This window comes from Amycolatopsis sp. NPDC059657 (assembly GCF_042734395.1).
Lineage (GTDB): Bacteria > Actinomycetota > Actinomycetes > Mycobacteriales > Pseudonocardiaceae > Amycolatopsis.
This window is the reverse complement of sequence record NZ_JBHWEB010000008.1, coordinates 20882-76802: the sequence shown is the minus strand read 5'-3', so window position 1 is coordinate 76802 and position 55921 is coordinate 20882. Positions and strand designations below refer to the sequence as shown.

57 protein-coding genes (1 of these 57 only partly in view) are annotated in these 55921 nt (G+C 69.3%); 28 read left to right on the top strand and 29 right to left on the bottom strand.

All coding sequences use genetic code 11. The annotated features are described in order from the left end of the window. The 3 genes from ACFV15_RS06850 to ACFV15_RS06840 form a co-directional block, all read right to left on the bottom strand. Positions 1-2015, bottom strand: the 5' portion of a protein-coding gene (locus tag ACFV15_RS06850) for a glucodextranase DOMON-like domain-containing protein (protein ID WP_378349195.1). 1243 nt of this gene lie to the left of the window's left edge; only the first 2015 of its 3258 coding nucleotides appear in the window; its start codon is at positions 2013-2015; its stop codon lies off the left edge, out of view. Between the two features lie 99 nt (positions 2016-2114). Beyond that, positions 2115-2945 carry an IS5 family transposase gene (locus tag ACFV15_RS06845; RefSeq protein ID WP_378349194.1) on the bottom strand — a complete coding sequence of 277 codons (831 nt, stop codon included), beginning with the start codon at positions 2943-2945 and terminating at the stop codon, positions 2115-2117. A gap of 148 nt (positions 2946-3093) precedes the next feature. Continuing rightward, positions 3094-3591, bottom strand: a complete 498-nt coding sequence (locus tag ACFV15_RS06840; RefSeq protein ID WP_378349193.1) for a GyrI-like domain-containing protein — start codon at positions 3589-3591, stop codon at positions 3094-3096. A gap of 152 nt (positions 3592-3743) precedes the next feature. Here ACFV15_RS06840 and ACFV15_RS06835 point away from each other — a divergent pair, with 152 nt between their 5' ends. Both ACFV15_RS06835 and ACFV15_RS06830 read left to right on the top strand, forming a co-directional pair. After that, positions 3744-4175, top strand: coding sequence for a YciI family protein (locus ACFV15_RS06835; RefSeq protein ID WP_378349191.1), 432 nt, complete (start codon positions 3744-3746; stop codon positions 4173-4175). Positions 4176-4234: 59 nt separating this feature from the next. Next, positions 4235-5488 carry an RNA polymerase sigma factor gene (locus ACFV15_RS06830; RefSeq protein ID WP_378349189.1) on the top strand — a complete coding sequence of 418 codons (1254 nt, stop codon included), beginning with the start codon at positions 4235-4237 and terminating at the stop codon, positions 5486-5488. On the opposite strand, the gene ACFV15_RS06825 is transcribed toward ACFV15_RS06830, so the two are convergent. Beyond that, positions 5475-6269 carry an alpha/beta fold hydrolase gene (locus tag ACFV15_RS06825; RefSeq protein ID WP_378349188.1) on the bottom strand — a complete coding sequence of 265 codons (795 nt, stop codon included), beginning with the start codon at positions 6267-6269 and terminating at the stop codon, positions 5475-5477. The two genes, ACFV15_RS06830 and ACFV15_RS06825, sit on opposite strands and share 14 nt — an antisense overlap. Positions 6270-6393: 124 nt before the next feature. Here ACFV15_RS06825 and ACFV15_RS06820 point away from each other — a divergent pair, with 124 nt between their 5' ends. Beyond that, positions 6394-7866 (top strand): glycosyltransferase family 39 protein, encoded by a 1473-nt coding sequence (locus ACFV15_RS06820; RefSeq protein ID WP_378349187.1) that lies wholly within the window; start codon positions 6394-6396, stop codon positions 7864-7866. Between the two features lie 149 nt (positions 7867-8015). Here ACFV15_RS06820 and ACFV15_RS06815 read toward each other — a convergent pair whose 3' ends face one another. The 3 genes from ACFV15_RS06815 to ACFV15_RS06805 are packed head-to-tail and all read right to left on the bottom strand — an operon-like array spanning position 8016 to position 10906. Continuing rightward, on the bottom strand, positions 8016-9164 hold the full coding sequence (locus ACFV15_RS06815; protein WP_378349186.1) for a cytochrome P450: 1149 nt from the start codon (positions 9162-9164) through the stop codon (positions 8016-8018). A gap of 10 nt (positions 9165-9174) precedes the next feature. Beyond that, complete coding sequence (locus tag ACFV15_RS06810; RefSeq protein WP_378349185.1) at positions 9175-9693, bottom strand: MarR family winged helix-turn-helix transcriptional regulator; 519 nt, start codon at positions 9691-9693, stop codon at positions 9175-9177. 43 nt (positions 9694-9736) lie between these two features. After that, positions 9737-10906, bottom strand: coding sequence for a site-specific integrase (locus tag ACFV15_RS06805; RefSeq protein ID WP_378349184.1), 1170 nt, complete (start codon positions 10904-10906; stop codon positions 9737-9739). A gap of 200 nt (positions 10907-11106) precedes the next feature. Here ACFV15_RS06805 and ACFV15_RS06800 point away from each other — a divergent pair, with 200 nt between their 5' ends. After that, positions 11107-12306, top strand: a complete 1200-nt coding sequence (locus ACFV15_RS06800) for a hypothetical protein (RefSeq protein ID WP_378349182.1) — start codon at positions 11107-11109, stop codon at positions 12304-12306. Positions 12307-12310: 4 nt separating this feature from the next. Here the strand turns inward: ACFV15_RS06800 and ACFV15_RS06795 are convergent, their stop codons facing one another. Next, the gene (locus ACFV15_RS06795) at positions 12311-13246 is read right to left on the bottom strand and encodes a hypothetical protein (RefSeq protein ID WP_378349181.1); all 936 of its coding nucleotides are present in this window, start codon (positions 13244-13246) and stop codon (positions 12311-12313) included. A gap of 308 nt (positions 13247-13554) precedes the next feature. Here ACFV15_RS06795 and ACFV15_RS06790 point away from each other — a divergent pair, with 308 nt between their 5' ends. The 4 genes from ACFV15_RS06790 to ACFV15_RS06775 all read left to right on the top strand — a co-directional run bounded on the left by ACFV15_RS06790 (position 13555) and on the right by ACFV15_RS06775 (position 19135). Next, positions 13555-14505, top strand: a complete 951-nt coding sequence (locus ACFV15_RS06790; RefSeq protein ID WP_378349180.1) for an ATP-binding cassette domain-containing protein — start codon at positions 13555-13557, stop codon at positions 14503-14505. A 5-nt stretch (positions 14506-14510) separates the two neighbouring features. Then, positions 14511-15293: an ABC transporter permease gene (locus ACFV15_RS06785; RefSeq protein ID WP_378349287.1), complete on the top strand. Its 783-nt coding sequence runs from the start codon at positions 14511-14513 to the stop codon at positions 15291-15293. A gap of 120 nt (positions 15294-15413) precedes the next feature. Then, a complete protein-coding gene (locus ACFV15_RS06780) occupies positions 15414-18023 on the top strand; it encodes a DEAD/DEAH box helicase (RefSeq protein WP_378349286.1) in 2610 nt (869 codons plus the stop codon). After that, a complete protein-coding gene (locus tag ACFV15_RS06775; protein WP_378349179.1) occupies positions 18020-19135 on the top strand; it encodes an SWIM zinc finger family protein in 1116 nt (371 codons plus the stop codon). The genes ACFV15_RS06780 and ACFV15_RS06775 overlap by 4 nt, the downstream gene beginning before the upstream one ends. Before the next feature lie 53 nt (positions 19136-19188). Here the strand turns inward: ACFV15_RS06775 and ACFV15_RS06770 are convergent, their stop codons facing one another. From ACFV15_RS06770 to ACFV15_RS06745, 6 genes are all read right to left on the bottom strand, one after another. Continuing rightward, a complete protein-coding gene (locus tag ACFV15_RS06770; RefSeq protein WP_378349178.1) occupies positions 19189-19770 on the bottom strand; it encodes a DUF4865 family protein in 582 nt (193 codons plus the stop codon). Continuing rightward, positions 19770-20324: a TetR/AcrR family transcriptional regulator gene (locus ACFV15_RS06765; protein ID WP_378349176.1), complete on the bottom strand. Its 555-nt coding sequence runs from the start codon at positions 20322-20324 to the stop codon at positions 19770-19772. Before ACFV15_RS06765 ends, ACFV15_RS06770 begins: the two co-directional genes overlap by 1 nt. A gap of 32 nt (positions 20325-20356) precedes the next feature. Beyond that, positions 20357-20962 (bottom strand): short chain dehydrogenase, encoded by a 606-nt coding sequence (locus ACFV15_RS06760; RefSeq protein WP_378349175.1) that lies wholly within the window; start codon positions 20960-20962, stop codon positions 20357-20359. Next, positions 20959-21795: a helix-turn-helix transcriptional regulator gene (locus ACFV15_RS06755; RefSeq protein ID WP_378349173.1), complete on the bottom strand. Its 837-nt coding sequence runs from the start codon at positions 21793-21795 to the stop codon at positions 20959-20961. The genes ACFV15_RS06760 and ACFV15_RS06755 overlap by 4 nt, the downstream gene beginning before the upstream one ends. Before the next feature lie 52 nt (positions 21796-21847). Beyond that, the gene (rox, locus tag ACFV15_RS06750; RefSeq protein ID WP_378349172.1) at positions 21848-23257 is read right to left on the bottom strand and encodes a rifampin monooxygenase; all 1410 of its coding nucleotides are present in this window, start codon (positions 23255-23257) and stop codon (positions 21848-21850) included. 131 nt (positions 23258-23388) lie between these two features. Then, positions 23389-24234, bottom strand: a complete 846-nt coding sequence (locus ACFV15_RS06745) for an LLM class flavin-dependent oxidoreductase (protein WP_378349171.1) — start codon at positions 24232-24234, stop codon at positions 23389-23391. 190 nt (positions 24235-24424) lie between these two features. On the opposite strand from ACFV15_RS06745, the gene ACFV15_RS06740 reads away from it, so the two are divergent. The 3 genes from ACFV15_RS06740 to ACFV15_RS06730 are packed head-to-tail and all read left to right on the top strand — an operon-like array spanning position 24425 to position 28546. After that, positions 24425-26083 carry an ABC transporter transmembrane domain-containing protein gene (locus ACFV15_RS06740; RefSeq protein ID WP_378349170.1) on the top strand — a complete coding sequence of 553 codons (1659 nt, stop codon included), beginning with the start codon at positions 24425-24427 and terminating at the stop codon, positions 26081-26083. After that, positions 26080-27783: an ABC transporter ATP-binding protein gene (locus tag ACFV15_RS06735; RefSeq protein WP_378349169.1), complete on the top strand. Its 1704-nt coding sequence runs from the start codon at positions 26080-26082 to the stop codon at positions 27781-27783. Before ACFV15_RS06740 ends, ACFV15_RS06735 begins: the two co-directional genes overlap by 4 nt. After that, positions 27716-28546: an aminoglycoside phosphotransferase family protein gene (locus ACFV15_RS06730; RefSeq protein ID WP_378349284.1), complete on the top strand. Its 831-nt coding sequence runs from the start codon at positions 27716-27718 to the stop codon at positions 28544-28546. The genes ACFV15_RS06735 and ACFV15_RS06730 overlap by 68 nt, the downstream gene beginning before the upstream one ends. On the opposite strand, the gene ACFV15_RS06725 is transcribed toward ACFV15_RS06730, so the two are convergent. Further along, positions 28538-29341 carry a pentapeptide repeat-containing protein gene (locus ACFV15_RS06725; RefSeq protein ID WP_378349167.1) on the bottom strand — a complete coding sequence of 268 codons (804 nt, stop codon included), beginning with the start codon at positions 29339-29341 and terminating at the stop codon, positions 28538-28540. The genes ACFV15_RS06730 and ACFV15_RS06725 overlap by 9 nt on opposite strands. Next, positions 29319-30278 carry a helix-turn-helix transcriptional regulator gene (locus ACFV15_RS06720; RefSeq protein ID WP_378349166.1) on the bottom strand — a complete coding sequence of 320 codons (960 nt, stop codon included), beginning with the start codon at positions 30276-30278 and terminating at the stop codon, positions 29319-29321. Before ACFV15_RS06720 ends, ACFV15_RS06725 begins: the two co-directional genes overlap by 23 nt. A gap of 187 nt (positions 30279-30465) precedes the next feature. Here ACFV15_RS06720 and ACFV15_RS06715 point away from each other — a divergent pair, with 187 nt between their 5' ends. From ACFV15_RS06715 to ACFV15_RS06700, 4 genes are all read left to right on the top strand, one after another. Continuing rightward, positions 30466-31236, top strand: a complete 771-nt coding sequence (locus ACFV15_RS06715) for a putative protein N(5)-glutamine methyltransferase (protein WP_378349165.1) — start codon at positions 30466-30468, stop codon at positions 31234-31236. A gap of 382 nt (positions 31237-31618) precedes the next feature. Continuing rightward, on the top strand, positions 31619-32101 hold the full coding sequence (locus ACFV15_RS06710) for a GNAT family N-acetyltransferase (protein ID WP_378349164.1): 483 nt from the start codon (positions 31619-31621) through the stop codon (positions 32099-32101). 201 nt (positions 32102-32302) lie between these two features. Next, positions 32303-32641: a hypothetical protein gene (locus ACFV15_RS06705; RefSeq protein WP_378349163.1), complete on the top strand. Its 339-nt coding sequence runs from the start codon at positions 32303-32305 to the stop codon at positions 32639-32641. Between the two features lie 405 nt (positions 32642-33046). Then, positions 33047-34006, top strand: coding sequence for a tyrosine-type recombinase/integrase (locus ACFV15_RS06700; RefSeq protein WP_378349162.1), 960 nt, complete (start codon positions 33047-33049; stop codon positions 34004-34006). Here the strand turns inward: ACFV15_RS06700 and ACFV15_RS06695 are convergent, their stop codons facing one another. Then, positions 34007-34381 carry a hypothetical protein gene (locus tag ACFV15_RS06695; RefSeq protein ID WP_378349161.1) on the bottom strand — a complete coding sequence of 125 codons (375 nt, stop codon included), beginning with the start codon at positions 34379-34381 and terminating at the stop codon, positions 34007-34009. Positions 34382-34448: 67 nt separating this feature from the next. Here ACFV15_RS06695 and ACFV15_RS06690 point away from each other — a divergent pair, with 67 nt between their 5' ends. Together ACFV15_RS06690 and ACFV15_RS06685 are read left to right on the top strand one after the other, a co-directional pair. Further along, positions 34449-35231 carry a glycerophosphodiester phosphodiesterase gene (locus ACFV15_RS06690; protein ID WP_378349159.1) on the top strand — a complete coding sequence of 261 codons (783 nt, stop codon included), beginning with the start codon at positions 34449-34451 and terminating at the stop codon, positions 35229-35231. Positions 35232-35235: 4 nt separating this feature from the next. After that, positions 35236-35499, top strand: coding sequence for a hypothetical protein (locus ACFV15_RS06685; protein ID WP_378349158.1), 264 nt, complete (start codon positions 35236-35238; stop codon positions 35497-35499). Positions 35500-35525: 26 nt separating this feature from the next. On the opposite strand, the gene ACFV15_RS06680 is transcribed toward ACFV15_RS06685, so the two are convergent. Then, positions 35526-36173, bottom strand: a complete 648-nt coding sequence (locus tag ACFV15_RS06680; RefSeq protein WP_378349283.1) for a transglycosylase family protein — start codon at positions 36171-36173, stop codon at positions 35526-35528. Positions 36174-36397: 224 nt separating this feature from the next. On the opposite strand from ACFV15_RS06680, the gene ACFV15_RS06675 reads away from it, so the two are divergent. From ACFV15_RS06675 to ACFV15_RS06660, 4 genes are all read left to right on the top strand, one after another. Continuing rightward, positions 36398-37792, top strand: a complete 1395-nt coding sequence (locus ACFV15_RS06675; protein WP_378349157.1) for an MFS transporter — start codon at positions 36398-36400, stop codon at positions 37790-37792. Between the two features lie 22 nt (positions 37793-37814). After that, the gene (locus ACFV15_RS06670) at positions 37815-38570 is read left to right on the top strand and encodes a thymidine kinase (RefSeq protein WP_378349156.1); all 756 of its coding nucleotides are present in this window, start codon (positions 37815-37817) and stop codon (positions 38568-38570) included. 225 nt (positions 38571-38795) lie between these two features. Further along, complete coding sequence (locus ACFV15_RS06665; protein WP_091287474.1) at positions 38796-39143, top strand: RNA polymerase-binding protein RbpA; 348 nt, start codon at positions 38796-38798, stop codon at positions 39141-39143. A 218-nt stretch (positions 39144-39361) separates the two neighbouring features. Continuing rightward, a complete protein-coding gene (locus ACFV15_RS06660; RefSeq protein WP_378349155.1) occupies positions 39362-40252 on the top strand; it encodes a hypothetical protein in 891 nt (296 codons plus the stop codon). Between the two features lie 75 nt (positions 40253-40327). On the opposite strand, the gene ACFV15_RS06655 is transcribed toward ACFV15_RS06660, so the two are convergent. The 4 genes from ACFV15_RS06655 to ACFV15_RS06640 are packed head-to-tail and all read right to left on the bottom strand — an operon-like array spanning position 40328 to position 45087. After that, positions 40328-40933 carry a hypothetical protein gene (locus tag ACFV15_RS06655; protein ID WP_378349154.1) on the bottom strand — a complete coding sequence of 202 codons (606 nt, stop codon included), beginning with the start codon at positions 40931-40933 and terminating at the stop codon, positions 40328-40330. Continuing rightward, on the bottom strand, positions 40933-41703 hold the full coding sequence (locus ACFV15_RS06650; protein WP_378349153.1) for a polyprenol monophosphomannose synthase: 771 nt from the start codon (positions 41701-41703) through the stop codon (positions 40933-40935). Before ACFV15_RS06650 ends, ACFV15_RS06655 begins: the two co-directional genes overlap by 1 nt. Further along, positions 41703-43292, bottom strand: a complete 1590-nt coding sequence (gene lnt / locus ACFV15_RS06645) for an apolipoprotein N-acyltransferase (protein WP_378349152.1) — start codon at positions 43290-43292, stop codon at positions 41703-41705. Before lnt ends, ACFV15_RS06650 begins: the two co-directional genes overlap by 1 nt. A gap of 10 nt (positions 43293-43302) precedes the next feature. Next, the gene (locus tag ACFV15_RS06640) at positions 43303-45087 is read right to left on the bottom strand and encodes an amidohydrolase (protein WP_378349151.1); all 1785 of its coding nucleotides are present in this window, start codon (positions 45085-45087) and stop codon (positions 43303-43305) included. A 132-nt stretch (positions 45088-45219) separates the two neighbouring features. On the opposite strand from ACFV15_RS06640, the gene ACFV15_RS06635 reads away from it, so the two are divergent. Next, complete coding sequence (locus tag ACFV15_RS06635; protein WP_378349150.1) at positions 45220-46611, top strand: KamA family radical SAM protein; 1392 nt, start codon at positions 45220-45222, stop codon at positions 46609-46611. 57 nt (positions 46612-46668) lie between these two features. Here the strand turns inward: ACFV15_RS06635 and ACFV15_RS06630 are convergent, their stop codons facing one another. Then, on the bottom strand, positions 46669-46974 hold the full coding sequence (locus tag ACFV15_RS06630) for a nuclear transport factor 2 family protein (RefSeq protein ID WP_378349282.1): 306 nt from the start codon (positions 46972-46974) through the stop codon (positions 46669-46671). A 175-nt stretch (positions 46975-47149) separates the two neighbouring features. On the opposite strand from ACFV15_RS06630, the gene ACFV15_RS06625 reads away from it, so the two are divergent. After that, positions 47150-47464 (top strand): hypothetical protein, encoded by a 315-nt coding sequence (locus tag ACFV15_RS06625; protein ID WP_378349149.1) that lies wholly within the window; start codon positions 47150-47152, stop codon positions 47462-47464. A gap of 45 nt (positions 47465-47509) precedes the next feature. Here the strand turns inward: ACFV15_RS06625 and ACFV15_RS06620 are convergent, their stop codons facing one another. Beyond that, the gene (locus ACFV15_RS06620; RefSeq protein WP_378349148.1) at positions 47510-47824 is read right to left on the bottom strand and encodes an antibiotic biosynthesis monooxygenase family protein; all 315 of its coding nucleotides are present in this window, start codon (positions 47822-47824) and stop codon (positions 47510-47512) included. A gap of 144 nt (positions 47825-47968) precedes the next feature. Here ACFV15_RS06620 and ACFV15_RS06615 point away from each other — a divergent pair, with 144 nt between their 5' ends. Further along, positions 47969-48352 (top strand): DUF6292 family protein, encoded by a 384-nt coding sequence (locus ACFV15_RS06615; protein WP_378349147.1) that lies wholly within the window; start codon positions 47969-47971, stop codon positions 48350-48352. A 35-nt stretch (positions 48353-48387) separates the two neighbouring features. Next, complete coding sequence (locus ACFV15_RS06610; protein WP_378349145.1) at positions 48388-48711, top strand: putative quinol monooxygenase; 324 nt, start codon at positions 48388-48390, stop codon at positions 48709-48711. 58 nt (positions 48712-48769) lie between these two features. On the opposite strand, the gene ACFV15_RS06605 is transcribed toward ACFV15_RS06610, so the two are convergent. Beyond that, positions 48770-49567 (bottom strand): hypothetical protein, encoded by a 798-nt coding sequence (locus ACFV15_RS06605; protein WP_378349144.1) that lies wholly within the window; start codon positions 49565-49567, stop codon positions 48770-48772. 126 nt (positions 49568-49693) lie between these two features. Continuing rightward, the gene (locus ACFV15_RS06600; RefSeq protein WP_378349143.1) at positions 49694-49909 is read right to left on the bottom strand and encodes an NfeD family protein; all 216 of its coding nucleotides are present in this window, start codon (positions 49907-49909) and stop codon (positions 49694-49696) included. A 203-nt stretch (positions 49910-50112) separates the two neighbouring features. On the opposite strand from ACFV15_RS06600, the gene ACFV15_RS06595 reads away from it, so the two are divergent. Continuing rightward, complete coding sequence (locus ACFV15_RS06595) at positions 50113-50847, top strand: hypothetical protein (RefSeq protein WP_378349142.1); 735 nt, start codon at positions 50113-50115, stop codon at positions 50845-50847. On the opposite strand, the gene ACFV15_RS06590 is transcribed toward ACFV15_RS06595, so the two are convergent. The 3 genes from ACFV15_RS06590 to ACFV15_RS06580 all read right to left on the bottom strand — a co-directional run bounded on the left by ACFV15_RS06590 (position 50831) and on the right by ACFV15_RS06580 (position 54085). Then, positions 50831-51376 (bottom strand): AAA family ATPase, encoded by a 546-nt coding sequence (locus ACFV15_RS06590; RefSeq protein ID WP_378349141.1) that lies wholly within the window; start codon positions 51374-51376, stop codon positions 50831-50833. The two genes, ACFV15_RS06595 and ACFV15_RS06590, sit on opposite strands and share 17 nt — an antisense overlap. Positions 51377-51386: 10 nt before the next feature. Next, positions 51387-52673 carry a diguanylate cyclase gene (locus ACFV15_RS06585; RefSeq protein ID WP_378349140.1) on the bottom strand — a complete coding sequence of 429 codons (1287 nt, stop codon included), beginning with the start codon at positions 52671-52673 and terminating at the stop codon, positions 51387-51389. A 188-nt stretch (positions 52674-52861) separates the two neighbouring features. Then, a complete protein-coding gene (locus tag ACFV15_RS06580) occupies positions 52862-54085 on the bottom strand; it encodes an MFS transporter (protein ID WP_378349138.1) in 1224 nt (407 codons plus the stop codon). Between the two features lie 223 nt (positions 54086-54308). On the opposite strand from ACFV15_RS06580, the gene ACFV15_RS06575 reads away from it, so the two are divergent. Continuing rightward, positions 54309-55133, top strand: coding sequence for a hypothetical protein (locus ACFV15_RS06575; RefSeq protein ID WP_378349137.1), 825 nt, complete (start codon positions 54309-54311; stop codon positions 55131-55133). Between the two features lie 136 nt (positions 55134-55269). Beyond that, positions 55270-55803 carry a hypothetical protein gene (locus ACFV15_RS06570; RefSeq protein ID WP_378349136.1) on the top strand — a complete coding sequence of 178 codons (534 nt, stop codon included), beginning with the start codon at positions 55270-55272 and terminating at the stop codon, positions 55801-55803. Positions 55804-55921 lie beyond the last annotated feature (118 nt).

Below are 55921 nucleotides of genomic sequence, written 5' to 3'. Positions count from 1 at the left end.
GCGCCGCGCCGGTCTCCGGTCTGCAGCTGCTGCTCTCCACGCTCGCCCGCGAGCACCGGCCAGAGGTGCCCGGAGCCGACATTGCCGCTGGGCCAAGGCTTTCCGCTCGGCGCGCAGGCCGTCGGGTCCGGCTCATAGCAGTCGCCGTAACCGTCTTCGCTGCCCGGCGTCGCGGTGCCGTAGCGGTACCAGCCGGGCCCGGCGGGGGTGTCGCGTTTGATCACCTGGTCGACGACGGCGAGCGAGCGCTGGACGTCGGGGTCGTCGGCGGGCAGCACGCCGAGCCTGGTCAGTTCGAGGAACCCGGCGTCGATGATCGCGCGCTGGTCGGCGTTGACCGAGCCGTTGCCGAGGTTGTACTCGACGGCCGAGTTCGGGTCGCCGTTCTTGGTCAGCCTGAGGAAATAGCGGCCGTCGGCGTACGGGCCGGTCGAGGTGACGGTCCAGCCCTTGATGGACCGCTGGAAGTGGTCGGCCGTGGCCCGGTAGACGCGGGCGCGGGCGGGATCGCCGTTGCGGTCGGCGATCGTGCCCGCCGCGACGAGCCCGGCGATCTCGGCCGCGATGGTCGATGGCGAGTACCCGCCCTGCTCCTCCCATCGCTCCGAGCCGAACGACGGCCCGTGCGCGACGACGAAGTCCGCCGCGCCGCGGATGTGCTTGTCGTACAACGACTTGTCGCGGTCGAGCCCGGCCTGCAGCGCCATCAGGATCGGGTAGGCGCTCTCGTCGAGCTGGTCACCGCCGGAGTCCGGGGCTTTCTTGCCGTTGAGCATCGAGTTGCGCGGGAACCGGCCGTCCGGCTGCTGCTGCTTGCTGAACAGCCAGTTCACCGTGGCGCGCGCGGTGTCGAGATCACCGGCGGCGAGCAGCCCTGAGAAGCTTTCGTAGAGGTCACGCGCGAAGATCTCGCGGTAGGACCCGAAGTACACCGGCTTGCCGCCCGGCGCGTCGCCCGCGCTGACCGCCTGACCCCACGGGCTGCCCAGCGACGCGACGACCGCGCCGGGGAAAGTCTTGTCCTCACTGGCTTTCAGGACGTTGACCGCGTGGTAGTAGGCCTCGCGGTCGCTGCCGTGCACCGGCTTGAGCCTGGCGTCGTAGGCACGCCAGCCGTCGGCGTAGCGGCGCTGCAGCTCGTGGAACGGGGTGCGGACACTGTCGCCAGCGACCGCCACCGCGGCGGCCGCGGTACGCCCGAAACCGAGCGACAGCGTCACCGGGCGGTGTGGTTCGACGTCGAGCTGCGCGGTCTGCACGACGTTGCCGTGCGACACCGACGGCGTGGTGTCGGTGAGTTTGCGCGCGGTGTCGAGCTGGGCGAGCCCATCGGACGGGGTCCCGGCGAAACCGCTGCTGGTGGCCAGGAAGCGACGGTCGGCACTGAGCGCGCCCGCCAGCGGGACGCCGTAGTCACGCTCGGGCGCGCTGCTTTCGGTGACCGGGTCACTGCTGACCAGCGCGGTGGTCTCGGCGTCGACGGACGCGTCGTCCGCGCCGCCGTTGGCCTGCCCGCCACCGCCGTTGCCGTTGATGCTGGCGTCGTAGCGGACGTAGAGCTTGAGGTCACCGGCGCCGCGCAGCGGGTCGAGCCGGGTGCGCAGGACGACGCTGTCCCGCGCGGGGTCGGTCAGGTATTCGGTGACCAGCCGGTAGCGCCCGTCGCGGGCGGTGCTGGTGATCTCGCAGGCCATGCCGCCCGCGGTGGTGCGCACGGTGTAGGTGGTGTCGCGGCTCTGCAGGTCGGTGAAGGTGCGCCCGTCGGTGACGATGAACTGCAGCGACTCGACGTTGGTGTTGTCGATCGCGGGCGCGTAGACGTCGGACAGCACGCCGCCGGCGACGGTGAACCAGACCTTGCTGGCGGTGGTGCGTGCGGTGCCGAGGCAGTCCTTGCGGGCGAGCCCGAAGTGCGAGGTCGCGCCAGGCCCGGACGGCGGGTCGGCGTAGGCGGGCGGCGTGACGGACGCCAGCAGGATGAGCAGGGCGGCCGGTACGACTCTGGACCGATTCATGGCGAGCATCCGACCATGGCGGCAGGCAGGGGACAACGGCCGAATGGGCGCAAGGGGTCGTGAGTGTTCCCGACGGTTAGAGCCAGTCTTTGAACCTGTCTAGGTGGTCTTGGCCCGCTTTTCGCGGGTCAGGCGCCTGGTCATCATAGTGATCATGGAGAGGTTGATGAATGCCGCGGAGTGGTCGGTGAGGCGTTCGTAGTCTCGGACGTTGCGTCTGGCTTGGGTGATCCAGGAGAAGGTGCGTTCGACGACCCAGCGTCGGGGCAGGATGACGAAGGTTTTCTGTCCGACGATTTTCTTGACGATGTCGAGGGTGATCCGCAGGGTTTTCTGCGCCCAGTCGACGAGGTCGGCGCTGGTGTAGCCGCCGTCGGCCCAGATCCAGCTCACACCGCGTTGGACGGCGTGCAGGGCGGGTAGCAGCAGCCGGGCGGCGGCGCGGTCTTGCAGGTTCGCGGCGGTGACCAGCACGACCAGCAGTAGGCCTTGGGTGTCGGTGGCGATGTGGCGTTTGCGGCCGTCGATCTTCTTCCCGCCGTCGTAACCCCGGCTGGGCCGTCCGACGGTCTCGGCGGCCTTGACCGATTGGGAGTCGATCACCGCCGCGGACGGCGCCGGGTTCCTTTTCGCGCGCAGCCGGATCTTCTCGCGTAGCCGGTCGCGGATCTTCTCGAACACCCCGGTTCTGGACCAGCGGGTGAAGAATCCGTGCACGGTCTGCCAGGGCGGGAAGTCTGTCGGCAGGGCACGCCATTTGATGCCGTTGTCGGTGACATATCGCAACGCGTCGACGATCGCGCGGCGGTGATGTTTCTCCGGGCGGCCACCCGCCGCGGTCTCACACGCCGGGCGCGGCAGCAACGGCGCCAGCAGCGCCCACTCCGCGTCCGTGGTGTCCGAGGGGTAACGACGCCTACGGCGGCCCACTGACGTGGGCCGATCGATGATCGAGTACAAAGGGAGACCGGGCCTCTGCTGGGAATGATCGCGATGTGGTGTCAAGATCACTAGCAGAGGCCCGACCCATACCCACGACCGGGATCACAGACAGGCTCTTAGAACCGTCACGACCCCTTTAGCCGGCGAGCTTGAAGACGAGGTCGGTCTCCCACTTGTTCCAGTCGGGCTGCTCGGCGGGGTGGGTCTTGTAGACCTCGAGGCGGGCCGCCCAGACCTCGACGCCGTCGCGCTCGGTGAGATCCCAGCGCAGGTCCTGCTCGGCGGCCTGCGCGAGAAGCTTGCCCGTGGCGTCGGCCAGCTTGTCCGGGTGACCGTGATGGGTGTGGACCACGTAGCGCCCGGACGGCAGCACGCCCGCGAAGATCTCGCCCTCACCCTCGACCGCCGAGGCGACCGGGACGCCGGCCTCTACCTCGAGCCGATCCGGCATTTCCAGCGAGTTGTACTTGAAGAACGGCGCCGACGCCGGTGCGATCCCGCGCCCGGCCAGCCAGCCGATCACCACGGGAAGCTTGTCCGCGATCTCGGGGAAGTCGGTCATCGAGATCGTCCGCTTGATCGCCACGTAGTGCTGCTCAGGCCGGTCTTCGATCCGCATGTTCAGTTCCTCCATACCGCTGTTCTACGACCTCGCACTGTGTCAGGGTCAACGTCGAATACTGGCCCGGAGAAATCTTCGGGCGGTGTGTCGAAAGCTCTGGGGGCTGTTCGACGCGTAGGCAGAGAGCAGGCGGGAAGACCCGCTCCGTACGTCGAGGAGAAGCCATGCGTTACATGTTCCTGGTCAAGGGCGACGAGAACACCGAGGCAGGCACCATGCCGGGCCCCGAGGTGTTCGAGGCGATGAACAAGTACAACGAGGAGCTCATCAACGCGGGCGTCATGCTCGCCGCCGAAGGCCTGGCACCCAGCTCGCACGGCCTCAAGGTCCGCTACGACGGCAACGGCAAGACCACCGTGACCGACGGCCCGTTCACCGAGACCAAGGAGCTGCTCGCCGGGTTCTGGCTGCTGCAGGTCAAGTCGCGCGAGGAGGCCATCGAGTGGGCGCAGCGCGCGCCGTTCGGTGAAGGCTTCGAACTGGAGGTCCGCCGGGTGTTCAGCGTCGACGACCTGCCGGAGGGCGCGGTGCCGCAGGAGGTCGTCGAGAAGGAGGCCCAGTGGCGCGCGGAGCACGAGAAGCCGGTCGGTTCCTGAGCGAGCCGGTGGAAAGACCGGTTGCCGTCGCGGCCTGATCGGTGATCTGATGGCTCGCCGTGACGGCAACCGATACCCACCGCGCGATCGACGCGGTGTGGCGCATCGAATCGGCCAGGCTCATCGCCGGTCTCGCCCGCCTGGTCCGCGATGTGGGCCTTGCCGAGGAACTCGCGCAGGACGCGCTGGTCGCGGCACTCGAGCAATGGCCTGAGTCGGGCGTCCCGCGTAATCCGGGCGCCTGGCTCATGACCATCGCGAAGCGGCGCGCGATCGACCAGATCCGCCGCAACGAGAACCTGCGCCGCAAGTACGCGCTGCTCGCCAACGAGCTCGAGGACGAACCGGAACCCGAGCTCACCGCGACGATCAGCGATGACCTGCTGCGACTGGTCTTCGTCTCGTGTCACCCGGTGCTGTCGAAGGAAGCACGGGTCGCGCTCACGTTGAAGCTGCTGTGCGGGCTGAGCACGCCGGAGATCGCCCGCGCGTTCCTCGCGTCGGAGTCGACCGTGGCGCAGCGCATCGTCCGCGCGAAGAAGACGCTCGCCGACGCGGGCGTGCCGTTCGAAGTACCCGAGGGCGCCGAGCTCGCGCCCCGGCTCTCGTCGGTGCTCGAAGTCGTCTACCTGGTGTTCAACGAGGGTTACTCCGCGACCGCGGGTGACGACTGGATGCGGCCCGCGCTCTGCGAGGACGCGCTGCGCCTCGGCCGGATCCTCGCCGGCCTGGCGCCGAAGGAACCCGAGGTGCACGGCCTGATCGCACTGCTGGAGATCCAGGCGTCACGGGCCCGCGCCCGCACCGGCGCCGACGGCGAGCCGGTGCTGCTGCTCGACCAGGACCGCGCCCGCTGGGACTACTTGCTCATCGGCCGTGGTCTCCAGGCACTCGAACGTGCCGTCGCGCTGGGCGGCGAAGGCCCGTACGTGCTGCAAGCCTCGATCGCCGCGTGCCACGCGCAGGCCCGCCGCGCCAAGGACACTGACTGGGAACGCATCGCCGCGCTCTACGACAAGCTCGCCGAAGCGGTGCCGTCGCCGGTCGTCGAGCTCAACCGCGCGGTCGCGCTGGCGATGGCGTACGGCCCCGCGGTCGGCCTCGAACTCGCCGACCAGCTCGTCGACGACCCGTCGCTGAAGAACTACCACCTGCTGCCGAGCGTGCGCGGCGACCTGCTGGCGAAGCTCGGCCGGTTCGCCGACGCCCGGTCCGAGTTCGACCGGGCCGCCGCGATGACGAAGAACGAACGCGAGCGCGCGCTGCTCACCGCGCGCGCCGCGTCCTGCGCTCAGGGCGTCATGGATTGGTGAGCACCGCGTGCAGTTGCTCGGTGAACTCGCCGGAGTGGCCGCCGAACCCGGCGTGGTCGCCGGCGAACACGACCGGCTCGACGCCGAGCTGCTCGGCGAGCGCGACGGCGGCCCGGTAGGCGAGCTGTCCCTTGGCCGTCTCGCCGATCCCGATCACCAGTGGCTGCCCGGCGAGCTTGGCGGTGTCCACGGTGTGGCGCCCGATCGGCAGCCACATGTGGCCGAGGAAGAAGTCCATGTTGCGCCCCAACGCGGCCTGGGCTTCTGGACTGGGTTCGCCGGGCGGTGGCGCGGTGTTCTCCAGCCCGGCGCTGGCGACGAACTTGCCCATCGCGGCCATCACGCCTTCGGCTCGGTAGGTGTCATAGACCTCCTGCGTGAACGCCGGGTCGTGCTCGGGCAGCAGGTAGGTCGCGGGAGGCTCGTGCGCGAACACCTTGCGCACCTGCCCGGGATACCGGGCGGCGAGTTCGAGGCCGACCAGCCCGCCACCGCTGCTCCCGAACACATACGCGGGCTCGTCGCCCAGCGCGGCCAGCAGCAGGTGCGCGTCCTCGGCGAACTCGCCGATGCCGGTGTCCTGTGGCTCGTCGTCGAACGTGCTGCGCGAAAGGCCTCGCGGGTCGTAGGTGACCACGGTGTAGTGCGCGGCGAGCAGGTCTTTGACGCTGTCGAACGCGCCCGCGTCGGCGGGTCCGCCGGGGATGCAGAGCAGGACCGGCCCCGTGCCGCTGACGTCGTAATGCAGCGTGGCGCCGGGGACCTTGAGTGTTTCAGTCATCGGATCTCCTGTGAGGTTCGGTTACCTGTCCGACGAATGGCGACTCCGGTTTTGGACAGCGTGCCACGGAGCCGGTGGACGGCGGGGGTGCCCTAGGATCCGACGGAACCTGGGGAGGTCCGCTGTGGACGAAGAATTGCCACGTTTCGAGGGTGGGCTGGTGGGCGCGTTCGTCGCCGTCCAGGTGGTGGTGCTGACGGCGTTGTCCGGCGGCTACGGCTTCCACCGCGACGAGCTGTACTTCGTCGCCGCGGGCGACCGGCTCGCCTGGGGTTACGTGGACCAGCCGCCGCTCACGCCGTGGCTGGCCAGGATCGCCACGGACGTGTTCGGCAGCGACCCCGCGGGCCTGCGTGTGATCGCGACGCTGGCGGGCGCGATGACGGTCGTGCTGGCCGCGTTCATCGCGAGGGAACTCGGCGGGGGCCGAGGGCCCCAGCTGCTCGCCGCCGCGACGACCGCGCTGTCCGCCTTCGTGCTGCTGATGTCGCACATGGTGTCGACCAACACCGTGGACATGGTCATCTGGCTGCTCATCGGCTTGCTGGCGATCCGGTTGCTGCGCACCGGCGACGGCCGCTGGTGGCTGCCGCTCGGGCTGGCGTCAGGAATCGGCCTGACGAACAAATGGCTGGTGCTCCTGCTGCTGTTCGCGCTCGGCATCGCGGTGCTGGCGGTGGGGCCGCGCTCGGTGTTCCGCAGCGCCTGGCTCGCCGCGGGCATGGGTATCGCGGTGGTGATCGCGGCCCCGTCGTTCATCTGGCAGGCAGTCCACGGCTTCCCGCTGCTCACGGTCGCGGAGGGCATCAGCCGCGACGACGGCACGGAGAACCGGCTGACCTTCGTGCCGCTGCAGCTGGTGTACCTGTCGCCCATGCTGGTGCCGGTGTGGCTCTCGGGCCTGGTCCGGCTGTGGCGCACGCCGAAGCTGCGCGCGGTCGCGCTGAGCTATCCCGTGCTGTGCGTGGTGTTGCTGCTGATCGGCGGAAAGCCGTACTACTCGGTGCCGCTGCTGATCCTGCTGACCGCGGCGGGCGCCGAACCCATCCTCGGCTGGATCGACCGCAGGTCCAGGGTGATCATCGCGGCGGTCTTGGCGGTGGCGGCTCTCCCGGGTTCGCTGCTGATCGGGTTGCCGATCGTCCCGGCGAGCTCCTTGGCAGGCCCGATCATGGCGCTGAACAAGGAGCAGGGGGAGCAGGTCGGCTGGCCGGGGTTCACGGCGACCGTCGCCCATGCCTGGGAGCAGATCCCGCCGGGTCAGCGGAGCGGCGCGGTCATCTTCACGTCGAACTACGGCCAGGCGGCCGCCGTCGAGCGTTACGGCGGCAATTTCGGCTTGCCGCAGCCGTACTCCGGCCACATGTCCTACTACGACTGGGGCCCGCCCTCGGACACGAAGACCGGCCCGGTGCTCCTGGTCGGCTTCGCGGAGGAAGCAGCGGCTCGCCGCGGTTTCCGTGACTGCCGCGTGGTCGCGGTCCACGACAACGGCCTGGGCTTGGACAACGACGAGCAGGGCACGCGCATCGCGTTGTGCGCCCGGCCGCCGAAACCGTGGTCGCAGGTGTGGCCGGACCTGCGCGTCTATTACTGAGCGTTCCGCCACTCGCGGCCGTCGATGGTGACACTTTTGCCGATGTCGACGCGGAGGGTCTGGCCTTCCCGCCATGGCAGGTTCGATCGCTCGATCATCGTGCAGCCTTCAGCGCAGCAGAACGGGCGTACCTCTATCCGCGCGGATGGTCACCACCGGATCGGCACGCTGACCGGACCCTGCAAGGTCAGGAACATCCGGCGCCAGCCGAGTTCCTCGACCGGCACGGCCAGCCGCAACCGCGGCGCGGCGTCGAGCAGCGCGGTGACACCGGCTTGAAGCACCAGCCGGGCCAGCGCCGCACCGAGGCAATGATGCGGCCCGTGTCCGAACGTGAGATGCCCTGGCGTCCGACCGAGATCGACCACGTCGGGCTCGGGGAACCGCCGCGTATCGTGATTGCCTGCCCGCAGCGCGGCGAGCACGAACTCGCCCGCGCGGATCGGCACTCCGCCGATGTCGGCGTCCTCGACGGCCACCCGCCCCTGATCGGCGGCCGAGCCCTGATCCTGGCGCAGGAGTTCCTCGACCAGCGCGGGCATCAAGCCGGGCTCGCGGGGGAGATCCGGTTCGACCGCCAGCCGCAACACGGCCTGCGCCAACGCGTTCGCGGGCGGCACGTACCCGGCGATCACGACCGCGAAGGCCAGCTGTGTGACCTCGTCCGCGCTCAACGCGTCGCCATCGTCGTCGCGCGCTTGGATCAACGCCGTCAGCAGGTCGTCGCCGGGTGCGTTCCGCTTCGCCTCGACCAGTTCCGCCAAGAAGCCGCCCAGCTTCTGTGCGGCTTCGGCCATTTCCTCGTAGTTCGGTGCGGTGAACACCGCGACGGTGCCATCCACCCAGGTCCGCAGGTCATCACGAGCCGAGACGGGCACACCGAGCAGCTCGTTCAGCACCGCGAGCACGAACGGGATCGCAAACCCCGCCAGCACATCCGCGGGCTGTCCCCGCCCGATCAGGTCGGCGGCCAGTTCTTTCGCGAGCTGTTCGATCCGCGGCCGCAGCAGCTCCACCCGCCGCGGGCTCAGCGCCTTCGCGGCGATGCGCCGCAACCGGGTGTGCTGAGGTCCGGTCATGGTGAAGAGCAGACCCCCGGCGCCGGTATCGGGCGTGCCGGGAAGCCACGGCCGGAACCGCTGGTCGGCCAGTAGCACGCGGATGTCGGCGTAGCGGGCAACGAGCCAAACCTCTTCACCGCTCGCGAGCCGCACCCGGCTGACGGGTTCCTCGTCCTGCCGTCTGGCGAATTCCGGCGGGCAGCGCATCGGCTCCGTGCCCGTGAACGGGTAGTCCATGTGATTCCCCCTAGTTCTTCGGTTTGGCCGTCGCCTCTTCGGCCAGTGAGCGCAACGGCATCAGCGCGGACTCCCCACTCACGCCCAACGCCCTCGCGGTCAGCAGCCGATACAGCTCGTCCGCTGCCTGAGCCAGCCTGGCCGCCCGGCCGGCGACCGCCTTGACGTCCGGATCGAGCTCGGCCAGTGCCACGGTGAGAATCTGCTCGGCATCGCGCTGCTGCCGTTGCGCCACAGCCGTGACCAGCCCCTCGACCGGTGTGATCAGCGTGCGCCGCCGATCCGCCGGGTCGGGTCGTGTCTCCACCGCGCCCTGTTCCCGCAGCTGCGCGACAGCGGCCGAGACGTGACTCTGTGCGAACCCGCTGCGCGCGGTCAGCTCGCTGATCGACAGCCCAGGCGCTTCGACGATCACCGAGATCAGCACAAGGAAGATCTCCGGCACCTCGGGATCGGCGTCATCGCGCATCCCGTGGGAGGCGAGCTCCATCAGGTGCTTCCCGAGCAGGTAAAGCTCACCGGCCTTCACATCGAAAACGATACATCAGAAACGATGCGTATTCGAGTCCCGGTCAGAGGTCCAGCGCTCCGGCGGCGTTGTCATCCCAGCGGTCAACACGCCGGATGTATTCGTAGAGCGCCCTGCTGCCCCGAACCCAGCGCCCCTGGTCGGCGATGGCCACATCATCGGCGCCTGCCCGGCGCGCCTCGGTGGCGAACCCCGACCGCAGCGAGTGCCCGGTGACCGCGTAGGGCAGGTTCGCGCGCTCGCCCGCGCGCGTGAGGATCTGATTGGTGCCCGTGGTGGTCAGCCCATACTCGGACAGATTCCCGTGCCGGTCGATCCGCCGGAACGCCGCGCCCTCGCTGATCCCGGCCGCCTCACGCCAGGCCCGCCACGCCCGCACCGGATCGGTGTCCACGTTGTCCCGCCGAGGGATCGCCATCTCACCGGTGCTCTTCCCGTGTCGGACGGTGACCTCGAGTCCGCGGCCATCGATCTGCTTGACGTCCGTGACCAGCAGATTCGCCAGGTCGGAGCATCGCGCCGCGATCGGGAACCCGATCAGCAACATCGCCCGATCGCGTCGCCCCGCCAGGGTTTCCGGGCACGCCCTCGACATCGCTCGCAGGTCGGCGAGCGTGACCATGGTGGCTTTGCCTCGCCCGATTTCGGTCCCCGCCTGCGCGAGCCGCCGACGGTAGCCCTTGAGTGCCTGCCACGCGGCCCGGCTCGCCTCGGGATCGACGTGCACGCGGTGGTCCCGCAGCCCGGCGATCGCCCCGGTCAGCCGCCGCTCGATCGTCGACGGCGCGGCGGGAGCGGCTCGCCACACCCCGGCTTGCCCGGCGCCAGGCTCGCTTGGTCGAAGCACCCGCCCCTGTTCCAGCCAGACGACGAAGCCGGTCAACGCCCCTGCCGTGCCCGACAGCAGCGGGATGCCGAGATCGGCCGTGTAGTCCTGCCAGATCTTCCAGTCCTGTGCGTAGGCCTTGAGCGTGTTCGCGGGCCGCTGGGTTTCGACGTACTGGGTGGCGGCCTCGTCGAGTCGCTCCAGCCGTTCCCGCGGCGTCAGGTCGGCGAACTGGGGGAGCGCGGCTTCGGTTCGCCGTTGCGGCGCGGCAACTCCTGTCGGCTCGGCCGGTGCTTCCCTACCCGCCGGTTCGGTCGCGGTGGGCAGCTCCCGTGTTTCGGACGACTCCCCTGCGCGAGGCGCCGCAGGCGCCCCGAGGGCAGCCACCCAGTTTTTCGACCCCTCTTGAAGCCCGGTGATCGCCCTCTCCTCCCGTCCGTCAACCCCTCCCCAAAGCTGTCCGATTTGCCCGGTAGCTCACTTGGGATATGTGACCTTATCACAAGCTAGATGCATCCTATGACTCAGATATTGATAGAAGAGATTCAATATTCTTCTAAAAATATCGTGATGGTAGGGTGGAAATCATGAACCCCACGCCCGAAACCGGCGATCTGGACGACCTGAGCCTGGACGGATTACCCCCGCTCCCGCCGAGGCCTGACGAAAACGGTGACGAAAGTCGGCGAACCTGTGGCTACCGACGCTGCGGGGCCGTGTTGCCGCAGGTCAGCGGACGGGGAAACCGGGCGAGGTTCTGTCAGGACGGGAAAAGCTGGGGCACACGGAACCTGACATGCCGGGACGCCGAGGCGGCGCTGGTCGATGTGGACTCGTTGCGGGAGGGGCCGGTCGCGCTCGACAGCGTCTCGGTCGAAGCGCTGGGTGCGCAGGTCACGCGAGCGGTGGAGCCGGCGCGGGAACTGGTCGAGGCGTTGGCCGGGATCGAACGGCAGCTGCGCACGACCGTCGCGGAGGCCTTGGCGGCCCGCGACTCGGCGGATGCCGACGCGACGGAACAGCGCAGGCTGCGCGGAATCGCCGAGGCGGCGGCGGCCGAGGCGCGCGACAAGGCCGATGACGCGTCAAGGCTTTCGCAGGCCGCGGTTCGTGATCGGGAGAACCAAAAGCGGCTGCGCGCTCAGGAGGAACGGTCGCGGATCGAAGCCGAGCAGGCGCAGTTGCGTGCGGAAGGCGCGACGGCGGCGATGCAGGACGAGCTGGCCCGGGCGACCGCGCGCGCGGAAGCCGCCGTCGGGCAGGTCGCGGAGTTGGACAGGACGCTCGCCGCGACCGTCGCGGAACTGGCCGCCGCGCGGGGTTCGCTTGAGGAGACGAAGGGGGCGCTGGGCGAACAGCGGGCTCGGGCGGAAGCGGCCGAGGAGCGAGGCGAGGCGTCGGCGCGGGAGGCGGCCAAACTGCGTGAGCAGGCCGAGGCGGCGGAGGCGAATCGTCGGCAGGAGCTGTCCGAGGCGCACGTGGCGGCCGAACAAGCGCGTGCGGAAACCGAGCGGGTCCGTGTGCAGGCCGAGGAAGTGCGAGGCAGGCTCGAACAGGAAGTGCGGGCGACGCGAACGGTGCAGGAGGGTGCGCTGGCGGAGTTGCGGGCCTCGATCAACTCGCTGAACCGGGATCTCGGGGCTGCCGAGCATGCCCGGCAGCTCGCCGAGGAGCGGGCGGAAGCCGCCGGAACGCGGTTCGCCGTCGTGCGCGACCTGGTGGCCGAACACGACGGCGAACTGTCCGAGACAGTGCGGGAGCTGTTACGTGGCGCGCTGGCTCCGTGAGTCGCTACTTGTTGGGGGCCAGGCAGTAGGTGGTGCCCGTGAGCGCGGACTGGATGCCCATCCAGATGACCTCGGTGGAGCCGGGGAAGTCCTTGCAGATCTTCTTCACCGAGTCCGTCGAGAACTGGGAGGTGCCGTCGATCTTGCCCGCGACCTTGTACTTGGCGCCGGAGTCGCAGGCTGCCACGACCGAGCCGCCTTCGCTCTTGTTCACGCAGTCGCCGACGACGGGCCTGCGCTTGCCAGGGTTCTTGAGGTCTTCCAGGCAGAGTGCCTTGGTGGTAGGCAGGACGCCGCCTGACTTCTTCCAGCTCAGCACGGTCGAGGACGTCGGCACCGAGGCGCAGGTGCTGCTGTCCGCTCCCATGATCGACGGGGCGTCTTCGATCGCGGCGACCTTGTAGTCGGCCTCGGGGCCGCACTCGATCTTCTTGACGTCCTCGGCGGTGGAGCCTTTGAGGCAGTCGCCGACCGCGGGCATGCGCTGGCCGGGGTTCTTGAGGTCCTCGAGGCAGAACACGGTGCCGGTGCCGCCGGACTTGCCGTACCAGTACATCGCGTCGGTGTTGGGGAAAGGCTCGCAGGCCGAGCTGGAGAACTTGACCGCGAACTCGTTCTGGTCCTTCACGACGCCGGAGACCTTGTAGTTGGCGTCAGGGCCGCAGTCGACGCTGGAGATGCTGTCGACGTTGTCAGTGTTGCCTTTGAGGCAGTCGCCGACGTTGTGGCTGGCGGAGGAGAACGAGCCGCCGTTGAACACGCGCACCGCGAGGACGATCAGGCCGATCACGATCGGCACGGCGAACCGCAGCAGGACCTTGAGACCCCGCTTCGGCTTGGCCGGCTGCGGCGGAAGGGGAGGCGCGGGCGGGAATTCCGGGAGCGCGGCGGGCGGAGGCGGCGGAAATTCGGGCTGGCCGGACTGCGGTGGCGTGGTCATAAGTGTTCCCCAGTGTGAAAGTCGATCGTGGTGCGCTCACTCTAGGTGATGACTTTCGTCTGGTATGCGCCGATTCCCGTACCGGGGCCGACATCACACTCACCAGGGCTTTTTCCGGCATGAGTAGCGGCTCGGATCCACGGGCTCGTGAGCGGTACGGCCGGTTAGAACCGGCCGTACCGCTCACGATTCAGCTGGTGATCGCGCCGAACCACGGCGCGTCATCTCCGCTCCGGGAATTCTCTGTACGCAGTACGGCGTTGTGTTACCCTGATTGTCGTACAACGTACAGAGTGAGGGGTTTCTGGGTGGGCAATCCCGAATACGCGGTCGTCACCGACGGGCTGCGGAAGAACTACGGCGACGCGGTCGCCTTGCGTGGGATCGATCTGGCGGTGCGGGCGGGCTCGGTGTGCGGGCTGCTCGGGCCGAACGGGGCTGGCAAGACCACGACGGTGCGGATTTTGAGCACCTTGTTGCGCTACGACGGCGGGCGAGCCGAGGTCGCCGGGTTCGATGTGGCGCGCCGGGGCGTCGATGTGCGCCGCAGCATCGGGCTGGTCGGGCAGCACGCGGCGGTGGACGAGGTGCTCAGCGGCAGGCAGAACCTGGTGATGTTCGGGCGGCTGCATCATCTGCGGCCACGCGCGGCGCGGCGGCGGGCGGACGAGTTGCTCGCCGAGTTCGGGCTCGACGAGGTGGGCGCGAAGCCGGTCAAGCAGTACTCCGGTGGGATGCGGCGGCGATTGGATCTCGCGGCGGGGTTGCTGCTCTCGCCCGCGGTGCTGTTCCTGGACGAGCCGACGACCGGGCTGGATCCGCGAGGGCGGGCGGAGGTGTGGGCGGCCGTGCGGTCACTGGTCGCCGCGGGCACGACCGTGCTGCTGACCACGCAATATCTGGAGGAGGCCGATCAGCTCGCTGACCGGATCGCGGTTGTCGACCGTGGCCTGGTCATCGCCGACGGGACGCCTGCCGAGCTCAAGTCGGCGCTCGGCGGTGACCGGATCGAGGTGGTGCTGCGCACGGGCGAGGACGCGTCGCGGGCGGCGAAGCTGATCGGGGCCGCGCTCGGCGTCGAGGTCGCGGCCGACGCCGAGACCTACCGGGTCAGTGTCGCGGTGACGAACCGGGTGCGGGCGCTGACCGAGGTGACCAGGGTGCTCGACGAGGCGGGGGTTCCCGCGGACGACATCGCGCTGCGGGGGCCGACCTTGGATGAGGTTTTCCTGCGCCTGACCGAGAAGGAGGACGCATGAGCGCGCTGCGCTGGGCTGTCGAGGACAGCTGGACGGTGACCCGGCGTTACCTCACCCATCTGGGGCGGCAGCCGGAGCAGATCGTGATGCTGGCGGCGTTCCCGATCCTGCTGGTGCTGATGTTCGGGTATCTGCTCGGTGGCGGGATGACGGTGCCGGGCGGTGGGAATTACCTGGAATTCCTGATGCCGGGAATGTTCGCGATGACGATGGGGTTCGGGATGGCGGCGACGATGATCGCCGTGCTCGACGACGCGTCGAAGGGGGTGACGGACCGGTTCCGGTCGCTGCCGATGGCGCCATCGGCGGTGCTGGTCGGGCGGAGCCTGGCGGACATGGTCAGCGCGGTGATCGCGCTGGCGGCGGTCGTCGGGAGTGGGTTCGCCGTGGGGTGGCGGCCGCATGGCGGTCTCGGCGCGACGCTGGGGGCGTTCGGGTTGCTGCTCCTGCTGCGGTTCTCGCTGCTGTGGGTGGGGATCTACCTGGGGTTGAGGATCAGGACGCCGTCGTCGGTGACGCTGGTGCAGACGCTGGAGTTCCCGTTCGGGTTCCTGTCAGGGGTGTTCGTCGCGACGAGCACGATGCCGGCGTGGCTGGGCGCGATCGCGGACTGGAATCCGCTGTCGTCGACGGCGGCCGCGGCGCGGGAACTGTTCGGCAATCCTGGCTGGGGCGGGGATTCGTGGATCACCGGGCACAGCGTGCTGATGGCGGCGGTGTGGCCGCTGGTGATCCTGGCGGTGTTCTTCCCGCTGTCCGTGCGCGCCTATCGCGGGCTCGGGGCGTAACGATCTTCGGGTGCCGGACGACAAGCCAGTATCGTACTTAGTACAGAGTTAGGGGTGTGGGTGACTTCTCCCGAATACGCGGTCGTGTTCGAAGCGGGAGATCCGCCGAGGTCGGGGCGGATGGCGTTCTGGTCGCCCGGCGGTGGCGAGCTGCCGCCGGGCGAGGCGGGGTCAGTGAGCGTGATGTTTCCCGAGGGCGCGCGGACCGTGCCTTCGGTGCGGCTGGGTGTCGACGCGGCCGCGCCGATGCTGTACGCGGCGCGGGATCGGGCCGGGGCGCATCGCTCGGTGGTGTTCTGGGGTGCCGTGGTCGAGTCGGCGTGGCAGCTGGCCGCGCGCGGGCGGTTGCTGCCGGGGGTTTCGCCGGACGGGTTCGACGCGTGGCGTGCCGGTCCGCTCGACGCTGAGGAGGCGAATCATCTGCGTGCGCTGGGCGAGGCGATGCCGCCGGAGGCCAGAGCCGTCACGCCGGACGGGCTGCTCGCCGACGCGCATGGTCTGACCAGGGATTTCGTGGACGCGGTCGTGGACGGGCTGCCGAGGACGCCGGCGGCCGTGCGGTTGGCGGGCGCGCCGGCGTTCGCGGCGAAGGCGCCGCAACGGGTTCCGGAACTGCGGGGCTGGGCCGACGAGGTCGCGGCCGGTATCGACGCCGGGGTACGGCTGTCGCTGCGCGTTGAAGGGGACTTCGAGGACGCGGTGTTCCGGGCGGTACTTCAAGTGCACAGCCTCGCCGATCCGGCGCAGGTCAGCGACGCGGCCGAGCTGTGGGCGGACGGTTCCGGGCCGAGGGCGCGGATCGACACGCTGCTCGCGGTGCGGCGGGCGGCGCGGGTGTGGCCGTTGCTGGAGCAGCTGCTGCACACCGCTGTGCCCGACGCGGTCCGGCTCACCGACGCCGATCTCGACGAGCTGCTCGGGTCGGTGCTGCCGCGGCTGGCGGCGATCGGGGTCGAGGTGCACTGGCCCAAGGAGCTCGAGCTCGGGCTGACCGCACGAGCTGTCGTGAACTCCGGCGAGCCTGCCGGCGAGTCGTTCTTCGGGGCGGACACACTGTTCGGGTTCGACTGGCAGCTCGCGCTCGGCGACGGCGCGTTGACCGAGGCGGAGATGGATCAGCTGGCCGAATCGCATCGGCCGGTGGTGCGCCTGCGCGGGCGGTGGCTGCTGCTCGACCCGGCGCTGGCGCGCAAGGCCCGTGACCGCGCGCTCAAGCCACTCACCCCGATCGACGCGCTCGGCGCGGCGCTGACCGGGACAGCGGATGTCGAGGGCGAGCGGGTCGACGTCGTGTCGGACGGCTGGCTGGAGGCGTTGCGCGCACGGCTGACGGAAGCGCCCGAACCGGCGCCGCAGCCTGCCGCGCTCGCCGCGACGTTGCGGGATTACCAGCTGCGCGGGCTGAACTGGCTCGACCGGATGACTTCGCTCGGGCTGGGTGGCTGTCTCGCCGACGACATGGGGCTGGGCAAGACGATCACCTTGATCGCGCTGCACCTGCACCGGGCGTCCGTGACGCCGGGGCCGACGCTGGTCGTCTGCCCGGCGTCGCTGCTGGGCAACTGGGAACGCGAGATCCGCCGGTTCGCGCCGGGCGCCGAGGTACGGCGGTTCCACGGCGGTGAGCGGTCGCTCGAGGACGTGAGCGACGGGTTCGTGCTGACCACGTACGGGACGATGCGGCTCGACGCCGACCGGCTCTCGGGCCCGCGGTGGGGGCTGCTGGTGGCCGATGAGGCGCAGCACGTCAAGAACGCGCGGTCCGGCACGGCGAAGGCGTTGCGGCGGATCCCGGCGCAGGCGCGGATCGCGTTGACGGGCACGCCGGTGGAGAACAACCTCTCGGAGCTGTGGGCGTTGCTGGATTGGACCACGCCGGGGCTGCTGGGCTCGCTCGGGTCGTTCCTGACTCGCTGGTCGGATGATCTCGACGGGCTGTCGCGGCTGGTGCGGCCGTTTCTGTTGCGGCGTAAGAAGAGCGACCCCGGTATCGCACCCGAGCTGCCGCCGAAGACGGAGACGGACCGGCCGGTCGGGCTCACCAAGGAGCAGGCCGGACTGTACGAGGCGGTCGTGCGCGAGACGCTGGCGCGGATCGCCGAAAGCGACGGGATGGCACGGCGCGGGCTGGTGATGAAGCTGTTCACCGGGCTCAAGCAGATCTGCAACCACCCCGCGCAGTACCTCAAGGACGGCGGGCACGCGGCCGAGCGGTCGGGGAAGCTCGAGCTGCTCGACGAGCTGCTGGACACGATCCTCGCCGAGGACGGCGCGGTGCTGGTGTTCACGCAATACGTGGCGATGGCGCGGATCATCGAGAGCCATCTCGCCGCACGCGGGATCAGCACGCAGCTGCTGCACGGTGGCACTCCGGTGCCGAAGCGGGAGGAGCTGGTGCGCCGGTTCCAGGCCGGTGAGGCGCCGGTGTTCCTGTTGTCGCTCAAGGCGGCGGGCACCGGGCTGAACCTGACACGGGCCGATCACGTCGTGCACTTCGACCGCTGGTGGAACCCGGCGGTGGAGGACCAGGCGACCGACCGGGCCTACCGGATCGGGCAGACGCGCCCGGTGCAGGTGCACCGGCTGATCGCCGAGGGCACCGTCGAGGACGGGATCGGGGCGATGCTGCGGAGCAAGCGCGCGCTCGCCGACGCCGTGCTGGCCTCGGGTGAGGCGGCACTGACCGAACTGACCGACGCCGAACTGGCCGAGCTCGTGGAGTTGCGATGAACGATCGGGTACGGGGTTTCCCGGCTTTCGGGGTGGTCAAGCGCCGCGCGGGACGGTTCGCGCGGTCCTGGTGGGGCCAGGCGTGGATCAAGGCGATGGAGGACAGCGCGCTCGCACTGGAACCGCTCAAGCGAGGCAGGCGGTTCGCCTACGCGGGGCGGGTCGGCACGATCACGGTCAGCCCCGGGCGGCTGAGCGCGACCGTCGACGGCAGCCCGGACGGGCTGTTCCAGACCCGGGTGACACTGGCACGGCTCAGCGACGCCGACTGGGAACGGTTCCTCGACCGGGTCGCGGCGCGCGCGTCACATCTGGCGGCGTTGCTGGACAAGGACATGCCACAGGATCTGGTGTCGGCGGCGGAGGACGCCGGTGTCGAGCTGCTGCCGGGGATCGGCGACCTGGAGCCGGAGTGTGACTGCCCCGGCTGGGAGTTGCCGTGCGAGCACGCGGCGGCGCTGTGTTATCAGGTGTCGTGGCTGCTGGACGCGGATCCGTTCGTGTTGCTGCTGCTGCGCGGGCGTGGTGAGCGTGAGCTGCTGGACGCGCTGAACCTGCGCAACGCGCCGCCGGTGGAACGTCGCGGGGTGAGCGGCGCGGCGGCGTACGCGCGGGAGCTGCCGCCGTTGCCCGAGCCGCTGGGCGCGGGGGTGTTCGCGCCGGTGGAGTTGCCTCCCGGGCCTGAGGTGGCGCCGTTGGCGGCCAACGCGGCCGAGCAGGCGCGGCGGTTGCTGGCGGGGGAGCCCGCGCTGGATCTGCGGCAGGACACGGTGCGGCTGGCGGCGTCGGACGCGGGGTTGCGTGCGCGGTACCCGGAGCTGGGCCGGGCCGCGGCGGCGTGGTCGAACGGCGGGCTGGCGGCGTTGAAGACGCTGGAATCGCCGTGGACCCCGCCGAAGCAGGCACACGCCCGTGCCATGGCCGCGCTGGAGGCGGCCTGCGATGGCGATGTCGTCGAGGTCGCGCGGAACTGGTTCACGGTGCCGGACCGGGACCTGCAGCTGCGGCTGGGCCGTGACGAGCGCTGGTATCCCTACCGCGACCAGCACGGCGAGTGGTGGCCTGCGGGTCCGCCCGCCGACCTGCCCACTCTCCTCGCGACCTACGGCTAAAAGGCTCGTGCGCGTTGCGGGCTGTGCTAACCGCCCGCAACGCCCACGACCCCCTACAAGCGGCCGGTGGGCAGGGCTGTCAGTTCCGGCGTGGACAGGTGCAGGACCTGCCAGCGTTCGCCGGACTCGCGCGGTGGTTCGCCGGTCCAGAGGGTGAAGTGGACGAGTTCCCAGTGCCGGGGGTCGATCGCCAGGGCTGCCGAGTGCACTGTGGACAGTGCGGCGCGGTCGCGCAGTTCATCGTGGGCGGCCGCCAGCGCCGGTGCCGGATCCGCCCACGCGGGCAGCGTCTCGGTGCGCAAGGTCGCGGTCCGGGGGAGCGAGCCATAAGCGGCGCCGTGCTCGAACGCGACGCCGGTCCAGTGCAGCACCGCCGGACGGCCGAAGTCGGTGACGATGCCCTGGAATCCGGCGCCCCACAGGAAGGCGTTCATGCCACCGAGGGTGTTCCAGAGGTAGAACGGGGCGTACTGGTTGATCGGTGAGCCGTCGACACCGCGTTCGCGGATGCCGTAGGCCTTGAGGCCGAGGCCGGGGAAGTCGTCGAGCAGGTGTCCCCTGGACGCGACCCGGTGCCGGATGACGTCCATGTCGTAGTCGGCGGGCAGGGTGATCTGGTACTGCATCGCGTACATCAGGCGGCGCCCTTCAGCAGCGCGAGCACGCCGGTGACGGCCTGGTCGAACGGTTCGACGGAGTCCGCGGCGCGGGCGAGCACGTAGCCACCCTGCAGCACGGCCACGATCGTCGCCGCCGTGGTGACCGGGTCGAGGTCGAGTTCGCCGCGTTCACGGCCCTCGGCGAGGACGTCGGCGAGTTTTCCGCGCAGCCAGGCGAAAGTCTCGTCCAGCGGTGCCCGCAACGAGGGGCTGGCGATGATGTCGGGGTCCTGGGCGAGACGGCCGATCGGACAGCCACGCAGCACGTCGCGTTCACGGCGCAGGTAGGCCTCGACGCGGTTGACCGCGGTGTCGTCGGCCGAGAGCAGCTGGTCGGCCAGCGCGCGCAGTTCGGCCGCGCTGCGGGTGAGCGCCGCGCGCGCGAGGTCGGGTTTGCCGGTGAAGTGGTGGTACATGCTGCCCTGTCCGGCGCCCGCCCGCTGCTGGATGGCTTTGGGGCTGGTGCCGACGTAGCCGCGCTCGCGCAGCAGCTCCTGGGTGCTCGTGATCAACCGCTCGGCCGTGTCCATGCGCCCAGTGTACATACCAGTAGGTACAGCCTTCAGCCGTACGCGCGGATGACACGTCCGGTGCCGTCGCCTTCGACGCAGGACAGGTAGTGCCCGACCAGGTCGTCGATGCGCACCGGCCGCATGCCGGGGAACTGCTCGGCGAACGCGCCCGCGGAATCGCCCACCAGCGTGGGACTGACCACGTTCACCCGCATCCCCTTCGGCAACTCGATCGCCGCCGACAACGTGAAGCTGTGCAGCGCGCCGCTGATGACACCACCGCCGGTGACACCGGGCCACGCCTGGTCGGCGAAGATCCCGGACGTCAACGTGAACGAGGCGCCGTCTGCGCAGTGACGCTGCCCGGTGAGCACCAGTTCGGCCTGCCCGAAGAACTTGGCGCGCATGTTCTCGGCCAGCGCCTCCGACGTCAGCGTCGCGAACTCGTCGAGCGCGCCGTGCGCACCGACACTCACGACCCCGTCGACCGCCCCGACCTCGCGGTACATCGCCTCGATCGTCGCGGGCGACGCGAGGTCGACGCGCACCTCACCCGACGTCCGCCTGGCGACCACGATGTCGTGACCGCGTGAGCGCAACGCGGGCACCAGCCGCCGTCCGATGGTTCCGGCACCGCCGACGACGACGATCCTCATCGCTGCGCCAGCAACGTGAGCGCGTCGGCGTCCGCTGTGCCGGGACGCGCGTAGAACAGCCCGATCCGCTGGTCGTCATCGGGCAACGTCACCGTCTCATTCGCCAAGGTCACAGGCCCGACAACGGGATGGTCGAGCTCACGCACGTAGAACGAGCAGGTCCGCACCGGACGCCGCGCCCACATCCTGGCGAACTCCGGGCTGGCGGCGGCGAGCCCGCCGATGAGCCGTTCCAGCTCCGAATCACCCGGATACCGCGCGACCGCCTGGTGCAGTGCCGCTACCGTGACCTGCGCCTTGGCCTGCCAGCCGCGGTAGAGCGCCCGGTGATGCGGGTCGAGGAACAGCATCCTGGCGATGTTCGGCCGGACCGGCGTGTCCGGGGCGTCGAACGGGACATGGCCTGCGAGCAGCGCGTGGCCGAGGCTGTTCCATGCGAGCACGTCGGCACGGTGATCGAGCACGATCGCCGGTGTGCCGGGCATGGCGGCGAGCAGGTCCCGCACCGACGGGCGCAGCCTGCTCCTGCGGGACCGGGCGCGCGCCGGCCGTCGCGGCGCGGCCAGGATCCGCAGGTGTTCGTGCTCGGCCGGGTCCAGCCGCAACGCCGTGGCCAGCGCGTCGAGCACGGCGCCCGACGCGCTGGCACTGATGCCCTGCTCCAGGCGGGTGTAGTAGCCGACGCTGACCCCGGCGAGTTCGGCCAGCCCCTCCCGGCGCAGCCCCGGGACCCGCCGGCGTGTGACACCGGGCTCGATGCCCGCGGCCTCCGGCGTCAGACGCTCCCGCCTGCTGCGCAGAAACCCGCCGAGGTCGTTCGCTGTCTTGATCACCAGCCCATCGTGGCGCTGATCGCCCGCCGTCGCCTGCCCCAGACAGGGGTACTCAGCCGAACCACCTGGCCAGCCGCACCGCCAGCTCGTCCTGGTCCGCACCGGCCCACGCCACGTGCCCATCAGGCCGCAGCAGCACCGCGGGCACGTCCAGCTCCTCACTGACATCGACGACGTGATCGACCCGATCCGCCCAGCCCGCCACCGACAACGCGCCGGTCTGATCGAGCAGCAGGCCACGGCCCTCGTGCATCAGCTCGTACAGCCGCCCCCGCTTCAGCGCCACGTCCCGCAGCCGCTTGCCCACCAGCGGGTGCCCGTCGCCCAAGTCGTAGCGGACACCGATCGCGATGACCTTCTCGGTCAGATACCGGCGGACCTCCTCGAACTCCATCAGCTCCGACACCAGCCGCCGCACCGCCCGCGGCCCGGGCGCCAGCGACATCAGTTCCATCTGCGCACGGGTGTTCGACAGCACCTCGGCGGCCACCGGATGCCGTTCGGCCTCGTAGCTGTCCAGCAACCCGTCCGGCGCCCAGCCCGCCAGCTCGGCGGCCAGTTTCCAGCCGAGGTTGAACGCGTCCTGGATGCCCAGGTTGAGCCCCTGTCCACCGGCGGGCGGATGGACGTGCGCCGCGTCCCCGGCCAGCAGCACCCGGCCGACGCGATAACGCTCGGCCTGCCGGGTCGCGTCACCGAACCGCGACAGCCACCGCGGCTCACGCACCCCGAAATCCGTGCCGGCCGTGACCCGCAACTGCTCCTTGAACTCCTCGAACGTCGGCGCGACCGCGCGCTCCTCGGCCACCCCGGCGGCGGGCACGACGACGCGATACACCCCGTCCCCGAGCGGCATCGCACCGAACCGCAGCTGGGTCTTGCGGACCTCGGTCATCACGGCCATCAGCTCGTCCGCCGCAGCGCCGACCCGCATCTCACCGAGCAACGTCTCCGCACTCGACGGCTCACCCGGAAACCCGACACCGAGAAGCTTGCGCACCGTGCTCCGGCCACCGTCACAGCCGACCAGGAACCGCGCACGCAACAACGTCCCGTCGGCCAGCGAAACGGTCACCCCGTCATCGTCCTGGCTGAACCCGGCCACCTCACACCCACGCCGGAGTTCGGCCCCGACGCCGACGGCGTGCTCGGTCAGCAGCCGGTCGACCGTCGGCTGCGCGATCCCGAGCGCGTACGGATACGTGGTGTCCAGCCGCTCGGTCGTCTTCGCGATACCCGCGAACCCGCCGACCGGAACCTGCCGCCCGGCGTCGGCGAACGGCGCCAGCAGACCACGCTGATCGAGCACCTCGATACTGCGCGCGTGCAGGCCGAGCGCCCGCACCACCTTCGTCGGCTCGGCGTCGCGCTCCAGCACGACCACACCCACCCCGCGCAGCCGCAACTCGGCCGCCAGCATCATGCCGGTCGGCCCGCCACCTGCGACGATCACCTCGAACACCAGAAAACCCCCGCTTCCCGAAATCGCTTCGGCGGACGATTCTCCGGCGCACCCGGGGGCTTGTGGCAAGCCCCCGGGTGCGCTATACGTTGAGAGTGGCAAGGAGTTCGGGCTCCTTGCCTTTGTCATGCTCAGACCGTGTCGGCGATCCGGTCCACCTGGTCCGGATCGGGCGCCCAGCAGTAGAGCATCACCTCATCGGCGCCGAGCGCCGTATGCGCGGCGATCACCTCACGCAACCGCACGGGCGTGGTGACCATCCCGTCCACCATGTACTCGGCCCGATCGGTGAACGCGTAATACTCGAGGATGTTCGAGCGCGCCTGCTCGATCACCGCGTCCGGACCGAGGGCGACGTTGACCTGCGCGACCAGCCGCGGCGCACCGTCACGACCATGCTCACGCCAGAACTGCTCGACCTTGCGGAACATGCGGTCCTGATACTGCGGCGGCAACGCGCCGAGGAACCCGTCGCCGAACCGGGCGACACGTTCGAGCGCGGCATCGGCGAAACCGCCGAACAACAACTCAGGACCACCAGGCGTGACAGGCAACGGACCGATCGGCCCGACACCCTCACCGTAAGGCTCACCGGCCCACAAACAGCGCAGCTGCACCAGCTGCTCGTCAAGCCGCTTGCCACGGCCACGCAGGTCACGATCGACCGCGAGGAAATCGTCGGCACGGCCACCGACACCGATGCCGAGCGTGAACCGCCCGCCGGACATCCGATCGAGGGTGGCGGTCTGCTTGGCGAGCATCGCCGTGTCGTACACGGGCGCGATCAGCACCTCGGTCTGCACACGGACACGCGAGGTGGCACCGGCGAGCGCCGCCAGCGTGACCAGAGGTTCGGGATTCGAATAGACGAGACGGTCGAGCAGGCCGAGCGTGCGGAACGGGCCCGCGTCGGCACGCCGGGCCCAGGTGAGCAGGCCGGCGGGGTCGGCGATGGGAAGGCCGAGACCGATGTTCATGAGACTCCTTGGAAGGGCATGACGAATAAGGCTGCCGCCCCTCCTGGCCACGCGTACCCGCGGGCTTGCTTCCACACTGCGGCGATACTTCCGGGAAGCGTGCTCTCTTAGAGTGACTTCACCCTACCCGGCCCCGTCCACCGATTTTCCGGACGGAAAAGCGTTCGGCACCGCCGCTACCGTGGAAGCCATGATCGCCTGGGGGCCTGGTCGGTATCTGTGGTGGCTGACCATGAAACAGCGATGGCGGGTGCTGCGCGGCGCACTGGTCGGCACCGCCTGGATGCTCGCACTCGCACTCCCGCCCTACCTGCTCTCCCACGCGATCGACGACGGACTGCGCGCACACGACACCCGCGCGCTCACCTGGTGGGCACTCGCCCTGTTCGGCGCCGGGCTCCTGCTCGCCTGGCTCGGCACCTTCCGCCACCGCACCATGACCTTCGTGCGCATGGACGCCTCACTGCGCACCGCAGACCTCGTCACCCGCCACGCCGTCCGCCTCGGCGCCGTACTGCCACGCCAGATGACCGGCGGCGAAGTGGTCACCATCGGCGCCGCCGACGTCATCAACATCGGCAAAGCACTCACCATGACCGGTCCCGGCGTCGGCGCCATCATCGCGTTCTGCGTGATCGCCGCCGTCCTCTTCCCGATCTCCCCGCTGCTCGCCGCCGTCATCCTCATCGGCGTCCCGGTACTGGCGCTGATCATCGGACCGCTGCTCACCCGCCTGCAACGCGCCGAAACCGTCTACCGCGACCAGCAGGGCGCGCTCACCGCCCGCGCCGCCGACCTCGTCTCCGGCCTGCGCGTGCTGTGCGGCATCGGCGGCAAGGACTTCTTCGCCACCCGCTACCACCGCGCCTCACGCGACCTGCGCGCCGAGGGCTACCGCGTCGGCGCCGTCAGCAGCTGGATCGACGCACTCGCCACCGGACTGCCCGCGATCTTCCTCGCCACCGTCACCTGGCTCGCCGCCCGCATGGCCGCCTCCGGCGCCATCACCACCGGCGAACTGGTCTCCGTGTACGGCTACGTCGCCGTACTGGTCATCCCGGTCGACTTCATCGTCGCCAGCGCCGGCGACGTCGGCCGCGGCCTCGTCGCCGCCCGCCGCGTCACCACACTGCTCAACCTGCGCCCCCAACCCGCCGACGGCGACCACCCCAGCCCACCCGGCCCCGCCGACCTGCACGACCCCGCGACCGGCCTCACCGTCCCCACCGGACAGATGCTCGCACTCGCACCCACCGACCCCGCCGACGCCATCGCACTCGTCGACCGGCTCGGCCGCTACACCGACTCGGCGGCCACCTGGGGCGGCACCCCGCTGACCCGCATCCCACTCGCCGACATCCGCGCCCGCATCCTCGTCGCCGACAACGACAGCCACCTCTTCGCGGGCCAGCTCCGCGAAACCGTTGCCACCCAACGAGACCACCCCGACCACGAGATCACCACCGCCGTGCACACCGTCGCGGCAGAAGACATCGTCGACGCACTCCCGGACGGCCTGCGCTCCACAGTGGACGCAGGCGGCCGCAACCTCTCCGGCGGCCAGCGCCAACGCCTGCGGCTCGCCCGCGCGCTACTCGCCGACCCCGAGATCCTCCTGCTCGTCGAACCCACCTCCGCCGTCGACGCGCACACCGAATCGATCATCGCCACCCGCCTGCACACCGCCAGAGCAGGCCGCACCACCGTCGTCGTCACCACCTCGCCACTGCTGCTCGACCAGGCCGACACCGTCGCCTACCTCGCACACGGCCGCGTCCACACCACCGGCACCCACACCGACCTGCTCGAAACCTGCCCCGGCTACCAACGCCTGGTGTTCCGCGGATGACACTGCCGATCGCCGACCGCGCCACCGTCCGCCGCGCACTGGCCACCCTCATCCGCGCCGACGGCCGCGCCACCGCCGGCGTGCTCCTGCTCAGCTCACTCGCCGCCGCTGCCGGACTCGGCGCACCCTGGCTGCTCGGCATCGTCGTCAACAACGTCGCCACCGGCACCACCACCAGCACCGTCGACGCCCTCACCCTCGCCATCCTCGGCTTCGCGCTCATCCAGCTCGTGCTCACCCGGTTCGCCCGCTACGCCGCACACCGCATCGGCGAACGCGCACTCGCAGGCCTGCGCGAAGACCTCATCGACCACACCCTCAAACTCCCCACCGCGCTCGTCGAACAGGCGGGCACCGGCGACCTGGTCACCCGCGGCACCACCGACGTCGCCGCCGTCGGCACCACACTGCGCGACGCCGTGCCCGAGGTCTTCCTCGCCACCGTCCAGATCCTGTTCCTCTTCGGCGCCGTCTTCCTGCTCGACCCGCTACTCGGCCTCACCGCGCTCACCGGATTCCCGGTCATGCTGCTCGTGACCCGCTGGTACCTCACCCGCGCCCGCGACGCCTACCTCGCCGAAGGCGCCGCCAACTCCGCACTCGCCGAAGGACTCGCCGCCACCGCCGAAGGCGCACGCACCATCGAGGCCTTCGACCTCGGCGACCGCCGCGTCACCGCCGGACTCCACACCATCGAAGGCGCCCGCGCCGCCCGCACCCGCACCCTCTACCTGCGCAGCGTCCTCTTCCCAGGACTCGACATCGCCTACGCCATCCCCACCGTCGTCGCGCTGCTCGCCGGGGGAGCGCTCTACTTCACCGGCCACGCCACCCTCGGCGCCGTCGTCACCACCAGCCTCTACCTGCGCCAGCTCATCGACCCACTTGACCGCATCCTCATGCAGCTCGACCAGCTCCAGCTCGGCAGCGCCTCACTGGCCAGGATCAAAGGCGTCCACGCCACCACCGAACCACCGACCGCCACCGCACCCGAGGCCCCCATCGAAGTCCGCGGCCTGCGCTACGCCTACCCAGGCCACCCCGACGTCCTCACCGGCATCGACCTCACCATCGAACCGGGGGAGAAGCTCGCACTCGTCGGCCCCTCCGGCGCCGGGAAATCCACACTCGGCCGCCTGCTCGCCGGCGTCGACCACCCCCGCACCGGCGCCATCACCATCGGCGGCGTCCCCGTCTCCGCACTCGCACCCGGCGAGATCGTCCTGGTCACCCAGGACCACCACGTCTTCCTCGGCACCCTGCGCGACAACCTCCTCATCGCCGCACCCGACGCCGACGACCACACACTCCTGGACGCACTCGCCACCGTCCGCGCCCACTGGGCCGACGACCTCACCACCACACTCGGCCCCGACGGCCGCGCACTCGACGCCGCCCAAGCCCAGCAACTCGCACTCGCCAGGGTCGTACTCGCCGACCCGCACACCGTCATCCTCGACGAAGCCACCGCACTGCTCGACCCCACCACCGCCAGGCACACCGAACGCGCGCTCGCCGCCGTCCTCAAAGGACGGACCGTCATCGCCATCGCACACCGCCTGCACACCGCGCACGACGCCGACCGTGTCGCGATCATCGACCACGGCCGCATCACCGAACTAGGGAGCCACCATCACCTTCTCGCCCGCGACGGGACCTACGCCGCACTCTGGGCCTCCTGGCACGGCCACACCGGCTGACCTCGCCGAACGCTGGTCACTCACCCTCGGCACGCCCTACGACGGCGGCAGCTGCTCCTACACCACACGAGCCAGGCGCGCCGACGGCACCCCGGCCGTGCTCAAGATCAGCGAACCCCACCGCGAAGCCGCGGGCGAGGCCACCGCACTACGCCTCTGGAACGGCCACCACGCCGCCCGCCTCTACGAAAACGACGGCTTCGCACTGCTCATCGAACACTGCGACCCCGGCACCCACCTCGACGACCTCGTCACCGGCGCCACCCTGCTGCGCGAACTCTGGATCACCCCACCCGACGGCACCGGCCTCGAAACACTCGCCGACGTCACCGCCGAATGGGCCGACCTCGTCGAGACCCGCATGGACTCCCACCAGCCCGACTTCGACCACGGCCTCGTCGCACTCGGCACGAAACTCCTGCGTGAACTACCCGCCTCCGCGACCCGCGACGTCCTGCTGCACGGCGACTTCAACCCCGGCAACATCCTCGCCGCCCAGCGCGAACCCTGGCTCGCCATCGACCCCAAACCCATGATCGGCGACCCCGCCTACGACCCCTGGCCCCTCATCGACCAGACCGAAGACGACCACGGCCTCGCCGACCGCTTCACCATCGCCGCCGAAATACTGGGGGAGACCCCGCAACGACTCACCGCCTGGGCACTCGCCCGCACCGTCGAATCCGCACTGTGGTGCGTCTCCGAAGACGAAGACGGCACCGAAGACATGCGAACCGCCCGCGAACTCGCCGACCTACTCTGACCAATGCCCCGGAGCACGCACCGACGACGGCAGCTTCGTGGTCCCGTCACCCTTCGCCGCGTCCAGCTGCGACTGGATCAGGAACAACGCACCCGTGAAATCCGCCCCACGCACATCCGCGTCCCGGAAATCCGCCCCGATCACATCCGCCAGCCGCAGGTCAGCACCCCGCAGATCGGCCCCGATCAAGTACGCGCCCCGCAAACTCGCACCACGCAGGCTCGCACCCCGCAACGCAGCCCCGATCAGATCCGCACCCCGCCGATCCTTCTTCCTACCCTTGACCTCCGCGCGCGCCAGCTCACTCGCCCGCAGCAGCACCCCGTTCACCCCATGCCGATGCGCCGCCACATCCAGCCGCCCCAACGCCGCCGGATTGTGCAACGTCAGCCGCTCGGTCTCCTTCAACGCCACCTCGAGCTCGGCCCGCACCGGCCGCGCGGCAGGCAACGCCAACGCCTCGGTCAGGTAATACAGCAGCTCATGCAGATCCCGCATCACCGGGAACACCGCGAACATCTCCCGCGCCACCTTCGGCGACCGCCGCCAGTCCTCACCGCCGAACGTCACCTGCGAGACCTGCTGACCGGCACCGAAACAATCGAACACCGTGCACCCGCGGAACCCCTTCGCCCGCAGATCACGATGGATCCCGCACCGGAAATCCTCAGCCAGATTCGGGCACGCCTGCCCGGCGGGCTTGGTGATCGCGAAGTCCGAAGAAGCCGCGAAAGCCGGCGCCACACAGCACAACGCGAAACAGTTCTCGCAATCAGCCTTCAGCTCGCGGTTCACCCGAAACAGCGTAGTGCGCCGCCAGCTCCGCCCCGATCCGGGCGAGCTCCACCCGCACCGACCCCGGCTCCACCACCTCCACCTGCGTACCCCAGCCCGCCAGCGTCCGCGCGATGTCCACCGCCGTCGGCGCCGCCACCCGCACCCTCGCCCGGCCACCCTCGGCACCGAGCCGCTCACAATGCCGCCCGAAGTGATCACGCAGGATCCGCACGAACCGCTCCTCGATCAGCACCGTCGCCGACAGCAGAGAGCGCTTCCGCTCCACCACCTCCACGACCTCCTCCCACGCCGCACCCAGATCGAAATCCTCCGGCCGCTCCGCGGGCACCGCCAGCACCTCGGCCTCCACGATCCGATCCACCCGGAACGTCCGCCGCCCCCGCTCCGTCCCCGCGATCAGGTACCAAATGTCGTCCTTGTCCACCAACCCCAGCGGATCCACCTCCCGCTCACTCCGCGTCCGGCCCTCGTAAACCAGCCGAACCTTCCGCCGCAACACCACCGCACCCTGCAACGCGTCCACCAGCGCCGGCCGCCGCCGATCCCGCTCACCCCACCGCGCCGCGTCGATCACCACCGCGTCCGCCGCCGCCTGCGCGTCCGCCCGGAACGTGTCCGGCAACGCCCGCACCAGCTTCCGCAACGCCGCCTTCGCCTCCGGCGCGATCGACGCCGCGGGCCCCACCAGCAAGAACAACGCCCGCGCCTCCGAAGCCGACAACCCGCTCAGATCCGTACGCGCCCCACCCACCAGCTGCCAGCCACCACCACGCCCCGCCTGCGGATACACCGGAATCCCCGCCGACGACAACGACTCCAGATCACGCCGCGCCGTCGCCACCGACACCTCGAGCTCCTCAGCCAGCTCCGCCGCCGTCACCCGCCCACGCGCCTGCAACACCAGGAGAGTGGCCACCAGCCGATCCGCACGCATACACGCAGTCTCCCAAACAAAGTGCGCACCTGATGAGCACATTCCACCGTGCGGTAACCTCACCGCAGTTCACGACCGAGGAGGTGAGACCCATCAACGCTGAAACCAGCAGGGCGCTCTCCTCTGACGGGCCGGTCCTGGCGTAGCCGACCGCGAGAGCGCCCGAAACACCACAGAAGGCGCTCCCATGTCACTCACCCGCACCACCATCATCACCAGGCTCCGCGCCATCGGCTGTGTCTTCGCCGAAGACGAAGCCGAACTTCTCCTCACCACCGCGGAAAACCCCGACGACCTCGCCACCATGCTCCAACGGCGCATCGACGGCCTCCCACTCGAACACGTACTCGGCTGGGCGAGCTTCCGCGGCCTCCGCATCGCCGTCGACCCCGGCGTCTTCGTACCCCGACGCCGCACCGAGCACCTCGTCGAACTCGCCATCGCGCTCACCCCGCCCCACCCGGTCATCGTCGACCTCTGCTGTGGCTCAGGCGCCGTCGGCGCCGCACTCGCCGCGGAACTCACCCCGGCCGAACTCCACGCCGTCGACATCGACCCCGCCGCCGTGGCCTGCGCCGATCGCAACATCACCAGGGGAGAGGTCCACCAAGGCGACCTTTACACCCCACTGCCGGAGAGCCTCCGCGGCCGCGTCGACCTCCTCGTCGCCAACGCCCCCTACGTACCCACCGAAGCCATCAGCCTCATGCCACCCGAAGCCCGCCTCCACGAACCCCGCATCGCACTCGACGGCGGCCCCGACGGCCTCGACATCCAACGCCGCGTCATCACCGAAGCCTCGAACTGGCTCGCCGTCGGCGGCCACCTGCTCATCGAAACCAGCCGAGCCCAAGCACCCAGCACCGCGGAAGCCTTCACCCGCAACGGCTTACAAGCCCGAGTGTCCACATCGGACGAACTCGACGCCACCGTCGTCATCGGCACCAAACCGGCATAATCGTGAGTGTTGCCGGCTAGAACCCAATGCTGGGTAGTCAAAGCTTGGCCTGCGTTGTCAATCGGCACGTGAGCAGGTGAAACCCGGGTCGGTCGGGCCGTCGTCGGCGGCCCGACCGCAGGCATCTAACGTCCTCAAAGGACTCAAGCGCCTAAATTTCGCCCCGCGATGTCGCATTTGACTGCTTTGCGGGGGTGGGGTGGACGGAATGAACGGGGCGTATGCGTCGCTCAGCGTTGCGAACGCCCCGTTCGCTACGTTCAACCACCCCTGCGGCACCCACCGAGCGGGCTTGACCAACCTGCCCGACATTGGGTTAGAACCGTCGGAAACACACACGACCCGACGACCAGGTACTGGCGCGCAAACCAGGGGAGTATCCGTGACTGAGCTGCGGACAGCCGAACTTGGCGACGTCGACGCGATCTGCCGGTTCGGCGAAGCGCACATCCGGCCGCACTACACGCCGTTGATCGGCGCCGCGGCCGCGGCCGACCAAGTCCGCCTGTGGTGGAGCGAGCCACAGATCCGCGCGGCCGTCACCAGCGGCCTGGTGATCGTCGCGCAGGCAGGGGAGCAGCTCATCGGTGTCGGGCAGCGCGGGCGCCGAGGCGACGATCATGTGATCTACAAGCTCTACGTCGATCCAGGCCATCGCGGCAACGGCGTTGGCCCGCGGTTGCTCGAGGCGCTCATCAAGCAGTTGCCTGGCGACGCCGGCCGGTTGTTCATCGAACACTTCGCGGCCAACACGCGTGCGGGCGCGTTCTACGAGCGCGAGGGTTTCGCGGTGGATCGTGTCGAGCCGAGTCCGGGCGGGGATCCGGCACTGGGGGTGGTGTGGCGGTCGCGTCCGGTGCCCTGATCTCCACTACTTGACATAATGTACATTATCGGCGTTACGCCAACCTGGGGATCAGGAGTCCTCGGAAGGGGCTGGAAACGCTCACTTGGCCCAATGCACATCACCGCGTGCGTTTTCTTTTCACCTTCCCGATGAATTCCCGGCAATTCTTCCGAGCGGCTAATCTGAACTTTCCATTGGGACGATCCCCAGGAGAAAGTGATGTACAAGAAAACGGCCGGCTTACTAGCCGCGGGCATTCTTTCGATGACATCGTCGGTGGCCGCGCCTGCCGCGGGCGCCGCCGATGATTTCCCGCCACCTGGTTGCCTGACGGCGCTCTACGGCGTTTTTCTGGGGCAAGGCGTGCAGATGACCTGCTACTCGCTGCCTGATCCGTCCAGGATGTATCAGGTGGTGGCGCATTGCCAATCAGGATCGTCCTATTGGTACACGGCGGGCAATCTGGTGCCGCTCGGATTCGGGCCGTCGACCGCGGAATGCAACGGCGGCCTCCTCTGGTCGGCCCATGTCGCCGGATTTCATGTAGTCGACTTCTAATATCCTAATGTTGATCATGCCGGTCCCCAACGGCCATTTCCGGCCTCAATTCCAATGTCCTGCGACCCCACCTCATTACGTCACGGTGACGAAAACAGACCCGGCAAAACCCGGCGTAAGCCGACGTGGTCCAGACATCGCCGGGCCGAGCCCTTCAGGGTCCCAATGCGTCGCCAGGCACCTCGCAGGTGCCGAAGGCCGCATTGGGGATCCAGCAGGGGCCGAACGACGCATTGGGGATCTCGCGGGGACCAAAAGACGCATTCGGGCGACCACGAGGGGCGGGATCCCCCAGGAGGGGCCTGCCCCCTTCCGAGAGCCGTTTCATGCATAATTGCCATTATGCAGCACTCGGCGGGTCGGAGTTCGTCGAAAACTGTCGGTGGTGTCGGGTACAAGATCCACATGAGGGTTCTCGACGCCCAGCAAGCGTTCTTCGCCGCCCGCCGTCCACGCAAGGATTCACCCCACACCACCGACGCCTACCGCCGAGACCTGGCGGGCATCACTTCCCTACTGGTCGCCGAGACCGGGATCGAAACGGATGAACTCACCATCGGCGACCTCACGGCGCCCGCGCTCCGCGACGCGTTCGGCGCCTTCGCGGACAACCACGCCAAGAGTTCGGTGCTCAGGGCCTGGTCGACCTGGAACCAGTTCCTGACCTTCTGTGTCTCGGACGGCCTGCTCGCCGGGAACCCGATGGGAGCGGTCGCGCGCCCGAAGACCCCTCCCCTGACCCCCAAGCCGCTCCGGGGTGAGGACACGCCCGAGCGACTGCTCGCGGCGGCCGCGGGCGGTACCAGGAAGACTCGGGACCCCTGGCCTGAACGCGATGTGCTGGTGATCGCGCTGGGACTGGTCGCCGGGCTCCGGTCGGCCGAGATGCGGGCGTTGAGTGCCCGGTCGCTGGTCGGGCGGTCCGGGGAGATGCGGCTGCATGTTCATGGGAAGGGCAGTCGTGATCGGTCGATCCCGGTCGAGCAGGTGATGGAGAAGATCATCCAGAACTACCTGGACTCGTGCCGGAAGCGGTTCCCGCATCAGCGGTTCGGGCCGTCAACCCCGTTGGTGCGGGATCGAGCGGGCGAGCCGATCGGGCGCGGTGCGCTGGAGTACCTGGTGAAGTCCTGCTACCGGTGGGCCGGGCTCCATGATCGGGTGCCGGTCGGGGCGAATCTGCACGCGCTCCGGCACACGTTCGCGACGCGGCTCGCCGAGGATGGCGCGACGGCGTCGGAGATCATGGCGTTGCTGGGGCACGCGAGCCTGGCGACGAGTCAGAACTACATCGAGGCGACGGGGCGGGAGCAGCGTGCCGCGGTCGCGAGCAACCGGACCTATCGGGCGTTGGACACGCTCTGACTAGCGGATCTGCTCGAGGTCTTTGGCGGTGCGGGCGATCTCCTCGGCGAGTTTGCGGAGTTCGTCGATCTCGGCGCCGTCTTCGGCGGCGGTGACGATGTCCTCGGCGGCGCAGCGGAGCTGGAAGATCTTGTCCTGCAGGTCGGCGATCTCGGTGTCGGAGAGTACGACGGCGTCTTCGGGCAGGCCTGTGCGCTGGACGGCGGCGCGGCGTTCGTAGGCGCGCTGGCGGCAGGATTGGCCGCAGTAGCGTCGCCGCCGGCCGCGGTTGGCGCCCTCGGGGAGCCTGCGTCCGCACCAGCCGCAGTGCGCGGGCACGGCGGATCGGCGTACTACTGCGGGTAGCTCATCCGGTAGCTCGGCGACGTCGCTCACGTATTCGACGATAACCGGCCATGGGTTGCTCACGCCGGGGCCACGCCGAAGAGGCAGACTGTGGGGCGTGGTAGCTGCTCACGCGTATCTCGCGTCTCCTTGTCCTCGTGCGTTCGCGCACCGCGGGTGGCATCTCGGCGACTTGGAGGGGATGGAGAACTCCCTGTCGGCGTTCCGGCGTGCGGTGGCCGAGGGCTATCGGTACGTGGAGACGGACGTGCACGCCACGTCGGACGGTGTGGTGGTCGTTCATCACGATGATCTGCTGGACCGGACGACGGATGGTGCGGGGCCGATCAGCGGGCAGACGTGGGCCCAGCTTCGCGGGGTGAAGGTGGGCGGTCGTGAGCAGATCTCGCGGCTGGAGGATGTGCTCGAGGAGCTTCCGGACGCGCATTTCAACATCGATGTGAAGTCGGCGGGCGCGGTGGAGCCGTTCGTGCGTGCGGTGGAGCGGATGGGCGCGTTCGAGCGGGTGGCGGCGGCGTCGTTCTCGGATGGGCGGCTGGCGCGGTTGCGGCGGCTGGCGGGTCCTCGGCTGGTGACGTCGATGGGGCCTGGTGCGGTGGCGGCGTTGTGGGCGAACGGGCATGTGCCGCCGTTGCCCTTGCGGTTCCTGATGCGGGGCGCGATGGCTCAGGTGCCGGTGCGGCAGGGCAGGTTGACGGTGGTCCAGAAGGCTTTCATCGCGGCGGCGAACAAGGCCGGTGTCGAGGTGCACACGTGGACGATCGATGACGCCGATGAGATGCGTGAGCTGCTGGATCTGGGTGTGCACGGCATCGTCACGGACCGGCCGGACTTGTTGCGTGAGGTGTTGACGGAGCGGGGTTGCTGGAACGCCGCTTAGCTCGTTGGGTGAGGCCGTCGAGGATGATTTCGATGCCGAGTTCGAAGTAGGCGTCGTCGTTGTCGTCGGCGGTGACGTTGAGCATGTGGGCGGCGAGCAGGCGGGCGATGCCTTGGGTTTCGATGTGGGCGCGCCGGTGGCGGAGCAGCGCGCGGAATTGGCGGAGTCCGCTGGCGAGCTGGGCGCACCACGGGAGCGTTTCGTGATAGGTAATTGCGCTGGGGGGCATCTTGAGCAGGGGAATCTCGTGAGTGGTACGGCCGGTTAGAACCGGCGATACCACTCACGACCTGGTCAGCGTGGGGGTTTGCCGGACCAGGCGGCGTCCCAGGTTTTGGGGCCGAGCAGTCCGGAGTCCTTGATGTCGTTGGCGCGCTGGAGTGCGAGTACGGCGTCGCGGGTCTTCTCGTAGTAGCAGCCGGTGCCGGCGAAGCCGTAGCCGTAGGCGTTCATGCGGAGCTGGAAGGTTTTGAGGCCTTCGGCGCAGGCGCCGTAGTCGTAGACGACGCCGGGCCAGGCGGGTTTGGGGCCGCCGGGTGCGGGGACGGGTGGTGAGGGCTGGCCGCCTCCCCCGATGTAGGCGGATTCGCCGTAGGTGGGGATGCGCTTGGTGCGGGCGTCGCCGTCGGCGGGGAGGCCGAGCATGCTGGCGCATTGCCAGGGTTGCCAGCCGCGCATGCGGTAGAGGTAGAGGGCGCGGTAGTCCTGCTCGGCGGGGCTGGCGAGGTCGGGGCGGCCTTGGCCGCCGACGCTCTGCCAGGTGGCGAGGTTGAACTGGTAGGCGCCGAAGTAGCCGTTGCCGGTGTTGATGTTGTAGCGGCCGCTGGACTCGCACATGCGGAGTTTGGCCCAGGCCGTGCTGGCCGGGTCGGCGGAGGCGGGTGCGCTGACCGCGAGTGGCAGGCCGATGACCGCGATCGCGGGGATCAGGATCCGGGCCACGGATCTCATCACGGTGCGAAGTGGCTTGCTGGTCATAGGAGCACAGTAAGTAATGATCCCTTTAACCACAAGTGCACCACCGAAAACATCAGCATCACATAAAACAATCGTGAAACGCGGGAGCGACACGCCCATAACGGAGCTAACCGCGCTTCGGCGCGTCTGGGTGAGTGCCAGTACGCTCCCCCGGACCACCGCAGCTGACGAGCACCGGAGCCGTTCGAATGACCACTGTGGACACCCGTCGGCGCCTGCATCGGGGCTGGTACTTCTACGACTGGGCGAACTCGCCGTTCTACTCTTCGGTGACGACCGTCTTCGGCGCGCTCTACATGAGCTCGGTCGCGGAAACCGCGGCGAAATCCGACACCGCCACCAACGGGCCGGCGCCGTGCCGGGACGCGCAAGGTGTCACGAACACGCTGCAGAATTGCGACATCAGCCTGTTCGGGCTGTATTTCCCGGCGGGCTCGCTGTGGGGTTACCTGATTTCGGTCGCGACCGTGCTGCAGGTGCTGGTGCTGCCGATCACCGGAGCGATCGCCGACCGCAGCCGGGACAAGAAGCGGATTCTCGGCTGGTTCGCGCTGCTGGGCGCGGTGTGCTCGGGCGCGATGTTCCTGGTCGAGGGGTCGGACTGGCAGCTCGGGGTGGTGCTGTTCCTCATCGCGAACCTGGGGTACGGCGGTTCGCTGGTCGTCTACTACTCGTTCCTGCCCGATATCGCCGGGCCTGACGAGCGGGACGCGGTGTCGGCGCGGGGCTGGGCGTTCGGGTACCTCGGTGGCGGGCTGGCGCTGCTGCTGCAGCTGGGGTTGTTCATGGCGCACAAGAGCCTGGGCATCAGCCAGGACATGGCGATCCGGATCGCGTTCCTGACCTCGGGGATCTGGTGGGCGGTGTTCACGATCATCCCGTTGCGCGCCTTGCCGGCACGTGGTGGCGCGCACGAGCTGCCCGCCGAGGGGTCGGTGCTGCGTGCCGGGTTCACCGAGCTGCGGCAGACGGTGCGTGAGGCGAAGGGGTTTCCGCTGACGCTGGCGTTCCTCGGCTGCTTCCTGATCTTCACCGACGGGATCTCGACGGTGGTCGCGGTGTCGGCGCAGTACGGCAAGGACGAGCTGAAGTTCTCGAACCAGGTGCTGATCGTGACGGTGCTGCTGATCCAGTTCGTCGCGTACTTCGGCGGGATGCTGCATGGGCTGGTCGCGCGCCGGTTCGGTGCGAAGAAGACGATACTGGGCAGTCTGGTGGTGTGGGTGCTGGTCATCGGGTTCGCCTACACCGTGCACGCGGGTGACCAGGTCGGGTTCTACGGGGTCGCGGTGGGGATCGGGCTGGTGCTCGGGGGAACGAACGCGTTGTCGCGGTCGTTGTTCGCGCAGATGATCCCGCTGGGCAAGGAGGCGCAGTACTACTCGCTCTACAACGTCGGTGAGCGTGGCACGTCGTGGCTGGGGCCGCTGGTGTTCGCCGGGATCGGGCAGGCGACCGGTTCGTTCCGGCTGGCGATCGTGGCGCTGACGGCGTTCTTCGTGATCGGGTTCGTGCTCACCTGGTTCGTGCCGGTGCGCCGGGCGATCGTGGCCGCGGGGAACCGTCCTCCGGCCGTGCTGTGAGCTGCCGATAGGGTCGGGCGTCGTGACCGTACTCTCCGATAGCGACTCCGAACCCGCCGATGCGCTCTCGGTGCCGGTGGCTGGCTCCCGTCGCGGCGCCCCGATCGTGGGGAAACTGAAGTTCTGTTACGGCCCGATGGACTGCGGGAAGTCGACGCTCGCGCTGCAGATCGACCACAATCACGCCCGGCAGGGTCGCCGGGGGCTGCTGCTGGTCCGTCATGACCGCTCCGGTGCGCCGCAGATCTCCAGCCGGATCGGGATCACCAGGCAGGCGACAGAGGTCGGCACGGACACCGATCTGCGTGAGCTGGTCCGCGAGCGGTGGTCGCGGGGGCTGCAGGTGGACTATCTGATCGTGGACGAGGCGCAGTTCCTCTCCCCCGATCAGGTGGATCAGCTCGCCGAATTGGCCGATGACGTCCAGATCGACGTGTATTGCTTCGGGATCGCCACGGACTTCCGCAGCGAGCTGTTCCCCGGGGCGCGAAGACTGTTCGAACTGGCCGATGAGCTGCAGCCCGTGCAGGTGGAAGTGTTGTGCTGGTGTGGTCTGCCGGGTCGGTTCAACGCGCGGGTGCGTGACGGAGAGGTACTTCGTGACGGTGACACTGTTGTGGTCGCCGATACGGAACCCTCTGTAGTTGAAAGTTCACCAGTATCACCGTTAGGTGCGGAAGTAACTACCGTACGTTACAAGGTATTATGTCGCCGCCATTTCCGGGTTGGAGACCTCGGTCCCGTGATGGGCCAACACGGTCAGTTACGACTGACCTGAATGGGCTCCCCAATAGCCCGTATGGGGGATATCACCATGAAGAACCCCCTAAGCGCGTCACGCCGGGCCGCGAAATCCGTCCTACTGGAGGAAGCTGTTGCCGACGGGTGATGCAGCTCATCGTGAGCAATGACATGCTGCTCCGGGAATCTCCGGAACCGCTCGTTCGTTGCATAGGGTGAGCACCGCCCAGGCTCCACCCGGAGCCGACTGAAAGGACCCATCATGGCCGACCGTGTACTCCGTGGAAGCCGGCTGGGAGCGGTCAGCTACGAGACCGACCGCAATCACGACCTCGCGCCGCGGCGCACCGTGCGTTACGCATGCCCCAAGAACCACGAGTTCGAGGTGCCGTTCTCCGACGACGCCGAGATCCCGGCCGTCTGGGAGTGCCGCTTGCACGGCAGCGAGTCTGAGATCGTCGACGGCGGACAGCCGGAGCAGAAGAAGGTCAAGCCCCCGAGGACGCACTGGGACATGCTGCTCGAGCGTCGTTCCATCCCGGAGCTCGAAGACCTGCTCAACGAACGTCTCGCCGAGCTCAAGGGTCGTAGGACCACCCGCTCGGCCTAAGTCGAGCCCAGGCGGTCCCTGACCGCCAGGAACCGCCTGGCTCTCGACTGTCGTAGCTGACGAACCTCCCGCCACCAAGCCGAAGCACCCTCGCGACCTCCCCCCGCGAGGGTGCTTCTCTCTTTCCCCGGCATAACACTGTTCCCGCGTTCTGGTGATCTTCGTACCCGGAAGGCGCGACTCCGGTAGCGTCCGACGCGACTACAGGGGGGGTTCTCATGGGCAAACGACTGACCAGTGTCCTGACCGCGGTTCTCACGGTGGGCGCGGCGCTCACACCCGCGGCGGTGGCGGCGGATCCGATCCAGAAACGGCTGGCTCCGCTGGTCTACCTCGCCACCGGCGAGAAGAACCCGCCGAACTCGGCGGAGTCGTTCATCCAGTACTCGGCGCTCAAGTGGTCGCACTCGGCGCCGTGTCCCAGTGACCACCAGATCGCCGCGCAGGGCGCGGTCAACGCGGCGAGCCTCGGCAACGGGACGTACAAGCACCAGAAGAAGAGCGGCTGGCCGGGTTGCGACGACTCCGGCGCCTTCTACGCGAGCGATGACCGGGTGCGGCCGCACGAGATGAACGCGCGCGACGGGATGTACCTCGACCTCGACAACAACCGCCGCGGCGTCGGCAGCACGGCGGCGCCGGTGTACTTCGAGTACCAGGCGAAGGACTACATCACCTTCTGGCTGTTCTACCCGTACAACGACGGGCCGCTGGTGCAGAACCACGAGGGCGACTGGGAACGGATCGCCATCAAGCTCGACGCGAACGACGCACCCGTGAAGGTGGCGTACTTCGGGCACGGCGGCAGCTGCACCAGGTCGTGGGCCGACACACCGAAGTCCGGCACTCACCCGAAGGTGTTCTCCGCGAAGGGCACGCACGCGAGCTACCCCAGGGTCGGCAGCTTCCCGACCGCGCTCGGCTTCTCCGACACGACCAGCCAGGGCCCGGCGTGGTCGGCCACCACGCTCTACGACGCGCGCACGCGGCCGTGGTACCGCTACGGCGGCGCGTGGGGCGAGGTCGGCGAGAGCACGCACACGACCGGTCCGAGCGGGCCTGGAGCCAAGAACGCCACCGGCGATTGGAACGCACCGGCCTGCGCCTAGAGCGCCTGCCCGGTCTGCCGCAGCAGGTCGCCGCGCAGCCGGAGCCGGTCGTCACGGACCGGCTCCTCCCCCGGGTCACCCGCTCCGCGAACGGCTCCGGCACGGATCGGCACGGCGGCGATATTTCGCATACGCGATCGGCAGCCACACCACCAGCCCTGCGACGCTCGCCGGAATCATGGCCGCGGCCTGCACGGTCAGCCAGTCGAACACGGCGAAACCGGCCGACTGCCGCGGATAGCCCGCCACCGCCGCCTGCGCCGCGACCATCAGCGGCACCGCCGACACGATGCTCAACAGCACCATCGGGACGACACCTGGCTGCCAATACGGGCGCCGCCGCACCTGCGCGACCAGGAACGACATCATCAGCAACAGCCCGAAAGCCGCGACGCACACCAGCGGAACGCTGATGTCCCACGCCACCGCCACGCCCAGGCTCACGCCCACCAGCGTCAGCGGCAACGCCAGCCCGAGCAGCAGCGCGCGGCCGCCCCTCCTCGGGATCGCCACGAAATACGCGAACTCCCAGAAGAACGGGTTGCCGTTGATGTGCACGCCGGGCGCGAGCTTGGTGCGGACGGCGTCGACGCGCAGCGGGAAGTCACGGCGCGCCCGCCGTCGCCAGTCCTCGGGTGCCCTGGCGCCGAGCTGAGCCCAGTCCCAGTGCTTGCGCCCCATCAGCGGCGCTTGAACAGCCCCTTCACCTGGGCGTAGCGGCGCTTCACACCCCAGGCGCCCACGCGCAGCATGGCCTCGCGCACGATCGAGCCGCTCATCTTCGACTGGCCGATCTCGCGCTCGGTGAAGGTGATCGGCACCTCGACCACGTCGAACCCGGCGAGCAGGGTGCGGTAGGCGAGGTCGATCTGGAAGCAGTAGCCGTGCGAGGCGATCTCGTCGAGCGGGAGCTTCTCGAGCACCTCACGGCGGTAGGCGCGGAACCCGGCGGTGATGTCGTTGATCTTCCACACGCCCAGCGCCAGCCTGGAGTACAGGTTGCCGCCGCGCGAGATCAGCTGGCGCGAGAGCGGCCAGTTGACCGTCGTGCCGCCGGTGACGTAGCGCGAGCCGATCACCAGGTCGGTGTCGCCGAGCGCGTCGAGCAGGCGCGGGAGGTCCTCCGGCGCGTGCGAGCCGTCGGCGTCCATCTCGACGATCGTCCGGTACTCACGGGCCAGTCCCCAGCGGAAGCCGGCGACGTAGGCGGCGCCGAGGCCCGCCTTCTCCGTGCGGTGCAGCACGTGCACCCGCTCGTCGTTCTTGGCGAACTCGTCGGCGAGGTCGCCGGTGCCGTCAGGGCTGCCGTCGTCGACGACGAGCGCGTGCACCTTCGGTAAGGCTTCGAGCAGCCGGCGCAAGATCGGGCCGATGTTCTCCCGCTCGTTGTAGGTCGGGATCACCACCAGCACCGGATCGATTTCCTGGGCCCCCCGCGGCGCCTGCGCCATCAGTTCTTTCCTTCCCTCGGCGGGTCACCCGCCGCGGATCTCGTCGGTCCGGCGCCGTCGCGCCGCGTGCGCCGCGTCCACAATGGACTACGGAGCACGAACCCGGCGAGCACCCCTGCCATTGCCAGGCCCACGAGTCCGTACTCCGTCAACGCACCCAATTGATCCGACAGCGTAGTCTGCCGCCGCAGCGGCACTCGCTCGACCAGCGAGGCGGCCGTGAAAAGGTCGGTTGACCTGGCGATTGTCCCATCGGGCCTGACGATCGCGCTGACTCCGCTGGTGGCCGAGACCACGGCGGCGCGGCCGTGTTCGACCGCGCGCAGCCGCGACATCGCCAGCTGCTGGTAGCTCATCTCCCCCGGGCCGTACCAGGCGTTGTTGGTCGGCACGAGCAGCACTTCGGCGCCGCCCGCGACGCTGGCGCGGCCGGGGCCGTCGAAGGCGGTCTCGTAGCAGATGAACACGCCGACCTTGGTGCCCGCGACGGCCAGCGCGCTGTTGGAACCGTCGCCGGGTTTGACGTCGGCCATGTTGTCCACGAACGGGGTCACCAGCCGGGCGAGCTCGCGGGAGGGGACGTATTCGCCGAACGGGACCAGGTGCACCTTGGCGTAGCGCTGGCCTGGCCCGGTGCGTGGATCCCACACGATCGCGGAGTTCTGCGAGCTGTCCGCGCCGGTGCGGTCGAGCGCGCCGATGATCGCGGGCACGCCGAGTTCGCCGATGAGCTGGTCGAGCACGAGGTCGTTCTGCTTGAGGTAGGTCGCGGTCTCCGGCCAGACGAGCAGGTCGGGCTTGGGGACCTTGCCCGCGCGGATGTCGGCGAGCAGGCGCCGGGTCTCGGCGAGGTGGTTGTCGCGCAGTTCGTCGCGGCGGCCTTCCAGCGCGAGGCCGATGTCGGGCGCGTTGCCCTGCACGGTCGCGACGGTCAGCTCGCCGTCCTGGGCGTCGGTGCCGATCGTGGGCCACAGCACCATGCCCGCGGTCAGCGGGACGATCACGAACGCGAGCGCGCGGCGGTCGTCGAGCGCCTTGGCCAGGCCGAACCCGGTGAGCACGACGGCGAGGCCGACCAGCGGCGCGCCGCCGATCGAGGCGAGCGGGGTGAACGCGCCTTCGGGCTGGCTGAACGCGACGCGTCCCCAGGGGAACCCGCCGAACGGGAACCAGGTGCGCGGGGTTTCGGTCGCGATGACGACGAGCGCGGACCAGAACGGGCCGCCGGGCAGTTTCGACACGACGGTGATGAGGCCGCCGGCGAGTCCGCTGTAGCAGGCGAGCGCGGCGGACAGGCCGATCCACGGCCACGGGCCGAAGTCGGGGCCGAGGAAGTCGAGCAGCCAGGTCAGCAGCGGCAGGTAGAAGGCGAACCCGAAGAGGAACCCGTACCCGAAGCCGCCGCGGAACCGCCTGCCGGTGACGATCAGCGCGAGCCCGGTGAACGCGAGCGGCGCGAGCCACCACAGCGGACGCGGCGCGTAGCTGAGGTAGAGCACGAAGCCCGACGCCGCGGCCACGGCGAAGCGGACCGCCCAGGCACGGGAGAACCTGCGTCGCTTGGGCGGCGCCACGGCATCTTCGATCACGCGCCGAACTTTAAGGGGTAAAGGAGTCGTGGGGGGTTCGGGGGGGGGTGTACCTCGGGGAAAAAAACCACACGCAGATAAACCCCCCCCGCCCCCCCCGGGGGGGTGTGGTTTTTTTTGGGGGGTTTGGGTGTTGGTGTCGGGGGGCCCCCCCTTCAACAACTTTTTTTTTACCGGCGGGGTCGGGTCCCCCCGGTACCCCCCCCGCCCCCACCCCCCACGACTCGAAGATCACCCGGCCGGCGCGCACGGTGCGCAGGCAGGTCGGGAGGGGTGCGTCCGCGTCCAGCTTGGGCAGCGGCGGGACGCCCGCGCGGGGGTCGGTCGACCAGCGCGCGACGCGTGAATCCGCCGTGGCGACCACGAGTTCGGGTGCGTCCCAGACCGCGTAGTGGGCGGGAGCGCCGGGGACCAGCGCGCCGGTGAGGCCGTCGTTGATCCCGGCCGCGCGGTGCCCGCCTCGGGTGTGCGCGGTGAACGAGGCGCGCGCGGACAGCCCGGAGCCTGGGGTGCGGTGGTAGGTCGCGGCGCGCACGCTCGCCCACGGGTCGAGCGGGGTGACCGGTGCGTCCGAGCCGAACGCGAGGACCACGCCTTCCGAGGCGAGCATCGCGAACGGGTTCAGCGCCGCGGCTCGGTCGCCCAGCCTGGTTGCGTACATGCCGTCCGTGCCGCCCCAGGCCGCGTCGAACTGCGGTTGCATCGAGCCGGCGACACCCCAGGACGCCAGCGCGCGGGCTTGCTCGGGGGTGATCATCTCCAGGTGTTCGAGCCGGTGGTGGCGCGACGCCAGCGCGCGCTGCCCGACGGTCTTCTCGGCGAGACGGAAGCCTTCGACGACCTCGGCGACCGCCGCGTCGCCGATGACGTGGAAGCCCGCCTGCAGCCCGGCGTCGGTGCACGCGGCGAGATGGTCGCCGATCGCGGCGGCGTCGAGGTAGAGCGCGCCAGAGGTGTCCGGTGCGTCGGTATAGGGCGAGCACAGGGCGGCTGTGTGGGAGCCGAGGGCACCGTCGACGAACAGATCGCCCGCCAGTCCGCGCACGCCGAGGCGGCGCGCGGTGTCGATCGCGCCGTGCTCGCCCCAGTACGCCACGACCTCGGGGCCGTCGGTCAGCGCGAGCAGGTCGAGCAGGTCCTGTTCGCTGGAGATGTCGGGCCCGGCGCATTCGTGGACGCTGACGATGCCGCGCGACGCGGCCGTGTCGAGGAACGCGCGCTGGGCGCGGGCGCGCTGCTCGGAGGTGATGGCCGCGCGCATCGCGTCGCGGACGCGGTGGTGGGCGTCGCGGGTGAGCGGGCCGTCGGGCGACCAGCCGTCGGCGGCGCGGGCCTCGGGGGTGATCAGTGCGCTCGACACGAGCGCGGAGTGGACGTCGACGCGGCTGAGGTAGACGGGCACGTCGCCGGCGGCGGCGTCCAGTTCGGCGCGGCTGGGCAGGCGGGGGTCGTTCCACTGTGACTCGTCCCAGCCGTGCGCGATGAGCACCTCGCCGGGCCGGACGGCGTCGCGGACCGCCGCCAGCAGGCCGGCGGCGTCGCGGACGCGGGTGAGGTCGAGGCCGGTGTGGTGCAGGCCGGTCGCGGTGGCGTGCACGTGGGCGTCGACGAAACCGGGCGCGACGAACGCGCCGTCGAGGTCGACGATCTCGGCGCCGGGGTGCAGCGCGCGGGCCGGCGCGTCCTGGCCGACCCAGACGATGGTGCCGCCGGTGATCGCCATGGCGGTGGCGTCGGGTGAACCAGGGGTGTAGACGCGGCCGCCGAGCAGGAGCGTGGTGCTGTCTTCCGTCACTCCGGAGAGTCTTCCAGGCGCTGGATCTGACACTGTGCCGCGCTGCGTGATCACGACTCGGACGATAATATTTACGTCCAGCTGACGGTATGACAGGATATTTTTACGTTTTCCCGACGACTAGGAGCAACAGTGACTGCGATCCAGGAACCTGTCGCGATAGCCGCCGACGCTCTGGAACAGCCGTACGAGTACCGGCGGACCGAGTTGGTGGAACCCGACTGGCGCCGCTTCCCCGGCTGGAGCGATGTGACCGAGGCCCAGTGGCGCGACGCCCAGTGGCAGCGGGTGCACTGCGTACGGAACATCAAGCAGCTCAAGACGCTCATGGGCGATCTGCTCGAGGAGCGCTTCTACGACGACCTGCTCGCCGACCAGCGCGAGATGGCGACCATGTCGATGCTGCTGCCTCCGCAGATGCTCAACACGATGGCGCCGCAGGCCGGTTCCGACCCGATGAAGGTCACCGAGGCGTTCTACGCCGACCCGATCCGCCGGTACATGATGCCCGTGCGCAGCGACCGCGACAGCGAGTGGCCCAGCCACCCGCACTCCGAGCGCGACTCACTGCACGAGGCCGAGATGTGGGTGGTCGAGGGCCTGACCCACCGCTACCCCACCAAGGTGCTGGCCGAGATGATCTCGACCTGCCCCCAGTACTGCGGCCACTGCACCCGCATGGACCTCGTCGGGAACTCGACCGAGCAGGTCGACAAGCACAAGCTCTCACTCAAGCCGGTCGACCGCCAGGACGCGATGATCGACTACCTCAAGAAGACTCCCGGCGTGCGTGACGTGGTCGTCTCCGGCGGCGACGTGGCCAACGTCCCGTGGCCGCAGCTCGAGTCGTTCCTCATGCGCCTGATGGACATCGAGACGGTCCGCGACATCCGCCTCGCCACCAAGGCGCTCGCCGGCCTGCCCCAGCACTGGCTGCAGCCGAAGGTCGTCGAAGGCCTCGAGCGCGTCGCCGTCACCGCGCAGCGCCGCGGCGTCAACCTCGCGATCCACACCCACGTCAACCACGCCCAGTCGGTCACCCCGCTGGTCGCCGAGGCCGCGCAGACCGCGCTCAACGTCGGCGTCCGCGATGTCCGCAACCAGGGCGTGCTCATGCGCGGCGTCAACGCGACCCCCGCGCAGCTGCTCGACCTGTGCTTCGCGCTGCAGGGCGAGGCGAACATCCTGCCGTACTACTTCTACATGTGCGACATGATCCCGAACGCCGAGCACTGGCGGGTCTCGGTGCACGAGGCGCAGGAACTGCAGCACGCGATCATGGGCTACCTGCCGGGTTACGCGACCCCCCGCATCGTGTGCGACGTGCCCTACGTCGGCAAACGCTGGGTCCACCAGCTCGCCGAGTACGACCGCGAGCGCGGCATCTCCTACTGGACCAAGAACTACCGGACCGGGATCGAGCACACCGACCCCGACGCGTTGCAGCGGCACTACCCGTACTACGACCCGATCTCCACGCTGCCCGAAGCGGGCCGCACGTGGTGGGCCGAGCACAACGGCTGACCGGCGCGTCCCGAGAGGCGGCACCATCGTTTCGCCTCTCGGGACGCACCCGCCCAGTCACCTGGGCGTGGTGCGCGGTTCGACCCCATGCCCGGGCTCACGACGAGGTGACACCTTTCGGCGCCTGATACGTCGGCCCTGGCTCGCGGGCCCACGATCACGCGCGACCGCGGTATACGCCTCGAGACGTGACCGCGATGGATCACCGGTGGGCACCGGCCGGAGACCAAGATCGCTCACGTCGACCTCGAGATCGGGCGTGAACACCTCACCGAAGCGTTCATAGGCGCCGGCGTCACACAGATGACCATGAAGTGCGATCACCTCGTTGATCTGCAGACGGTCGCTGACGGCCAAACTCATCTCAAAACCCCCAGGAACATCGACGAAACCCCAACCGGCGAGGCTAGCACCGTGATCCACTTCCCGAAGGGCCACCGCTGAGCAGGCCGCGCCGTTGACCTCGCCTGGGCGGGATCTGGGCGGACCACGCGGCAAGGTCCACCGCGGCAGGCAGCAGCGGACACGGAGGGGAACCATGACCAACCGGACACTCAGGCTCTTGGGCGCCGGCGCACTCGTCTTCGCGGGGGTGGCGGTCGCCGCGCCGTCCGTCGCGACCGCGGCGCCCACCGGATGCTCGTCGCAGTACATCGACAACGCGACGGGCGGCCAGGCCTACTGCACCAGCGGCACGGGCACCTTCCGGATCAGGATCGATTGCCGGAAGCCGGGCCAGTCCACCACCTACCCACGCACCGGGATCTGGGCGCACCCGGGGCTGATGAAGAGCACCATCTGGTGCTACGAGGGTGACACCGCAGTCCGCAAGGACATCAACTACAACACCTGAGCACCCGGCTGGGCGGGTCCCCGCGACCCGCCCAGCCGCGCGGCATCACGCCTTCTCGTGCTCCACCACCACGTCATAGAGCGCCGGGCTCGCGCTGACGAAGCCCGGCACGCCACGCATCGCCGCCCGGAAGGCCGGGTCGGCGATCGCGTCGCGGTAAGCCTCCTCGCTGTCCCAGTGCGCGACGTTGATCAGCTGGAACCGTGCGTCCGAGAGCTTGGCCCGGTGCAGGCGGAAGTCCCGGAAGCCCGGCGTGGTGGTCGTGAGCATCGCTCGTTCCCGCCACTGCACGATGAACGCGTCCACCTCGGCGGCGGGCAGCTCGATGACATTGATGAAGGTAACTTGTTTTTCAACCATGGTTGAATTGTGGAACCTCGACCGCGCTGGAGGTCAAGGCACGCCCGCTCGCCGTTTCGACGCGGGCAGAGCGGGTACCCGGATCCCGGCGTCAAACAGCCGGCGTCGTTCGCTAGCGATCGAAGCGAAGGGCGGCTGGGACGCGTGGACTTGGATTTCGACGGCACTTTGACGCGAGGGCTGCGTGACTACATCCGGCTGACCGCCGAAGCGCTCGGGATCGTCGGCGACAGCTGGTTCGTCTCACCCGAGCGGCCATGCAACGCCTATATCGCGCTCGACGGCAGGCACGCCGGGCACGATGTCGCACTGCTGTGGAGCGAAACGCAGGGCTGGAGTCTCGCGGCCGAAACAGGCGACGGCGACCTCGTCGTGGCCCGCCTCCGCGGCAACGCGATACCTGCCGCTGGTGAGGTCGCCGCCTGGGTACGGCGGGAGTTCCGGCCGCGAGGCGAGCGAGCGGACGTGTCGCATCCTCGGCTCCGAACATCGGGACAAGCGCCTCTTCGGCCAGTACGGCACAGTTGAGCCGGTATCTGCCCCGCGTTCGCAGGAGTGGCGTCATGATCCTGATCAACATCAAGTTCCCCATCCGTCCCGACAAGATCGACGAATGGGTGGAACTGGCCAACGCCTACGCCAGGGACGTCAACACCGAGGAAGGCTGCCTGTTCTTTCAGATCTCCCGCAGCCTCACCGACGAGAACGAGTTCATCTGCATCGAGGGCTTCAAGGACGCCGAAGCCGGCGCCGCGCACGTCAAGCACTCGTACGTGAAGGAGTTCTTCGAGGCCGCGCCGGATCTGGTCTCCGCGCAGCCGCAGATCATCTACCTCGACGCTCCGCACGACGGCTTCGGGCCGATGGGCGAGATCCAGCCCCGCTGAACCCGGAATGGGGAGCGACGCTCTCGGCGCATCAATTTCCGCCATGGTGAAAGCGCTATCACGAAATGCGTGAAGCGAGCGAACGGGCCGACGCGGTGACTGCCGCCGTCGCCTCGGTGAGGCCGGTGCCCTCCGGTGAGGTGGACAGGATCACCACGATGTATCTGTCGTCCTCGCCCACCAGCCCTGTGGTGTGCGCGTCCACGGCACCACGCCCGGCCGCCCAGCCCTGTTTCACCGCGACCGGGCGCTCCTTGAACGCCGACGGGATGCCGAAGCGCTGGTCGAACCCGTCGGCCGCGACCTTCGCCGACTTCCGGAGCGGGGTGAGGAGCTGGTCGCGCTTGGCCTTCGGCAGCTTGAGGATGTACGTGTAGACCGCCGCGATGTCGTCCGCCGTGGACAAGGTGTCGCCCCAGCGCCCCCGGTCGGCAGGCGGCGTGGTGTGCCGCAGGCCGATCAGCGCGACGGCCCTGGTCACGATGTCGGTTCCGCCGTTGCGGGACCACAGCGTGCTGGCGATCCCGTCGTCGCTGGCCGAGAGCATCCGCTGGATCTTCGTGACCTCGGCTTTGTCGCGGACACCCTTCTCGACGACGGCGTCGAGCGCGATGAGCAGTTTCACCACCGAGGCCATGCGGAACTGCTCATCGCCACGGGTGCGGACGATCTTCTCGCCCGACTCCCTGTCGAGTACCACGGTGGCCACCCGGGTGGCCGGATCCGCGTCGGACCGCAGCACCGAGTAGCCCAACACGCCCGCCGCGACGGTGACCACTGTGGCCACGGCGATACCACGCGGGAATCGTCGCTTGGGCCGGGAGTGTTGGATCGGAATGGTGCGCTGGTCCAGCATATTGCGAGTATTTATAAACGGCTATCCGCGCGCAATAAGCGTTCTGTCATAAACGTGTAACAGTGCCTCCTCGAAAAGGAAATGGGTCGATCGGTCGATGTGGAAATGGCCTTTCGGCCGATCCGGTCAGCCGTTTTTGGCCGCGCGGCGCCTGCGGTACCGCTCGGTGAGCAGCAGCGCGCAGACCAGCACGACGGCTCCGGCAGCGACCTGGACGATCACGTTGAGCCCGGCGAAGGAGCTCAGCATGTTGACGATGGCGGCGATCGCGAGCGTGAGCCAGAGCAGGATCCCGGTGGCGCCGGTCCCCTTGCGGGCCGGGCGGTAGGTGTCGGTGTTCATGCCACGAAAGCTATCCGCGCAGGTGGGTGCCCCACGATGGCCTGCTCCCCCGTAACCGGGGTGTCGCCAGCACCACCACGCCCAAGCTCGTGCGGCACGCAGGTCGTCGTGAGGTCGTGAGTGATACGGCCGGTTCTAACCGGTCTAAACACTCACGACCCTTTTTACCGCTTAAGCGGGAAGCAGGCCGTACCCTTGCCTGCGTGACGTTGGGCCCCACGACGCAGGTCATGCACGCACTCGAGCAGCTTTGGGCGGAGATCCGGCGCAGGCACGCCGATGTGCCCGAGGCGATTCTCGTGCTCGCGTCCGGGACGATGGGCCAGCCCACCGAGATCTTCGGCCACTTCGCACGGGCCCGCTGGCACGTCGGCGACGGCGTCGATCCCCGCGCCGAGTTCTTCATCGGCGCCGAGGGACTGCGCAGGCCCGCGACCGAGATCCTCGGGACCGCGTTGCACGAGGCCGCGCACGGCCTGGCCGCCACCCGCGACATCGTGGACGTCAGCGACGGGCGCTACCACAACCGGAAGTTCGCCGAACTGGCCGAAGAACTGGGCATCACGGTGCGCAAAATGGACCGCCAAGGCTGGTCCGACACGGCCGTTCCCGCTGACACGGCCACCGCCTACGCCGACCACGTCGGGGTGCTCGAGGCGGCGCTGACCGTGTGGCGCCACACCGAGACCGAAGCCGTCCAGCGGATCCTCGAAACCCCGGAACCCGAAGACGGCAACACCGAGGTCGAGACGCCCGCCCGCGTGCGGATCGACCTCGGCGCCGTCGACGGCCGTGGCGCACACCGAGGCGGCGGCAACTACATCGCCGTCGGCTGCGGCTGTCCGAAGCCGCGGCGCGGCCGGTTCGCGCGCAGCGTCTTCGACCTTGGGCCGGTGACCTGCGGAGTGTGCGGCGAGCCGTTCACCGAAGCCGAATGACCTCGGCGTAGGTCTGCTCCGGCGACAGGCCGTCGGTCGGCACGACCCGGCAATCGGGCCGTATCGCCAGGTACGCCGTGAGGTGGTCGTGGATCCGCTCCAGCAGTTTCGGGCCGCCGCCACGCGTGATGATCTCGTCGATGTGACGGTGCCTGGCGTCGTGACGGGCCGCCGTGCGCCCGGCGAACCGGTCGAGCATCTGCGGCTTGGCGATCGTCAGCACGATCTCGCGGTACTGCGCGCCGGCGCGGGAGGCGGCCTCCTCGAAGCCCTCGATCTCCGCGAGCCGGGTCGTCAGCTGCGGCATCACGACATCGTGTCCCGACCGCAGATGGGTCTCGGCCATGGCGATCGCCAGTGAACGGCCGGCGTGCAGTGTCGCCCAGAAGTCGTCCCGCCAGCCGCCGATGAGACTGACGATCTGGTCGGTGTCGAGGTTGAGCACGCCGGGGTGCCGGTCGGCGTAGAGCTGGGCGATCGTCGACTTCCCGACGCCGGACGGCCCGTTCAAGTGGATCAAGCGCGGCATGCGCCGGACGCTACTCGACGAACGGCCGCGTCGTCTGGACCTGGTCGCGGCCCGCGTTCTTCGCGCGGTACAACGCGTGGTCCGCGGCACGCAGCAGGTCGTCGACGCTGGTGCCGCCGTCGGCAGGGTGCACGGCGGCGCCGATCGACACCGTCAAGCCGGTGACGCGGATGCCGTGCTCACCCGGCAGGTCGACCGCCACCGTGTGGATGCGCAGCCGGATCCGCTCGGCGAGGTTCTCCAGGTTCCTGGCGGTGCCGATGTCGGGGACCAGCACCGCGAACTCCTCGCCGCCGAAGCGGCCGACCGCGTCCTGGCCTCGGGTTTCGGCCTTCACCGCGTCGGCGACGGCACGCAGGACCAGGTCGCCGTTGGGATGACCGTGCACGTCGTTGATCCGCTTGAAATGGTCGAGATCGAGGAACAGCACACCGGTGACACGGGTGCCGCCCGCCGCGCGCCGCAGGGTCTCCTCGGCGAGTTCGGTCCACCATTTCTTCGTGAACAAGCCGGTCGTGACATCGATGCGGGCGGCCAGCTGATGCTGCGAGAGCAGGATGCCGCGGTGGATCGCGACCAGTGCGATCACCACACCGGCGAGCACGAACGGGTTCGCCACGACCAGCAGCACCGCCACCACCAGGCCCAGGCCTGCGGTTCCGGCTTCGAGCAGCTGCTGGGAGAACCCGCTGAACAGCTCGCGAACGGTCGTTTCGGGTCCTGACAACGCGATCGCCGTCATCACCAGCCCGGTGTTGATCGCCCAGCGCAGCACGGCGGCCGCCGCGATCACGCCGACATCGGCCAAACCGGGCAGCAGTGCCGTCGCCGGGGCGCCGGGGTAGTGGTGCATGCCGAGCGCGAGCACCGCGACCGCGGCCTGGGTGCCGAGCAGGACGGTCGACGCCGCGAACACCCAGCGGTGCGCGGGAATGGGGCGCCGGGCCGGCCAGATCCGGCACCACGCGTAGACGTAGGTCCAGACCACCATGGCCGTCGCGAGCAGCGGCGGCAGCACGATGACCGCGGCGACCGACCAGACGGCCTTCGTGTCGACGTACGCGACCGTGGAGTCGCGGGCATACTCACGCTGCCGTTCGACATGGCGGGTCAGCTCGATCGCGGCCGCGGCGGCGATCGCCAGCACACCGGCCCTGATCAGGTCGAGCGAGCCGATCGGCACCAGCTTCGCGGTGGCCGCGCCGGCCGCGACCGCGAGGAAGTCGATCGCGAGCACGTAGCCGAGCACGCGGGGCGGCCGCTGCCACAGCAGCCAGCCTCCTATCGGTCCTCGCACCCGCCTCACCAGCCACAACAGGGGTGCGCACCCGCACCTGGACCATCCACCGTAATCGAATTGGCACAGCCGGTCACCGGAATGTGTTGAGACCATGATGCGCGAATCGGATTTCCCCCGGTTGGCCCAACGAAGGGAGGTGCTCCGATGAGCGACAACAACTGGTGACCGGCCACTCCCCTGACCTGCTAGGCGGCATCCGGCTGGGCCGCGGCCGTCGCACGGGCCCAGCCGGTGGCGGCGGCCGCCGCGGCGAGCACACCGGCGACCGCGAACACCGCGATCACCAGCGACGGCGCGATCGCCTGCGCGAGCAGCCCCGACACCACGATCGCCAAGCCCTGCGCCGCGCGGAACGCGGCACCGGCGACGCCGAGCGCCTGCCCGCGCCGCGCGTCCGGGGCCAGCCGGACATAGGTGGCCTGGGTGACCATGTCATGCGCCGAGAACGCACCACTCAGTCCCCACAGCAGGGCGCTGACCAGCACACTCGGTGTCCAGCCCGTCGGCAGCAGCACCAGGCTGCTCGCCGCGGCGAGTGGACCGAGCAACGTCAGCCGCCGCGACGGCGCGAGTCGCTTGAGCACCAGCACCCCGGCGATCGTGCCGAGCGGGTTGGCCGCCAGCAGCCAGCCGAGCTGCGAGTTCGCGCCGAGCTCGGCCGCGTAGGGGACGGCGAGGCCTTCCGGCACCACGTAAAACCCGCTGCAGCAGGCGATGCCGAGCAGCGCGAGCAGCCGCTTGTCCGCGGCGACCAGCCGCCACCCCGCCGTGATCGTCGGCCAGCGACCGGCTTTCGGCTCTGCGGATCCGGCGGGCCGATGCGGACGCAGTGTCATGCGCAGCAAGGTGGCCGAGAGCAGGAAGGTGCCCGCGTCGGCCCACAACGCGCCCGCCGGGCTGAGCGCGTCGACCACCGCGGCGCCGCCGCCGAATCCGAACGCCAGCCCGCACTGATAGGTCATCGACAGGATCCCGGTGCCGGCGACCAGCCGGTCCCCGGCCAGCAGCTCCGGCAGTACAGCCTGCCGGGCGGCGGAGAACGGGACCGCCGCCAGCTGCACGAGCACCAGCAACGCGACCCGCACCGCGAGCGGGACACCGGGCAACGCCATCGCCGCGACCACCACGGCACGCGCGAGATCGGTCGCGACCATCACCGTCCGCCGGGAGAACCGGTCCGCGATGGCGGCCAGGACCAGGCCACCGAGCACATCCGGCACATAACTCACCGCGAACGTCAACGCCGTCAGCGACGGCGACGAAGTCTGCTGCCACACCAGGATCGTCAGCGCGAGCCGCGCCAGCTGGTCACCGGCCACCGACAGCAGATGCGCCGCCAGCAGCCCCCGGAACTCACCGATCCCGAAGACGGCGCGAAAAGTCGCGGGCCGATCCGCCGTGCCGGTCATCCACCCCGGAGTCGTGTGCCGTGCACCCCATCCCCCCTCACCCGGTACCGAAGGTAACCGTTCCACTGCCCGGCGGGAAGAGTTCCATTTGACGGTGCCGGGTCATCCTCCTACCGTCAGTGAGGCAAGACATCGGATGTTCAGCCCGATCTCCGGGGTGTCCACGCCCGCCGGCCGATGTGCACCAACCTGTCGACCCGCCGCCAGGAAGGACACACCGACGATGCCCGAACCCACGCGTCCCACCGGATTGACCAGGAGGACGGCGCTGCGCACGCTCGCCGCCTCCGCGCTCGCCGCCCCCGTCGTGCTCGGCCCGTTGCGCTCGGCCGCCGCCTCGCCGCTCGCCGCGCCCTTGTGGCATCCCGTTCCCGCCACCGACGGATTGAAGGCCTACGAGGGCATCGAAGCCGACCGAGGCAATCACCACCCCGACCGCAAATACGTCTACGTGGAAGGTGACCACTACCGGTTCAACATCTGGAAGGACGACCGCGACACCACCGGCGGCGGCGACCGCCAGCGCACGGAGTCCAAAGGCATGGTCCAAAATGGCACCATCCTGAAAATGCGCAACGGCGAGAACTGGACGCTGTCCTACGAGATGTACATTCCGGGCTCGCTGCACGGGACCAGCAAGTTCACGCACATCTTCCAGACGAAGACGCCGAAGACCAACGGCGGCCCCTGGGTGGTCTTGGACCTCACCCGCAGCGGGAGCAAGGAAATGATCAGCGCGCGGGCCTACGCCAACTCGGGCTCGCCGAACATCGCGTCCACCGAGCTGGCTCCGCTGCGTGACAAGTGGATCACCATCGAATGGACGTTCACCCCCGGCCCGAAGGGCGCCGCAGGCTGCGTCATCCGCAATGGCACCGGCTCGGGCGCGCCGATCGCGGCCCAGGGCAAGATGTCGAACGTGAAGATCCCCGACGAGGGCGACTACGTGCGCCCGAAATGGGGAATCTACCGATCGGTGCAGAGTGCGTCGTCCGACATTCTCGACACCTATCTCCTGTTCCGGAATTACTCGGCGGGGCGCGCCTAGCACGATTGCACGAAACCGTGCAGCACTCCGGGTTGATCTCCGGGAAAACCCCGATGCCGCTGGTCGCGGAGCGTGACAGCCTCGGTGGTGGCCATTGTGGACAGTGGTCATCACCGAGGAGAGGAATCAGCGCCTAGTGGAAGAACGCGAAGACGAAAAGACCATGCGGCAGGTCGAGGAACTCACGGAGTTCGGCGAGCTCTACCGGGCCAGGAAGGCGATCTCGCATCGCGGCTGGCACGCCGGAGCCGAACTGGGCGACCGCGACGGCGAAGGAACGATGCTGGCGTATCACGACTCCGGCGATGAGGCGGAGTACGTGTTCCGGGCAGGCGAACGCCCGCTGTTCAACATCATGAACGGCGGGCACCGGCCGCCGCTCGCCGAGTACGGCTACCTGGTGTGGACCCTGCGTCCCGGGGTCGCCGGGTCGGTCGGGCCGCAGGTGGGCAGGCTGGAGGTGGCGGGCACCGACGGGGTGGCCGTCGCCGCCGGCATCGTGGCCCACACGTTCGCCGTGAACATCGACATCGGGCCGCGACCGCGGACGATGGACGAGATATTCGACTGGCGGGCCCCGGAGCTTTCGGTCCGGGTGTTCGACAAGGGTGACGCGGTGCTCTACGAAGGCCCGCTGCTCACCGAGCAGTGGAGCGGCAAGCGGCCGTGACGCCATGACCGGGCGGCGTGGGTGCCGTGGGGGGCCCCACCCCCCACGCCCAAAAAGACACAGTGTCACGCCCCCTCGGGGGGGGGGGTGTTGGGGGCCGGGAAGAACACGGGCCCCG

Excerpts from the sequence above, each read along its gene's own strand:
- ACFV15_RS06840 (WP_378349193.1), bottom strand. The coding sequence starts at position 3,591 with ATGGAGGAACTGAACATGCGGATCGAAGACCGGCCTGAGCAGCACTAC.
- ACFV15_RS06835 (WP_378349191.1), top strand. The coding sequence starts at position 3,744 with ATGCGTTACATGTTCCTGGTCAAGGGCGACGAGAACACCGAGGCAGGC.
- ACFV15_RS06825 (WP_378349188.1), bottom strand. The coding sequence starts at position 6,269 with ATGACTGAAACACTCAAGGTCCCCGGCGCCACGCTGCATTACGACGTC.
- ACFV15_RS06815 (WP_378349186.1), bottom strand. The coding sequence starts at position 9,164 with ATGGACTACCCGTTCACGGGCACGGAGCCGATGCGCTGCCCGCCGGAA.
- ACFV15_RS06800 (WP_378349182.1), top strand. The coding sequence starts at position 11,107 with ATGAACCCCACGCCCGAAACCGGCGATCTGGACGACCTGAGCCTGGAC.
- ACFV15_RS06795 (WP_378349181.1), bottom strand. The coding sequence starts at position 13,246 with ATGACCACGCCACCGCAGTCCGGCCAGCCCGAATTTCCGCCGCCTCCG.
- ACFV15_RS06780 (WP_378349286.1), top strand. The coding sequence starts at position 15,414 with ATGGCGTTCTGGTCGCCCGGCGGTGGCGAGCTGCCGCCGGGCGAGGCG.
- ACFV15_RS06775 (WP_378349179.1), top strand. The coding sequence starts at position 18,020 with ATGAACGATCGGGTACGGGGTTTCCCGGCTTTCGGGGTGGTCAAGCGC.
- ACFV15_RS06770 (WP_378349178.1), bottom strand. The coding sequence starts at position 19,770 with ATGTACGCGATGCAGTACCAGATCACCCTGCCCGCCGACTACGACATG.
- ACFV15_RS06765 (WP_378349176.1), bottom strand. The coding sequence starts at position 20,324 with ATGGACACGGCCGAGCGGTTGATCACGAGCACCCAGGAGCTGCTGCGC.
- ACFV15_RS06760 (WP_378349175.1), bottom strand. The coding sequence starts at position 20,962 with ATGAGGATCGTCGTCGTCGGCGGTGCCGGAACCATCGGACGGCGGCTG.
- ACFV15_RS06745 (WP_378349171.1), bottom strand. The coding sequence starts at position 24,234 with ATGAACATCGGTCTCGGCCTTCCCATCGCCGACCCCGCCGGCCTGCTC.
- ACFV15_RS06740 (WP_378349170.1), top strand. The coding sequence starts at position 24,425 with ATGATCGCCTGGGGGCCTGGTCGGTATCTGTGGTGGCTGACCATGAAA.
- ACFV15_RS06735 (WP_378349169.1), top strand. The coding sequence starts at position 26,080 with ATGACACTGCCGATCGCCGACCGCGCCACCGTCCGCCGCGCACTGGCC.
- ACFV15_RS06720 (WP_378349166.1), bottom strand. The coding sequence starts at position 30,278 with ATGCGTGCGGATCGGCTGGTGGCCACTCTCCTGGTGTTGCAGGCGCGT.
- ACFV15_RS06715 (WP_378349165.1), top strand. The coding sequence starts at position 30,466 with ATGTCACTCACCCGCACCACCATCATCACCAGGCTCCGCGCCATCGGC.
- ACFV15_RS06705 (WP_378349163.1), top strand. The coding sequence starts at position 32,303 with ATGTACAAGAAAACGGCCGGCTTACTAGCCGCGGGCATTCTTTCGATG.
- ACFV15_RS06700 (WP_378349162.1), top strand. The coding sequence starts at position 33,047 with ATGAGGGTTCTCGACGCCCAGCAAGCGTTCTTCGCCGCCCGCCGTCCA.
- ACFV15_RS06675 (WP_378349157.1), top strand. The coding sequence starts at position 36,398 with ATGACCACTGTGGACACCCGTCGGCGCCTGCATCGGGGCTGGTACTTC.
- ACFV15_RS06665 (WP_091287474.1), top strand. The coding sequence starts at position 38,796 with ATGGCCGACCGTGTACTCCGTGGAAGCCGGCTGGGAGCGGTCAGCTAC.
- ACFV15_RS06660 (WP_378349155.1), top strand. The coding sequence starts at position 39,362 with ATGGGCAAACGACTGACCAGTGTCCTGACCGCGGTTCTCACGGTGGGC.
- ACFV15_RS06655 (WP_378349154.1), bottom strand. The coding sequence starts at position 40,933 with ATGGGGCGCAAGCACTGGGACTGGGCTCAGCTCGGCGCCAGGGCACCC.
- ACFV15_RS06650 (WP_378349153.1), bottom strand. The coding sequence starts at position 41,703 with ATGGCGCAGGCGCCGCGGGGGGCCCAGGAAATCGATCCGGTGCTGGTG.
- ACFV15_RS06630 (WP_378349282.1), bottom strand. The coding sequence starts at position 46,974 with ATGAGTTTGGCCGTCAGCGACCGTCTGCAGATCAACGAGGTGATCGCA.
- ACFV15_RS06625 (WP_378349149.1), top strand. The coding sequence starts at position 47,150 with ATGACCAACCGGACACTCAGGCTCTTGGGCGCCGGCGCACTCGTCTTC.
- ACFV15_RS06620 (WP_378349148.1), bottom strand. The coding sequence starts at position 47,824 with ATGGTTGAAAAACAAGTTACCTTCATCAATGTCATCGAGCTGCCCGCC.
- ACFV15_RS06610 (WP_378349145.1), top strand. The coding sequence starts at position 48,388 with ATGATCCTGATCAACATCAAGTTCCCCATCCGTCCCGACAAGATCGAC.
- ACFV15_RS06605 (WP_378349144.1), bottom strand. The coding sequence starts at position 49,567 with ATGCTGGACCAGCGCACCATTCCGATCCAACACTCCCGGCCCAAGCGA.
- ACFV15_RS06600 (WP_378349143.1), bottom strand. The coding sequence starts at position 49,909 with ATGAACACCGACACCTACCGCCCGGCCCGCAAGGGGACCGGCGCCACC.
- ACFV15_RS06590 (WP_378349141.1), bottom strand. The coding sequence starts at position 51,376 with ATGCCGCGCTTGATCCACTTGAACGGGCCGTCCGGCGTCGGGAAGTCG.
- ACFV15_RS06580 (WP_378349138.1), bottom strand. The coding sequence starts at position 54,085 with ATGACCGGCACGGCGGATCGGCCCGCGACTTTTCGCGCCGTCTTCGGG.
- ACFV15_RS06575 (WP_378349137.1), top strand. The coding sequence starts at position 54,309 with ATGCCCGAACCCACGCGTCCCACCGGATTGACCAGGAGGACGGCGCTG.